The 46548-nt window shown below is 32.2% G+C and carries 40 protein-coding genes and 2 pseudogenes; 18 read left to right on the forward strand and 24 right to left on the reverse strand.

Going from position 1 to position 46548, the window contains the following annotated elements:
- The 3 genes from B9T31_RS16500 to B9T31_RS16510 form a co-directional block, all read left to right on the forward strand.
- Positions 1–1207, forward strand: a 1207-nt coding sequence (locus B9T31_RS16500; RefSeq protein WP_171264791.1) for a CS1-pili formation C-terminal domain-containing protein, incomplete at its 5' end; no start/stop codon positions are given.
- The gene (locus tag B9T31_RS16505) at positions 1200–2858 is read left to right on the forward strand and encodes a hypothetical protein (protein WP_086183030.1); all 1659 of its coding nucleotides are present in this window, start codon (positions 1200–1202) and stop codon (positions 2856–2858) included. The genes B9T31_RS16500 and B9T31_RS16505, both read left to right, overlap by 8 nt.
- Positions 2859–2938: 80 nt before the next feature.
- Positions 2939–3688, forward strand: a complete 750-nt coding sequence (locus B9T31_RS16510; protein ID WP_213033245.1) for a molecular chaperone — start codon at positions 2939–2941, stop codon at positions 3686–3688.
- 135 nt (positions 3689–3823) lie between these two features.
- Here the strand turns inward: B9T31_RS16510 and B9T31_RS16515 are convergent, their stop codons facing one another.
- Both B9T31_RS16515 and B9T31_RS16520 read right to left on the reverse strand, forming a co-directional pair.
- A complete protein-coding gene (locus B9T31_RS16515) occupies positions 3824–4306 on the reverse strand; it encodes a two pore domain potassium channel family protein (protein WP_171264792.1) in 483 nt (160 codons plus the stop codon).
- 501 nt (positions 4307–4807) lie between these two features.
- Positions 4808–6028 carry an MFS transporter gene (locus tag B9T31_RS16520; RefSeq protein ID WP_086183032.1) on the reverse strand — a complete coding sequence of 407 codons (1221 nt, stop codon included), beginning with the start codon at positions 6026–6028 and terminating at the stop codon, positions 4808–4810.
- 105 nt (positions 6029–6133) lie between these two features.
- Between B9T31_RS16520 and B9T31_RS16525 the strand changes: the two genes are divergently transcribed.
- On the forward strand, positions 6134–6898 hold the full coding sequence (locus tag B9T31_RS16525) for an AraC family transcriptional regulator (RefSeq protein ID WP_086183033.1): 765 nt from the start codon (positions 6134–6136) through the stop codon (positions 6896–6898).
- Between the two features lie 38 nt (positions 6899–6936).
- Here the strand turns inward: B9T31_RS16525 and B9T31_RS16530 are convergent, their stop codons facing one another.
- The 3 genes from B9T31_RS16530 to B9T31_RS16540 form a co-directional block, all read right to left on the reverse strand.
- A complete protein-coding gene (locus B9T31_RS16530) occupies positions 6937–7371 on the reverse strand; it encodes a DUF1330 domain-containing protein (RefSeq protein WP_086183034.1) in 435 nt (144 codons plus the stop codon).
- A 14-nt stretch (positions 7372–7385) separates the two neighbouring features.
- The gene (locus B9T31_RS16535) at positions 7386–7802 is read right to left on the reverse strand and encodes a MarR family winged helix-turn-helix transcriptional regulator (protein WP_228146074.1); all 417 of its coding nucleotides are present in this window, start codon (positions 7800–7802) and stop codon (positions 7386–7388) included.
- Between the two features lie 94 nt (positions 7803–7896).
- Positions 7897–8844 carry a LysR family transcriptional regulator gene (locus tag B9T31_RS16540; protein WP_171264793.1) on the reverse strand — a complete coding sequence of 316 codons (948 nt, stop codon included), beginning with the start codon at positions 8842–8844 and terminating at the stop codon, positions 7897–7899.
- Positions 8845–8963: 119 nt separating this feature from the next.
- Between B9T31_RS16540 and B9T31_RS16545 the strand changes: the two genes are divergently transcribed.
- Both B9T31_RS16545 and B9T31_RS16550 read left to right on the forward strand, forming a co-directional pair.
- A complete protein-coding gene (locus B9T31_RS16545; RefSeq protein WP_086183036.1) occupies positions 8964–10148 on the forward strand; it encodes an FAD-dependent oxidoreductase in 1185 nt (394 codons plus the stop codon).
- Positions 10149–10456: 308 nt separating this feature from the next.
- A complete protein-coding gene (locus tag B9T31_RS16550) occupies positions 10457–12646 on the forward strand; it encodes a TonB-dependent receptor (RefSeq protein WP_086183037.1) in 2190 nt (729 codons plus the stop codon).
- 188 nt (positions 12647–12834) lie between these two features.
- Here B9T31_RS16550 and B9T31_RS16555 read toward each other — a convergent pair whose 3' ends face one another.
- Positions 12835–13869, reverse strand: a complete 1035-nt coding sequence (locus B9T31_RS16555) for a linear amide C-N hydrolase (RefSeq protein WP_086183038.1) — start codon at positions 13867–13869, stop codon at positions 12835–12837.
- 794 nt (positions 13870–14663) lie between these two features.
- Between B9T31_RS16555 and B9T31_RS16560 the strand changes: the two genes are divergently transcribed.
- Positions 14664–15248, forward strand: a complete 585-nt coding sequence (locus tag B9T31_RS16560; protein ID WP_086183039.1) for a hypothetical protein — start codon at positions 14664–14666, stop codon at positions 15246–15248.
- A 75-nt stretch (positions 15249–15323) separates the two neighbouring features.
- On the opposite strand, the gene B9T31_RS16565 is transcribed toward B9T31_RS16560, so the two are convergent.
- From B9T31_RS16565 to B9T31_RS16575, 3 genes are all read right to left on the reverse strand, one after another.
- The gene (locus tag B9T31_RS16565; protein WP_086183040.1) at positions 15324–16052 is read right to left on the reverse strand and encodes a hypothetical protein; all 729 of its coding nucleotides are present in this window, start codon (positions 16050–16052) and stop codon (positions 15324–15326) included.
- Positions 16053–16079: 27 nt separating this feature from the next.
- The gene (locus B9T31_RS16570; RefSeq protein ID WP_139840938.1) at positions 16080–17879 is read right to left on the reverse strand and encodes a hypothetical protein; all 1800 of its coding nucleotides are present in this window, start codon (positions 17877–17879) and stop codon (positions 16080–16082) included.
- Positions 17880–18137: 258 nt separating this feature from the next.
- Entirely contained in the window at positions 18138–19307 is a 1170-nt protein-coding gene (locus B9T31_RS16575) for a replication initiation protein (protein WP_086183042.1), read from the reverse strand.
- 741 nt (positions 19308–20048) lie between these two features.
- Between B9T31_RS16575 and B9T31_RS16580 the strand changes: the two genes are divergently transcribed.
- The 7 genes from B9T31_RS16580 to B9T31_RS16610 all read left to right on the forward strand — a co-directional run bounded on the left by B9T31_RS16580 (position 20049) and on the right by B9T31_RS16610 (position 28130).
- Positions 20049–20831, forward strand: coding sequence for a ParA family protein (locus B9T31_RS16580; protein WP_086183043.1), 783 nt, complete (start codon positions 20049–20051; stop codon positions 20829–20831).
- Between the two features lie 7 nt (positions 20832–20838).
- Entirely contained in the window at positions 20839–21747 is a 909-nt protein-coding gene (locus B9T31_RS16585; protein WP_086183044.1) for a ParB/RepB/Spo0J family partition protein, read from the forward strand.
- A gap of 440 nt (positions 21748–22187) precedes the next feature.
- Positions 22188–22994: a hypothetical protein gene (locus B9T31_RS16590; protein ID WP_086183045.1), complete on the forward strand. Its 807-nt coding sequence runs from the start codon at positions 22188–22190 to the stop codon at positions 22992–22994.
- 508 nt (positions 22995–23502) lie between these two features.
- Complete coding sequence (locus tag B9T31_RS16595) at positions 23503–23973, forward strand: spore coat protein U domain-containing protein (protein WP_086183046.1); 471 nt, start codon at positions 23503–23505, stop codon at positions 23971–23973.
- A 44-nt stretch (positions 23974–24017) separates the two neighbouring features.
- Positions 24018–24764 (forward strand): molecular chaperone, encoded by a 747-nt coding sequence (locus B9T31_RS16600; RefSeq protein WP_086183047.1) that lies wholly within the window; start codon positions 24018–24020, stop codon positions 24762–24764.
- Between the two features lie 31 nt (positions 24765–24795).
- Positions 24796–27153, forward strand: coding sequence for a fimbria/pilus outer membrane usher protein (locus tag B9T31_RS16605; RefSeq protein WP_086183048.1), 2358 nt, complete (start codon positions 24796–24798; stop codon positions 27151–27153).
- A complete protein-coding gene (locus B9T31_RS16610; RefSeq protein ID WP_086183049.1) occupies positions 27144–28130 on the forward strand; it encodes a spore coat U domain-containing protein in 987 nt (328 codons plus the stop codon). The genes B9T31_RS16605 and B9T31_RS16610 overlap by 10 nt, the downstream gene beginning before the upstream one ends.
- On the opposite strand, the gene B9T31_RS16615 is transcribed toward B9T31_RS16610, so the two are convergent.
- From B9T31_RS16615 to B9T31_RS16680, 14 genes are all read right to left on the reverse strand, one after another.
- A complete protein-coding gene (locus B9T31_RS16615; protein ID WP_139840939.1) occupies positions 28131–28601 on the reverse strand; it encodes a spore coat U domain-containing protein in 471 nt (156 codons plus the stop codon). It abuts the gene before it with no gap.
- Between the two features lie 519 nt (positions 28602–29120).
- Entirely contained in the window at positions 29121–30260 is a 1140-nt protein-coding gene (cfa, locus tag B9T31_RS16620) for a cyclopropane fatty acyl phospholipid synthase (RefSeq protein WP_086183051.1), read from the reverse strand.
- 412 nt (positions 30261–30672) lie between these two features.
- Positions 30673–31392, reverse strand: a complete 720-nt coding sequence (locus B9T31_RS16625; RefSeq protein ID WP_086183052.1) for an SDR family oxidoreductase — start codon at positions 31390–31392, stop codon at positions 30673–30675.
- A 422-nt stretch (positions 31393–31814) separates the two neighbouring features.
- On the reverse strand, positions 31815–32306 hold the full coding sequence (locus tag B9T31_RS16630; protein WP_086183053.1) for a flavin reductase: 492 nt from the start codon (positions 32304–32306) through the stop codon (positions 31815–31817).
- 174 nt (positions 32307–32480) lie between these two features.
- Entirely contained in the window at positions 32481–33509 is a 1029-nt protein-coding gene (locus tag B9T31_RS16635; RefSeq protein WP_086183054.1) for a methionine synthase, read from the reverse strand.
- Between the two features lie 24 nt (positions 33510–33533).
- The gene (locus B9T31_RS16640) at positions 33534–34514 is read right to left on the reverse strand and encodes a DUF1852 domain-containing protein (RefSeq protein ID WP_086183055.1); all 981 of its coding nucleotides are present in this window, start codon (positions 34512–34514) and stop codon (positions 33534–33536) included.
- A gap of 273 nt (positions 34515–34787) precedes the next feature.
- Positions 34788–34913: a hypothetical protein gene (locus B9T31_RS18140; RefSeq protein ID WP_265733388.1), complete on the reverse strand. Its 126-nt coding sequence runs from the start codon at positions 34911–34913 to the stop codon at positions 34788–34790.
- Positions 34914–35213: 300 nt separating this feature from the next.
- Positions 35214–36230, reverse strand: a complete 1017-nt coding sequence (locus B9T31_RS16650) for an AI-2E family transporter (protein ID WP_086183057.1) — start codon at positions 36228–36230, stop codon at positions 35214–35216.
- Between the two features lie 88 nt (positions 36231–36318).
- On the reverse strand, positions 36319–36894 hold the full coding sequence (locus B9T31_RS16655) for a recombinase family protein (protein ID WP_086183058.1): 576 nt from the start codon (positions 36892–36894) through the stop codon (positions 36319–36321).
- 755 nt (positions 36895–37649) lie between these two features.
- Positions 37650–38435 (reverse strand): OmpA family protein, encoded by a 786-nt coding sequence (locus B9T31_RS16660; protein WP_086183059.1) that lies wholly within the window; start codon positions 38433–38435, stop codon positions 37650–37652.
- Positions 38363–38530 (reverse strand): ESPR domain-containing protein, encoded by a 168-nt coding sequence (locus B9T31_RS16665; protein ID WP_086183060.1) that lies wholly within the window; start codon positions 38528–38530, stop codon positions 38363–38365. Before B9T31_RS16665 ends, B9T31_RS16660 begins: the two co-directional genes overlap by 73 nt.
- Before the next feature lie 539 nt (positions 38531–39069).
- A complete protein-coding gene (locus B9T31_RS16670; protein WP_086183061.1) occupies positions 39070–39498 on the reverse strand; it encodes a hypothetical protein in 429 nt (142 codons plus the stop codon).
- 874 nt (positions 39499–40372) lie between these two features.
- The gene (locus tag B9T31_RS16675; protein WP_086183062.1) at positions 40373–40870 is read right to left on the reverse strand and encodes a GNAT family N-acetyltransferase; all 498 of its coding nucleotides are present in this window, start codon (positions 40868–40870) and stop codon (positions 40373–40375) included.
- Between the two features lie 548 nt (positions 40871–41418).
- Entirely contained in the window at positions 41419–42225 is an 807-nt protein-coding gene (locus B9T31_RS16680; protein ID WP_228146076.1) for an ATP-binding protein, read from the reverse strand.
- A gap of 2 nt (positions 42226–42227) precedes the next feature.
- Here B9T31_RS16680 and B9T31_RS16685 point away from each other — a divergent pair.
- Positions 42228–42837: pseudogene (locus B9T31_RS16685) on the forward strand (FadR/GntR family transcriptional regulator); the annotation flags it as partial.
- 978 nt (positions 42838–43815) lie between these two features.
- Here B9T31_RS16685 and B9T31_RS16695 read toward each other — a convergent pair.
- Positions 43816–44400 (reverse strand): TetR/AcrR family transcriptional regulator, encoded by a 585-nt coding sequence (locus B9T31_RS16695; protein WP_086183064.1) that lies wholly within the window; start codon positions 44398–44400, stop codon positions 43816–43818.
- Positions 44401–44865: 465 nt separating this feature from the next.
- On the opposite strand from B9T31_RS16695, the gene ecpA reads away from it, so the two are divergent.
- From ecpA to B9T31_RS16710, 3 genes and pseudogenes are all read left to right on the forward strand, one after another.
- A complete protein-coding gene (gene ecpA, locus B9T31_RS16700) occupies positions 44866–45453 on the forward strand; it encodes a common pilus major fimbrillin subunit EcpA (RefSeq protein WP_086183065.1) in 588 nt (195 codons plus the stop codon).
- Positions 45454–45510: 57 nt separating this feature from the next.
- Positions 45511–46188 carry a hypothetical protein gene (locus tag B9T31_RS16705; protein ID WP_086183066.1) on the forward strand — a complete coding sequence of 226 codons (678 nt, stop codon included), beginning with the start codon at positions 45511–45513 and terminating at the stop codon, positions 46186–46188.
- Positions 46189–46193: 5 nt separating this feature from the next.
- Positions 46194–46548: pseudogene (locus tag B9T31_RS16710) on the forward strand (fimbrial biogenesis outer membrane usher protein); the annotation flags it as partial.

Consider the following 46548-nt stretch of genomic DNA (forward strand, 5'->3'; position numbering starts at 1 on the left):
TGATGGTTCTTATTTGGCATCTACTTCTGTTGGTTATGCATTGCCTAAAGGTTATGGGAGTGTCTGGGGTGCCTTTAACCGCAGTGAAGAAGGCAATAAACTCTATTTCACCCAAAGCCACAGTTTTGATTTAGGTTTAAGTTTAAACCTCAAACAAGTGTATTCTAAATTAGGTTCACTAAATACCAGTTATAACAAAGATCTTCGACGCGGTTATAGCAACACCAATATTGAATATTTTCAAAACTTATTTTATAACCGCTATGCCAATGTCGGTTTAAGAGCTGGTGTACAAAAATCAACGTATGACAATCAACGCTCTGATAATGATAAATATATTTTCTTAGATTTAAGTTTACCAATTTCCAGATGGTTTAGTGCTGGAATTAACAGCCGAAATAGTAACCTCCTTGCCAATGCCAGTTATAAACAAAACTTTAGCGATAGTGTAGTGCAAAGTGTTGGCGTGGATTTAAATCAGGTGATTAAAAGAAAGAATGATTATTTAAATAGTGATGATTTCTCAGCATCGGCTTATTTAGCGTACCAAACCAGTATTAATGCAGGAACCTTGTCAGGAAGTGCCTCATCGCACAGCAAGAGCTTTAACTACAGTACCCAAGGTTCGATTGCCAGCTCTAACTTTGATGTTGGCCTTGGTAACAATAGCTTAGGTTCTGGTCTCTTAATTAAAACAGGTTTACCACGTGGTACCACCATGTCCGCACTGATTAATGGGCAGGACTTTAAGCTAACGGGAAATCGTAACTTTATCCCTTTACCACCGTATAAAAAATATAGCGTGGAATTAAGAAGTGATAAGCATTCCATGGATAGTGTCAGCGTCGGTCAGGGTCGTAAGAGCACGGTAGTACTTTACCCAGGAAACGTCGCAAAACTTGAGCCTGAAATTAAACAAATGGTGACGATCTTTGGACGGATTCGTTATCCAAATGGTGAGATTGCCGCCAATACACAGCTAAATAACCATATTGGTAAAACCAAAACTGATAATAACGGTGAGTTTTCTCTCGATGTTGATAAGAAATATCCAGTAATTACTTTAATTCGTGACAATGGAGATATTTGTGAATCTGAATTGGCACTGAATAAAGAACAAGGTGTGGCTTGGTTAGGTGAAATTTCATGTGTATATAAAGTCGCGAGTCATAGTAAGAATAATTTAGAGGCACGTAATCATGATTAATTATAGAACTTTATTTCTTGGCGCACTTTCAGCGTTTTCTATTCATCATGCTGCGCATGCCTTAAATCCACCGACATCATTTTCAGCAAATAGAGACAATAGTTTCATCTTCTTTGAAAATAATATAGACCAAGAATATTACATTGCATCTAGTTCACTTAACCCGCGGTTCACTGGGGCAAACGTTTGGACGCGCTATGGACGAGACCGACAAGACTCCTTAGGTTATATGGGAACAGATACAACGTTACGCAGTCGAAATAATGTGGATATGTGGTTAGAAAACTCTGGTATGTTAACGCCTTTTCAAGGGATCCGTTGTCGTACACGAAATAACGGGGCATGCCCTTCAACTGGGTTTTTACCCGCAGAATTTATAGATCAATTCGGTGCTTATAAAATACGTTCAGGATCTGGTGATTCCGATGGGGGATATGCTCGTGCGTCATTTGGTCCAGGAGGTTATGAGTATTTAAGAGATATGCCAGTTAATGCAAGAGATGCATTTATTATGCATTATTGTGAAACCACAGAAGAATATAATCCAAGCGCAGGAGGACGCTGTAAAGATGCAACAACGGGCAGATGGCGAAAAATGCAACTTAATATTACCAAAGATGCACATATCAGATTTATAGATAACTTTGCCTTTAGTGAAATCTGGGTGGCAACCGATGGAACACCAAGCTTAGCGCAAAATACCGAAACCTGTAGAGAACTGGTTATTTCTCGGGGTGGTAATGCCGCACAACGAGAAGGCATTGCTTGTAAAATGTTACAGTACGAATTGACTGGACCAGCCTCAGCATTTAATAACTCAACTCATTTACACATGGTTGTTGATCGGGCTGCATTGAATAATATGGCGATTGCATCTTATGATATCCGAATCAATGGCGGTGGTAGCGATGATTGGGTTCGATACGATGCAGATACATCTAATGATAACCGTATGAACAGAATGCTGCGGACTGGAAATAACTATGTTGAAGTTTTATTTACCAAATCCTTCTTCCAAAAAATGTTACGTGCAGGTGCTGCAACCTCAGGAAGACGTGGTGTATTTACATTTGCTGTAAATAATAGAATTACACCACAATCAGGCTATTATCAATTTGCCACAAATATGGATATTGATATTATTCCACGTGAATACGGACTGAGCATTCGCCATCAAAACCAAAATGAACGCGTTAAAACAGGAAAAATTGGTGAAAATGAAGAAGACATTACATTTAACTATGTAGTGACTCAATCAGCACCAAGAAGAGCGGATATCGTAAGTGCAAAAGTAATCGGTGAATCAACGACTGTTGCAGCAACAAATTACTGCCTATTTAAATCAAATGATAACCGATTAAATGTTGCAATTCCTGCCTATTTATCTTATACCAATAGTAATGGGCAAAAAGTTGAACAATATAGTGGGTGTAATGCCAATGCTACACTCAATTTAACCAATGCTCGATGGACAGTTGTGCCGTGGGATCAACAACAATCGGGATTCTTCTACTCAACAAATCTAGATTTAAGATTTCCAATGAATGATTCTGTTTCATTATTCAGCTTAGAAGGTCGAGATTGGTTAGGAAGTGTGCGTGCTGAAGGTGAAGTTCAAGTTGAAGCAACTTGGATTGGCGTAGAAAGATAAATTTAATGAATTTAGGAACTTATTTAAGATAATTTAAATTAAGTTCCTAAAAATTCATCACTTTAAGATTACAATTATTTATGAAATATATCGTTATCCTTTTATCAATAATATTCACAAGCGCAAACCTTCAAGCGATGTATTTTTCATCTTATATTTATGAAATGGGCTCTCAAGAAGATTTCATTTCTAAATATATAACCAATGACACAGAAACAACAAATCTATATAGCATATCTACTTATGCAATTGAAAAACCAAGTAATACCAATGAAATTAGAATTAATACAAAAGATAAAGAACTCTTATATGCACCTTTACGGTCAATGATTGATAAAAAGGCAACCAATTTATTTAAAATTTTCTATCGTGGCCCTAAGGATGATAAAGAAAGATATTATCGTGTAGTTTTCACAGAAACACCCTTAACCTTATATGATAATAATCAACCAGCTCAAACATCCACCTATATTCCTTCTATTGCGTTAAGTACAATTTTAATCATTCGTCCTAGAAAACAAAAATTTGATTATGTTGTTGATGAAAGTAAAGGAACACTTAAAAATACAGGAAATACATTTTTTAGGGCAATCGTGCATAATCAATGTAATCAGCGTGATGAAGATGCTGACCATGTATATATTTTACCTGGTGAAGAATATCAAAATGATTTTATTCGTACAGGAAGTAAGATTTTTCTTGTTATTAATAAACAATATCGTATGGTTAAAAACACCTGTCCTGTCGATATAGATCCTGCTGATACTAATACTAATACTAATACTAATACTAATACTAATACTGATGCTGATGCTGATGCTGATCAATAGCTTTAGGATTATCATTTAAAGAATCAATGATATTGTATTGAGCCAAGATGACTTTTATTAGCTAGTGGGAGAGTTTGTAATTTTTGAAATCTTTACTCTCCCTCTTTTTATTTTATAAACTTAAATAATTTGAAATCATTTACTTTGTTTATCCTTATCAAGCTTACTAAAATGGTTAACAATTGATGAGAAGTATACTGTAAATATTGGAAAAGCAGTCATTCCTGTTGCCGCCAGTACTGTTGTTGATATTTTGCCAACACTGGTGATTGGAATGATATTAGACCCCAAGGTTGTGACCGTCATTCCCGCCCACCAGAGTGCATCACTGTAGCTTTTTACATCAACATTTACACCACGTTCGAAAATAAAAAAGATTAAACTAATAAAATAAATAATTGAAAATAAAAGCAAAAGATATGAGATAAACAATGCTGTCGTGTTTCTCTCCATAATTAATAAAATTAACATCACCAATGCAACACCTCCTCTAAAAAGAGGTAAGAAGCTAATTAAATACGTTTGTTTTGTTGTAAGCTCAATAGAGGTGTAATCTAAAATAGATAAATAAGGAATCGAAAGTAGTAAAATAATCGAATATTTTGCAATAAACTTCATTTTATTTTCAGACAAAAATAAAAAAATGAAGAAGTTGAGTGTAAAGTAAATACAAATCCAGAATTGAATATCAAAATAAATTGAATGTTCTAAAAAAGAGTCATTCCGAAATGTTTCAAATGAAAGGCTTATAATTAAAATTATAGAAGCAATAATAATTAAAAAATATAATACTTTCATCAGTGGTTTTTTGTGATGCAAAATGCAAGATTTTAAACTTTTCAAGATGAATAATTCTAAAAAAAACTTAAGTGATATTATGCGGAAATAATAGGATTGTTGTAAATCAATGATCTGAATTCTAAATATAATTTTTTTCAAATATATAAAATAAAAATATTAATATCTTGCATACTGCTACATCTTTGTCATTTCAATTCTATGTGCCAAACACACCAAATGCGAAATTGGCCATTTTCTTGACCTTATAAAAAGAGAGTAAGAATACCAGCATCCTTATTCTCTTTAATCATTTTATTCAAAATAAATACTATTTACCTTCTAAGTTTTCACTTGAGTATTTGGTAAAAATAAAGTGATAATGCCAAGTAAAGGTAAGTATGAACAAATTAGAAATACCCATTCTATACCATTAATATCGGCTAAATATCCTAGTCCTGCCGCCGCAATACCACTCACACCAAACATGAGTCCAAACATTAAACCTGCCACCATGCCGACTCGTCCTGGTACTGCCTCTTGTGCATACACCACCATCGCAGAAAAAGCTGAAGACATAATTAATCCAGCAGCAATCGCTAAAATACAGGTCCACAATAAATTTGCATAAGGCAACAATAATGCAAAAGGTGCCATGCCTAAAAATGAAACCCAAATCACAGCTCTACGCCCAATACGATCGCCAACTGGCCCACCAAAATATGTTCCAACAGCGACAGCAGCTAAAAATGCAAATAAGAATAACTGTGAATCTTGAAGTGAAAGATCAAATTTTTTAATCAAGTAAAACGTATAGTAGTTTGTTAAGCTGGCAATATAGGTAAATTTCACCAACATCAAAATAGAAAGAATGGTCAATGCCTTCTTTAAGGTCCGCCCATGTAAATTAACACTCGGAACTGCCGAAATTTTATTCAATTGAGTTTTCGCATGATTAATCGTCCATCGGCTGACCCTAAATAAAACCCAAATTGCAATACATGCAAACAATATCAACCATGCTGTTGCCGCTTGCCCATTGGGAATAATAATCGCTGCTGCTAATAAAGGACCAATTGCGGAACCTGTATTCCCCCCCACTTGAAACGTAGATTGTGCTGTTCCAAATCTTCCTCCAGAAGCCATTCTTGCCACACGGGAAGCTTCAGGATGAAATGTAGATGATCCAACACCAATTAAAGATGCAGAGACCAACAACATATAAAAACTACTGGATAAAGCAAGTAGAATAATCCCCAATAAAGTCACCACCATCCCTAAAGGTAATAAATAAGGTTTAGGATGCTTATCGGTATATAGACCAATCCACGGTTGTAATAGAGATGCTGTAACTTGATAAACAAGCGAAATTAAACCAATTTGAGTAAAACTCAACGAAAAATTATCCTTTAATAGTGGATAAATCGCGGGTAATGCTGCTTGGATTAAATCATTCAGCAAATGCGCTAATGCAACTGCGAACACAATACGGTGAACCATTTGATTCACTGGATTTGGGGTATTATTTCCAACACCTTGATTGGTCTGTGTAGAAGAATTCATAGATGACCTTGATTACTTATCGCTTCCTTTGCGTTATTATAATTTGTCGTAATTGAGTATATCTTCCAAAAATCATTGTCTAAGTGACAAATTTGAGTTTTTAACATGCCAATCCATTCTAATTTAGCATCGACATTGCTTATTTCGATGGGGTCACGCCATCAACATGGGAGTATTATTGCTCCACATAGCCATGATCGTGCGCAGCTACTCTATGCCTCTAAAGGCACGATACGTGTGCAAACTGCTGATCATATTTGGCTTGTTCCACCACAATGTGCGTTATGGATTCCAGCCTTTATTGAGCATGGTGTCACACCACTGAGTGAGGTTCGCTTAAGCACCGTACTGGTTGAACAAAGTGCCGCCTATGTAATGGGCGAAAAATGTTTTTTAGTTCGGATGACCAATCTTTTAAAAGAACTGGTTCTACGTTTTAATCAACTTGATATGATAGAAAAAACAGGTTCTCCTTATAGCGAAGATCTAGAAAAATCCTTACAACTTCTTATTTTTGATGAAATTAAGCAAGCACTGACCTATCCAATAGAAATTCCTTGGCCTAAAGATAAACGCTTGGTGTTGGTCTGCGAACAATTAATTTTACACCCTGAGCAATGTAAAGATTTAAATATATGGTCAGATCGAATAGGTACCAGTTCTAGAACTCTCATGCGTTTGTTTAGAAAGGAAACTGGGCTTTCTTACCGTGCATGGATTCAGCAAATGCATGTAGTATTGGCTTTAGATTTTCTTGCCCAAGGGGAAACCATCTCTTATATCGCAAAGTCATTGGGCTATACCAATGCGAGCGCTTTTAGTGCAATGTTTAAAAGACATTTAGGCTACTCACCACAGAAGTTTAAGTAGCCCTCATTGCTTGAATGCACAACACTATCGCACATTTTTCAATGACTCAATTGATCTGTGATCGCCTGCATAGGCAATAATCTAGCATCTAAAATGGCAGCAGTTCGATGAAAATTAGCATTCATACACGCTTTATTTTCAGCAAATGATAGAAAACTTTGGATCGACGTTTGTTTAACAAGCATCACAATATCCCATTGTTCATCAGATGGACCAATAAAAAAGCTTTCCGCCTGTGCGACTAATAAAATATCTCCGCCAGATTCCTTTAAAAACGGTAAGGTCTGATCAATATAAAGTTGCAATGCTTCGCGACCAGAAATCGGCAATTCAGGTGCAAATTTTGGACATTTTGAATAATCTGCTATTTCACGTAAACGTAACAAATTCAACATAATGACTTCGCCTTGTAATTGGCGTTTAAAGAGTCGAATGCCATCATCTTGTGTTGGAAAAATATAAGATTGTTTCATATTAATTTTCCTGCCTAAACTTTAAGCTTATTTAAAATAGACTGAAGTGTGGTTAACTCATCCTCAGTTAATAATGAAAATATCGATTCAATGGTATGCCCAACGGTTGTCATGGCGTGTGTCATTAATTCTTGCCCTGCTGTACTCAGCACGACAATGCTTTGTCTTGCATCACGTGGATTACTTTTTTTCTCAATTAAACCTATTTTTTCCATTGGTTGTAGAACTCTCGTGACACCCGACGCTGTTAATGCAGCTTTATCTGCCAAAGAAATTCGATTAAGTGCAAAATCCTGTGCTGTTCTTAAATGATACATCAGTACAAATTCTGTAAAATTGATCCCATGCACGCTTAAGGCCAAATCTATTTTTTTGCTCAATAAAGATCCAACCAAATGTTGGTCTAATATCAACTCAATTTTGTTCATCATAAATGACTCTTAAAATAATATACTTGTATAATACTTGAGTTATCAACAAATATGCAAGTATATTATTGAATCACTGCTCAATCACAAATACTTATCATTTATAAAAATCTCTTTGATCATTCTGAACCGCTTTTATTAACTTTATAAATAACTCAACAAAAGGGGAATTTTGTTTATTTTTAGGCATATAGATATAAGTTCGCATCGAAATGCGAGGAGAAAAGCGAAGGCGTTTGATGTCCGGAAAAATATGCGGATTCAAGACCTCAGGATGAATAAAGCCAACACCCAATTGTGCATGAATTAAATAACATGCGTTCATGCTATTACTCACACTCATAGCAAAGTTTGGATCAACATGCGCTTCTCTAAATGCCGCTTTTAACATCACCGTAGTGGGTGAATTGGGATAAATGGTAATCAGCTTTTTTCCTACTAAATCTTGAGGAGTGACCAAATTTTTTTCACTCAACGGATCGGACTGATGTACCGCGGCAATGAGTGCTGTTTCAGCAATTTCCTCAATATGACACAATGCCAATATTTCTGGTGCAATATCTTGTGGTGCAGGAGTACATATTGCTAAATCAAGTTGATGATTTGAGATTAGGTTAAGTAGTTCTTGTGTGGATTTACTGACTAAATCTAACTGAACTGAAGGATGAATCTCCAAAAATAAGTTCATTGCTTGAGGCACTAAAGCGGCTAATGCTCCACCACCAACACCAATACGTAAATGTTTTTTCTGAGCTTCGAGCCCGAATAAAGCATAACGAGCTAAATCAAATTGCTGCAATCCACGCTGAATAGAAGGTAAGATTTGATAAGCAACATCAGTGGCTTGTAATCTTCCCCCAACTCTTTCAAATAACCTTAGACCAATGACTTGCTCTATATGATGGATGGTCTTACTGACCGCTGCCATTGAGCAATTGAGTTTTAATGCGGCTTCTTTTAGTCCGTGACTGGTCATGAGTGTACTAAAAACATGTAAATTTCTGGCTGTGATTTGTTCAATGTTTTGCATGTCGTCTTCACCCATTTTACTTAACCTTAGGTTAAACACTTTCTTTTGCAAAATAAAAGCCATTTCATAGAAAATGCATCAAAATTTTCAAAATATATATTTGAAAATTACAATAATGGATAAGGAAATTGAATATGCCAAATGAGATAAATCATATTTTAGTTGTAGGCGCTGGTATTGCAGGATGCAGTGCAGCTATTGCATTTCGTCAACTCGGCAAAAAAGTGACCATCATTGAAAAATCTCCAGAAATTCAATTTAATAGTTCTGGAATTTTTATTTATTCCAATGGATTATATCAATTTAATAAACTCGGTGTACTCAAAGCCTTACTAGCTGCTGGCTTTATTATCGAAAATGATGAAAACCAATATTTTACAGAGACAGGGCTTGCTATTGTCAATACCTATTACCCTCGAATAAATCGCGATATTCCTGGAATTTTAGGGATCAAGCGCGCTCAATTACATCATATTCTACTACAACGAATGCAAGAATTAGGCGTGACGCTCAATCTGGGAGTGACGGTAAAAACACTGATGGAAGACACCCAAAATAACACCGTACACGTCAGTTTCAATCAAGAAGATAATAAAGAATTTGATCTCGTTATTGGTGCAGATGGCATTCGTTCACAAATGAGATCTTGGATTAATCCAGACATTCAACCGCATTACACTGGCTTTGGAGTATGGCGCAGTGTTCACGCCCGCCCCCATCATCTCACCACTAAAATTATGCAAATGGGCATGGGAAAAAGAGTCGGGGTTCTTCCGATTAATCCTGAACAAATGTATATGTTTGGCACAATTGTTGACCATCAAAATACATGGAAACCCCGTGACCAATGGCATAATTTAATGAAACAAGCTTTTTCAGATTTTACTGGGGGTGAGGTAGTTAACCTATTCAAGCAACTCAACTCGCAAAGTGAGATTTTATATACAGCAGTTGAGGAAATTCGTATGCCCTTACCGTGGAATAAAGGACGCACAATCGTGATTGGAGATGCTGCACATGCCTCAACACCTTTTATGGGACAAGGTGGTGCAATGGCTGTTCAAGATGCCTGTGAACTTGCCGAAATGTTACAATACGCTGAGTGTCATGATCACCCGTTAGATTTAGTTCAACTGTTACAGAAATTTTCTGAAAAGCGCTTTGCCATGTGTAAATTTGTGCAAGATATCTCAAGAGCTGTGGGTGAAAATGGTGCAACTGAAACCTCTCAAGATTGTTTAATGCGCAATCAGTACATGCAACTCAATGCGCAAACGAAAGTCGATGATTTTTATAAAAAGCTCTTATCATTTACATAACACAAAAAATCAATTTTTAAATAAAGTTCAGAACTGACAATCATGCAATTTAGAAAATCATTTTTGCTTATTTTTCAATCAGTTCTGAAATAAACAATTAAAAATTAGAAACCTGTTTAAATATATTTTTTAAAAAACACAAAAAATTTCAATAACTTATTGAAATTTTATTCTTTATCAAAATAAAAATTTGTATTTAACATTAAATTACGAACAAATAATGAACATTAGAAAATAAAAATGTTAATTTATATTAACAAAGCAAAAGATATTGATTATCATTAGTGTTATTTTTCTGATTAATTTATATGCGTACCTCTCCCTCCTCGCATGTCTTTCGCTTAAGCATGCTTAGTTTTATGATGCTGGCTGTTATTCAAAATACTCAAGCTGAAGTTACAGAAGCACCATCTTCATCAAGTACTACAGCTGTCCTACCAACAATCACTATTGAAGCCATGGATGAAGGCGACCCAATAAAAACCTATGTGGACTATAAGCAAGCAAACGTCACTCGAAATAATCTCGACAAGAAAGATATTCCACAAACCATTGATACAATTGATGTTTCAAAATATAAAATTTATGGCGAAAATGATTTAAGCGTCATGCTACAAGGTACGCCTGGCGTTTCTACCAGTTATGACATGCGTGGTGATGGCATTATGTTACGCGGCTTCAGTGCAGATACTGGCGATATTTATAGAGATGGTGTACGTGAAAGTGGGCAAATCCGTCGGAGTACCGCCAATGTTGAACGTATTGAAATTCTAAAAGGCCCTGCTTCAGTATTATATGGTCGTAGTAGTGGTGGTGGTGTCATCAATATGGTGACTAAATTTGCCAATTTTGACTCTAAAAGCTCTGTGGGTGCTTATGTTGGTAGCTACAATAATGTAGGGGGCACCATTGATTTTAATCAGGTCATTACAGACAACTGGGCTGTGCGTTTAGTTGGGGAAAAATCTGACACCAATAGCTTCCGTTCAGGCATTGGTTCAAATGAAGAAATGCTGTCACCAAGCATTACCTATAGAAGCGATGATCAAAAGCTGACATGGACGACTGAATACACCTACGACAAACTCAATCGTGTACCAGATCGTGGACCATCTTATGACAACTTACCGCCAGGCACTTCGATTAAAATGGGCTTTGCACAAGATCATGACTATGTAGATGATTTGCTTAAAACAGCCAGAACAGATCTGAAATATGAATTTGCACCCAACTGGAATTTTCACTGGAGTTTAAGCCATCGTGAATCCCAACAAAATTTTGATCATTTCTATTCAGGCACAATGTGCACTACTGATGTACCCGTCACGAGTACAACAGGATGTTATAAAGGCTATGTGAAACAAATTTATTATTGGCAACAAACTACCAATAAAACCACAGCCAATACCATCGATATTACTGGTGAGTTTTTCACTAAATCAATTAAACATAATTTATTAGTGGGTACCGATTGGTCGTATGAACAACGCGAACCTCTATTGTCAAATAAGAATTTAGACAATAGCCCAATTTATGGCTTTATTAATCCGCTCACTGGGCATAGATTTAGTAACCGTGGATCAGGCCATCAAATTACCTCACATAATTATAATGAGGGTACAAGTTATGGATTATTCATCCAAGATCTCATCAGTTTTAGCGAAAAATATAAGTTGATGTTAGGTTTACGCTACGATAGTTATGATGCTAAAACAACCAATCGTCTAGAAAGTTCTCCAACGTATAAACAAAATCGAAAAGTTAAAGATCATTCATTTAGTCCAAATGTTGGCTTTGTTTGGCAACCCGTACAAGAACACAGTATTTATACATCATATAGCCGTAGTTTTGTGCCCTTTGGTGGCAACATGGGTGTAAATGTTGTTACAGCAACACAAGATTTAGATGCTTTTAATAAACAACCACAATACCTAGATCAATATGAAATTGGGATTAAAAGTGATTGGCTTAATGAAAAATTAAATACACAATTTTCTGCTTATCACATCAAAAAACACAATCTTCGTGAACGTGAAAACCTTGATGATCCTCTATCACCTTATGTTATTACTGGTGAAAATATTTCTAAAGGATTGGAATTTAGCTTTATTGGTCAAGCATTCGAAAAAGTATATATCCGAGGCGGATATGGTTATACCGATGCAAAAATTACCAAAAACATGCATAAACCTGAGTTAGAAGGTAATGAATTAGCTAAAGTTTCAAAAAATACAGGGAACTTGTTTGTCCGTTATTTACCTCTTGAAAAGTGGTATAGCGAAGTTGGTGTCACCTATACAGGTTCTTATTATACCGCCAATGACAATATTGTAAAAATGCCAAGTTGGACGCGTTTAGATGCTGCTCTGGGCTATAAAGATGAAAAGTGGGGGGCAACCTTTGCCGTTACTAATGTGGCAAATAAAGAATATTGGCGCTCATCTGACATGCCTGGAACACCAAGAAACTACTTATTTAGAATCAACTATTTCTTCTAAATAACAAATCGCTCAATCTCTTAATTTTAAAAACCCACTTATTATTTTAAATAAGTGGGTTTTTTTATTAGCATCAATTTGATTGAACCGCAACTTTCTTAAATTTAAATCAATAGTCTTCAATCTATAAATTAAGCATCAGAAATCAATCAATTGTTCATGGCTAATTTGGTACATCACTGAAGGCCTTAATTAATCACAATCGAATAGAGCGACGTTTCGTTTTCAAACTGTTTAAAATCATATTGCGTATAGTTCAACTTCGAATACTCACGAACATACAATAACCCACGCGATAAGTCAGTGAGTGTGGTCCAAACCGTATATTCACGTGCCAGTATCGGTTGTCCATTTTGCTGTGTTTGAACAACATTAATGTTTTTTGGTCGATCAAAGTTATTCATAATATGCGATAACTCGATGATTTGCTCATCAGGATCTTCGACTTGATTGGCATAACTTGAATAATAAAACGCTTTAATGAAGCGTCCTACAGAGGTATTTGAAGCTGGTAAATTATGTGTTGCAATACCACTATCTGGTTGAACCAACTGCAATCCACCAATTGTACTAACAGGAACATCAATATTCGTTAACTGCGTATAATTATTTAAATTTGTTAAGTGCCACGGGAACTCAGGACCATTGGTCATTACCCCGATTGGGTTATCATAGACAGCTAATTCACCATCTTTAATTTCAACAACAATACAGTCACCTTGTTTGTCATAAAAAGCAAAATGGAATGGAGAGTTAAGACCTAAAACTTCAATAATGCCAGACCAAACAAACGCTGTCTTTAAACCTTCTTTAAGCTCACTCACCGTAGAAAAATTTGCAAGTCCCCACTCACCTACAGCCTCAAAAGGAATTGAGTTTGCATATTGACTTTGTTCTAAAGACTTTAGTCCTTTGTGATGATACATGTTCAAACTAAATGATAAACCAGCTGAATTTATCCCTTCTAAACAATCATGCAGCTCATTTTCATTTTGCGGCATCGTCAATGCCATAATAGGATATTGAGCATGATATTGTAACCCCAATGAGCCATCTGGTGTTTTATGCTGGAAAACATGTCCTTGAGGGAAATAAGTAAAATTAGTTTTTAAAGGAGACTCTGGAAATTCTAATGTTCTCCCATGATAAACATTTCCTTTTTTATCATTCACTCGCAAAGATGTGCAGGCAAATGTTAAATGAGGTAATTGATTTTGAGACATTGAAGAGATTCCTTATTCTAAGATCATTCATATTTTTATATGCACTTTCGCCATAAAAATATTAATTTAAAAGGTTTTTATAACGTCATATATTTTATATAAATCTATATCTTTTTATATAAAAAATATCGTTTCGATCAAAATTAAATTTTCTTTAAATTCTATTTGCTTAGTCTGCTCTATCATGCAAGTCCAAACCAATGCGATGATCCATTAAATCACTTGATTGACCAATCTATCACAGGTGAAAATTTAATTATTATTCACAAAATAAATTATGTTTGTATTATTCATTAATCACCACAATAGATTCTTCATCAAAATCATAGCAATATAATTTTTCATATTTTATCGTTTATACCTCATAAGATGACGTTTTATATTGTCCTGCGATAAGTTTAATCTAGGAAAAATCTTTGTAGAAAATAATGAGATTTTTGGGGGAAAATCATTTTGAATAAGGTATGATCATTTACAAATTAAAGAAAGTTTGAATTTAGTGATTATGATGATGCAATGCTTCTTTCAAAAAACATGTATATATCGACACTATCATTCTCTTAATTTTTTACATTTACACTAAATAAAATATAGCTCATTTTCAATATTTTATTCCATTACAATGCTTTAGACCAAAATGAAGTAAATGCTTAACTCACATATAGATTTAATAAGAATAAAGCAATGATTTTATTATAAATTTAAATATAAAAATTAATCAATAGTGAGAATTCTAACACAAAAGTATGTTTTTATTATATGATAAATATGAATATAATAATTTACGTATTTATATGAAGATGAATTTAAAAAACTCAAAAATATTGATTAATCTAGAAGCAATCCAATCCGGTGAGCTTCAGTATTTTTTTAAACCTTTTATGTGGCAACAAGTAAAATATAAACTCTTTTTAAATAATGATTATCTAAAAATTTCTAAAAATGTACATATAGATATAGACACAGTGACAGGTGATCGGACATCAATTATTAAGCAATATCAAAACCATTCAGAAAAACTGAATAATTCTGAGATTAATTTGAGTCAAATCAACGCTATAGATAAAAGTCACTTAAACATAACAGCGATACCAACAATTAATGAAAGTTCTCCTCCGAACCGCGAAGTAGATGTATTACCAACGTATGAGGAAACTTTAATTAATGAACCTGAAATCTCTGCTCAGCTTAATGAGGAATCACTCCTCAATGCTAAACAAGAAAAGTCTATCGAGAAAACAGATTTAATTAAGGAAGCAGAAAATCATGAAAAGGAAATATCGTTAGAGACAGAAGACAACGCTAGCGAAACAAAAGAAAACACCATGAACGATATTCTCGCAAGCTATAAAAATATAGCTCGTAAATATAAATCATAATGATCGTTTTATAGAATGTATTTAAAATAAAGGGCATTAGATTATTTCTAATGCCCTTTATTTTTTGATCAAAAATTATAGATCAAAAACTGTATCTAATTGACTATAAATAGAGTTTTTATAAAGCTCTAAACGACGTCTAATAATGGCACCAAAATAATTTTGATTTTCGTCCACTTCACTAAAAATAAGTTTTTTCTTATTCATCAACTCTAAGTCATATAACAACGGTGATGACTGCAAATCTTTTAACTTCACAGCACCAATAATATTCGATAACTCTTTATAATTTGCATCTTGATCATAGTTTTCTTCTAATTCACCATGAAACTCATTTTCCCAAATCACAAATTTATTATGAGGGAAAAGTTTAGCTAATTTAAGCAGTTCTTTATAACAATCGTGAAAATCAACATTTCCAGCTAAAGGTACATGGAAAAATATTTCTCGATTATTTTCTTTAAATAAATTTAAAATATCACTTCCTTTAATATAATTAATAAAATTGATGTGAGTGCTTGCACCACTATCAATGAGGAAGCAACAATCATTTAATAATATTGTTTCAAATAATGGATCAAAATATGCTCGAGAGTCTAAGTTTCCATTAATCATTTTGATATCAAGCTTATGTGCTTCTAAGCCTTTGAATGAAACCAATCCATCATTTAATGGATCTGCATCAAAACAGAAGACATTCATATGCTCGCGCAAATATTGAATTAATAATCTCGAAATAAAGGACTTACCTACTCCGCCTTTCGCTTGAGTCACTATATGAATCGAATCTTTAGCTAAGCTCATTCAACTACCTTTTAAATATATAAACCATTATTTATACATATCAGCCATTCTTTGATATGTATCCTGTATTTTTTTAAAATCTAAATTCTTATGAACATCTAAATTTTTGATTTTTTTAGATGCATCCTCTACGTTATTAACATCATTTACAGTTTTAGCATTTGAACTCATTTCATCTTTTTTATTAGATTCCTTATTAAATGAAATTTTATCATAATTTTCAAACGATAAATGAGATTGATTAGCTCGACTTACTTGATTTGTTATCGCGACATTGTTGAGATTATATAATTTATCATCCCCTGCTATCACCTGTTTATGAGGTTCTTTGACATTGTAGTCCAAAACTGATTCAGGCGGCAAAATTAAAGCTTTTTTCTTATCATTATCTTTAAAATTTAATGTAATGGGCTTAATTAATAAATGTGAATAATCATCAAAATTATCTTGATCCAATCGCTGCTTTAAAATGCTTTCAGTCGATTTAAGCTGAAGATTCTCCATGACTGAGCTCTTTATTTCTCCCCCCGTTACCACATGATCAGCATTTTTTATAATCGTTGCTTCTTTGCTCTCTAATATAGATTTCTTCGCTTTTAACGCCTCAATATTAACTTTCCTTGATACATCTACAAACGCTGGTTGAATTTCAATATGATCGGTCTCAGAAGTGTTTTTAGGGTTTAAAACTTCATGACGAATCGCTGAATTTTGAATTTCAGGTATGACACTAACATTTGACAACTCTTCACTCATAATCAATGATTCAACGTCAGCATGTTCATTAATATCCAAAACTTCATTTTGAATAATCAAATTTTCGGTTTCTGGCTTCATATGAATATCTGAATTTTCTTCATTCTCAACTAATAATTCTATTTCAGGATGTTCTTCAATGTTTAAAAGCTCAGTATGAACTGCTAAATTCTGAATCTCAGGTATGATACTCATATCTGAAAGCTCTTCTTTCACGTTCAATGTTTCATTTTGAATAGTTAAATTCTCGGTTTCTGGCTGCACATGAAGATCTGAATTTTCTTTATTCTCAATTAATAATTCTATTTCAGGATGTTCTTTAGTGCCTAAAAGCTCAGTATGGACAGTTAAATTCTGAATCTCAGGTATGATACTCATATCTGAAAGCTCTTCTTTCACGTTCAATGCTTCATTTTGCATAGTTAAATTTTGAGTTTCAGATTCGAGACTAACATCCGAAAGTATTTCTTTTACGGTTAGCAACTCACCTTCAGTATCTTCTTTAATATTTAGGAGTTCTTCTTTCACGACTGGCGTCCCAATTTCTGGTTGTATGCTAACATTTAGAAAATTTCCCTTCACGACTGAAGTCTCAATATCAGATTCTGTTGTATTTACATATAAAGGCTCGTCTTCACCTTTTATGCTGATTACATCTCCATTTTTTTTAACTGAAAACTCATTCGCATCAAACGCTTCTGAACTTTCTTTTGCTTTTCCTACACGCTTAGTATAATCAAGTATATGCTCTTTTGATTGTATTTTTTTTATGATCTCAGGATAAAATTTATCTAAAAAAAGAATACTCTCGATTTGAATAAAACTTTCTAGTTTATCATTCTCCTTTAGCTTCTTTGAAATATCTTTTTTTTCACTATATTTAGGCCTATTTTCCTGACTTTGTAGCATCACTTCTTCAATCTTATTTTCATAAGAAATAGAGCTACTATGGCGATCCAATCGTAAAATTTTTTTTATAATCAATAATTGTATAATTATACAAATCACCAATAGTAATGCAATCAGGATAGCCAAAAATATATATAAATTAAATTTAGAATCCAAATCCACAACGAATCTCGCTAATAATATTATTTCGTAATCGAATATGAAATTATAATCAAACACAGCAATAAGAAATTAATACACGTAATATCTTTATGCTGAAATATTAATTTTTTACTTTTGTCTATACCAGGTCTCAAACATTAATATACTAAATTTTTTTTATAAAAAATACTCTTAATTATTAAACTTAAATTCAGCACATAAAATTATTGAAACATATACATATGTATTAGATCACCTGTAGCAAGTTGCTACAATTTATTAAACAATCTCTTTTCCAAATATTTCATTTAATCTATCGCGATTTTCTTGAACAAATTCAGAATTATTTTTTAACTTATATTTCATCTCTTTTTTGAAATCAAACATTGATACACCTGCTTCTGCAAAATCCATTTGAAAAATAATATCATTAATGATTACATTCGCCTGAGAGTCAGTTAAGCAACCGTCAATTTTAAACCACTTCACAAATTGCTGACAGTTCTCGTCATCAGAATATATATACCAAGAACGTGTAGAAGCATCAAACTTTGCACCTAATTCTTTTACAAAAATATTATCATTAAAATCAACGTCTAAGTATATTTTAACACGCTCACTTTCAATTTGTATATGATCTTTTAGGTTTTTACTACTGACGTTAAATCGAATACCAATCACAGCTCTACTTTTTTTAATGGTTTCATAATTCAACATAATATTAGTATGAGAATTAATCTCATTAATAATTTTATCTAAAACGTAACGTCTAAAATCAACCCACCGATCATACTTTTTCTCACTGATGTCAATAATTGCTTTAACATTTTCTATCGATATTTCAACTTCATATGATTTTTTGTTTACATATTTAAATTGGTTTTTTATAAAATATGAATACAGACTCATACTCGTCACTGAATTTAATGCAAATAAATCCTTTAACTGATAAGTCGTAAAATTCCCACTCGCTAACCGAGTGAAATAAGGTAGTACTTCACGTGTAAAGCGTATTTGTAATGCATTTTTGGCATCATCTTCCCAACGCAATTCTCGAATAATCGGAACCACAGAATGAACCTTTTTTACTTTCTTTTTTGAATTTTCTAACGGTTCCTCAATAATAAAATGTGCTACTCGAGAAGAGAGTTCTTTATAAATACGATCAATCGCAACATTAATTGAATTTTTTTTATCTAATCCTAATAACTCACCTAAATCTGCTTTATGTAAATAAATATAAGTTTGTTCTGTAATTTCATAATTTTGATTATTCTTTTCACCATAATTAGCAACTGCCATCGCATATAATAAGGCTTTGTATTCATTTGTTGATAATTCAATAGGACGAATAAGACGATTACTTGTACTTACTACACCATTTTGACGAATATTACCTATGCAATATGGTAAATAATCAATTTCATCTGTATCGTTAAAAGTATTCATAAGAATATAGAAAATTAAATAATACTTATTCACTTATACATAAGGGTGGAAAAAAAATCAATCATTCACCTATATATGACCATTAAGTTTTTTCTTTCGTATTTATAAATAATTTTCGAGCAACAGATCGAGATGAAGTTATAAATAAATTATCTAATCTAATTTCAAAAGTGAATGTTTTATAATTTTTCACCATTTAATGACAAACTCTCCACCATAGTGCTCTAAATGGAAAAATTAAAACGATTATATTCATATAAATTTTAAAAACATTAAATTCTTAATAACTTTTATCCACAACATCAGAAAAATAAATGACAAGAATTACACTTTAAATAAAAGTCAATAGAACTTAACCACAAGATAAGCATTTGAATATTATGATATTAATTTAATATTAAAAGAATATGTTAAATTATGGTGACAAGTATTGCACTGAAGTGACAATCTCTCCACTTTATCGTGACATCTCCCTCACCTTATCATGACAAGTCTTCCACTATAGAATGACATGGCTTTCACTTTATCGTGATAATCCTTCCACTCTTAAAAATATAATTTATTGATTTTTAAACAATTATTAGTCATATAATTATAATTAACTAATAATAATAAATATAAATTAAGAGAACACATCATTAAAAACTAAAAACCGAAATATTATTTTAGAAATAAGTGTAGCAAGTTGCTACAAAGACCTTTATATTAACAATATATTTAATAAAATTAATTACGACAAATATGTCTACAAAGATTATTTCTATTGCGAATCATAAAGGCGGTTGCGGAAAAACAACAACCGTCATTCATTTAGCATCAGAGTTAGCAAACTTAAATTATAAAGTTTTAATTATTGATTTAGATCCTCAAGCAAATGCAAGTTTACATCTTGGAATCAAACATCCTAGTGAAATAGAAATAACATCTGCAGAGCTTTTAATCGGTGAAATTCACCTTTTGCAAGAAGCGATAGAAGAAAAAACGAATATAGATAATGTTTCATTAATTTATGGATCATTAAATTTAGGAAAAACTGAAGATCAATTAAAAGAAGATTCACCACGGCCATCTGAAGAATTAATTCAAAAATTAGAAATATTAGATGGAATTTATGATTTTATCTTAATTGATTGTCCTCCCAGTTTAAAATTATTGACAAGCAATGCATTAGCAGCATCTACACATGTCATAATTCCAATAGAATCAGGTTCTCAATATGGTTTATATGGTGTTACTGATTTATTAAATCACTTGAAGAAAATTGAAAGAATTAATCCAAACTTAAAGTTATTAGGTGCATTATTAATTAAACATGATGAACGTCAAACGGTGTGTAAACTTATTCGAGAGGAAGCATTTCATCAGGTTGGATCATTAATGGCAACAACTATTCCACTGAGTACGAAAGTAAATCAAGCAGCTATATTACAACAATCATTATTACAATTAGATAAAGGAACAAAAGTTAGAAAAGCGTTTCAAAATTTAGCATTAGAAATAGTTCAGAAAATCAACTTGAATTGAGATAGATATGATTAGTCCTAAAGAGTTATTAGCTCAACGTCTGCAAAAAAACACTCAAAAACATCATAACTCACAGCAAGAACAAGTTAACGAAATAAAAGAATTACGTCGAAATGTACAAATTAGTGAGATTAAAATGAGTCCAAATCAACCTCGGAAAGTTTTTGATCAAAAAAATATTGAGAATTTAGCAGATTCAATTCATGAAATTGGGTTACTTCAACCAATTACAGTACGTCGCGTAAATGATACATATGAGTTAGTTGCTGGAGAAAGACGACTGAGAGCACATCAGTTTTTAAATAAAAAAACGATTGAAGTTCTTATTATTGATGCTACGGATCAAGATGTTGCATTATTAACACTAGCAGAAAACTTAAAACGTGAAGATCTAACAGATTATGAAGTTTATATTGGCTTAAGCTCGCTTGATGAGAAATTAAAAAAGAATAAACAAAAACTCGCAAAATCTTTAGGCATGAATCGCGAGGATATGTATAAATATCTTTCTTTTGAAAAAATGCCAAAAGAAATAATTACAGATTTAAATAAAAATCCTGATTTACTCGCACGAACAGCTGCAACTGCTGTCAAAAAATTCTTATCTGATCATAATGATCAAGAAACCGAAGCTAAAGTTGCACTATTAAATGCTTGGAGTAAATTATTAAATAAAGAGTTAGAGCAAACTAAACTGGCTATATTTGCAGAACGATTACTTCATGCAAAAGCCAATCAAAAGCCAATTTCAAATTCAATTGTGCATAAAATTGAACATGATGGAAAAATTGCAGGAAAAATTAATTTTGATCATAATGTGTTAAAGATTTCTTTAAAATTAAATCAGTTAAGTGATGAGGATTTAAATGAATTGGAAGGAGTTTTGTCTAAACTTTTACAGAAGACCAAGCTTTAAAATAAAAGAGAAAATTATTCTCAAAAAGTACTTCTTTGTGTTTAAATAAGCAAAGAGATTAATGTTGTTTAAAAATAAGCTATAGATGTCGATTAACGAAATAAGAATAATAATTCTTAAAATAAAATAAGTTTAAGCAATAAAAATAATATTATAGGTTGATGAAATGAATAATTTTAGTTTTTTAATAATCTATGTTCATCTGGTAATTGAATTTTTTTTTAATGTTTCTGTCGGAGGGACGGGAACGGGGATAAAAAAATTAATATTTTAATTGAATGTTTTTTTTATTTAATTGAAAATAACTATGTGAATTTCAATGATTTAGTTTTATTTTACTAAATGCGATCATAAAATATTCAGACGTAACTTTGTTTATACATTATCTAAGGATAAATCTGTTATAAAATATCTTTGAAAATCATCAAATGATAAAATAGATGAATATGAAAAACTCTAGGCTTATTACTTCCGATAGTGAATCGACATTAAAAAATGTTTTGAATATTACGCAAATATTATCTTCTTGGTTAATCAAAAATGGCGTAGGTTATAGTGATTATATATCATCACAAAAAACGATTTTTTATAATGCAGCTATTTTGGAATTAGAGCGGTTAGGACAAAAAAAGACCGATTCATCTATTAGTTTATTATCGGGCTTGAATCGAAGAGATGTTGTTCAACTTCGCTTAGATCAAGGTGATATTCATCAATATATTGAAACTTTTCAGGTCAATCCTTTAGCAAGTGTTCCTGCACGTGTTTTAGCTTTATGGGTTGAAAAAGATATTGGTATGACCATACCTTATACAAATAGCGATTATAGTTTTGAATCATTAGTTCATGAAATCTCAACGGAGAAGCATCCTAAATCTATATTGCTTGAACTGATTCGACTTGGTTTGGTTCATTTTGATAAAAAGTTAGTATATCTATTAGTGAATAGTTTTACACCTGCACAAGTACCGAAAGTGAATGAAGATATTTTGTCCAATAATATTGTTCAACATCTTTCTGCAGGATTACATAATTTAATACATGCCGATAATCAATATTTAGAGCAGGCTATTTATGTAGATCATATTACGGAGGAGTCTGTACAATTGCTCAACAAGCTATCTTTGGAACTCTGGCGTGAGATTTCTAAAAAAATGCTTTCCCAAGCTGTAAGCTATTCAACTAAAGATAAAGATAAACAAGGTGCGGATAAAAAATTTGTATTAGGAATTTATCAAAACTATTAATACATGAATATTGCTGCTTAATAAAATATGAGCTTAAACCTATACTCGTTTGAAACGAGTATAGGTTTTATTTTTTCGATCGAATAATCTGAGTTCACCAATAAATTTAGACAGGGGATATGAGATAAACGAAATAAAGGCGTAAATGATAATATTTAGTAAAGAATAATTAGAAATAATTCGCCTTATTTTTACGATTATTGATCAAGCAGTTGATGATTCATTTATAGGCTTAAAGTTACAAAATAATTAAAAATATTCATATGATAGATTTTTCAATAAAAAAATAAAGTATGAATATTGATTCAATATGTTAATTAATATGTGATTTATCTTACATAAAAAAATATGTTTTTTTTCTTGATATTTCAGTTATTTATGTTAATTTACTGCAACTTTCTAGTAGCGCAAATAATCACCAAGCTACATGAAAGAAATTGAAAAGCAAAGTTGTAGGTAAAAGATAACGATTGCTTTTTGAATATTCACTTTATTTTTAGGTCGTTATATGAAAAAAATTATCACTACTGCAGTTTTAGCTACTTCAGGTCTTATTTTTGCAGGACAAGCTTCTGCTACAGATGCACCGTCAAAGAGTGCAACTGGTAACTTTAATGTTAAAATTAATGTATTATCAACATGTGCGATTACTGCTGATGATATTGTTTTTACTGATATTACAAGCAATGCTACTGCAGATGACAAAGACGGTACATTATTGGTGACTTGTACAAATAAAACACCTTATAAAGTATCATTTGCGAGTAATGGTGTAATGACACACGGAACTGATTCAACAGCAACAATTGCGTATTCTTTACTTGATAGTTCAAAAGCAGCATATTCTGAGTCAAACAAATTTTCTGGAGAAGGTACGGGGCTTGCACAAAGTATTCCGTTAACTGCTCGTGTGACTGGTTCTACAAATGTACGTGCAGGTTTATATACTGGTGCAGTAACAGCTACAGTAACTTACTAATATTTGATATGTTAGGGATATTCTTGATTTAGAAGGATATCAATATGAAAAATACAGCGCATTTATCTTATTTTTTACGAGTATGTGGTGCGAGTATTTTAGTTGCAAATATTTTTATGCTACAGGCGCATGCTGTGAGTTTACAGGTTGCGCCTATTTTATTGGAGTTTGCTCCAAATGAACGGGTAAAAGAATTGTGGCTAAGTAATACTGGCGATGAAAATATTCGTGCACAAGTCAGAGTAAATGAGTGGGTACAAGAAAATCAAGAAGAGACTTTACAACCCTCTAAAAGTTTGATTGCAAGCCCAATGGTTTTAACCATCCCTACACAACAACGTCAGCTCGTTCGATTAATTCGAAATACGCCAGCTACGAATTCTGAACAGGCATTTCGTTTAATTGTCGATGAGTTACCAAATACTCAGCAAGAAACACAGAGTGGACTACAAGTTCTATTAAAGTACTCGATTCCTGTTTTTTTTAAAGTGTCTGATAGCAATAGTATGGATCAAGGCTTAACGTCTTTAAAAGGCATGAGTTTTAAGTCAAGCCCGCAAAAATTGACCGTGATCAATCAATCAAATGCATATAAGCGGTTTAGTCAACTTGCATATGTGAATGATAGAAATGAAAAAACAATGATTCAGCAAGGACTTGTTGGATATGTACTAAGTGGGAAAACCATGGAGTGGAAAATTCCCAACACGATCAAAGTGACCGAAGGTGGGAAGTTTGTTGCAGTCGTCAATTCAGATGTAAGTGAGCAAACTTTGCCTTTATCGCCTTAACTGGGCGGAAATTCAAAGGAGTTTTCGAGCATTGAATATTCGAATTGGGTATCTTATTCCGATGGTGATCATATTTTCACCTCTGGTATTGGCGGAAACTCCTGAGATTACAGCTGAAATAGAAAATAATGTTCAACAAGAGCTTTATTTAGATGTCATTCTGAATCAAGCTGAACAAACTCAAATTGGTCATTTTTTACAAAAAGAACAGCAATTGTATATTGATCTAACATCATTAAATCAGTTTTCGATTTATTCACCTGTAGAACCTGTGATTATTGATCAAACTTCTTATATTAATCTTCAGCAAATCTCGGGGTTAACCTATCAATATGATGATTTGAATCAAAAAATATCAATACAAGTACCCGTAGGGCTTTTGATTGGCAAAGGTCAATATGGTTATAAGAAACAACCCATTGCAGAAATAAACCCACAACAACAAAAAACAGGTACCTTATTGAACTATACGGCTTTTGCTCAACGAAATGATGATCTACTCTCACTGAATGGTTGGAGTGAAATACGTGCATTTGGTTTGATGGGAGGCGTTTTTAGTACGTCTGGAAATTTTCAATATGCCGAACATCGTGCAGCGAAAGGACAAATCTTGGATACGTATTGGGAAAAAGATCTTCCTGAACAATTGCTTAGATTTAGACTTGGTGATGCACAAAGTTATGCATTACCTTGGACACGTTCCAGTCGAATTAGTGGATTAAGTTTATCTAAAAATTTTGCCTTACAACCTTATGCAATTACAACACCTTTAATGAGTTTTAAAGGGCAGGTGGCTTTACCTTCACAAGTTGATTTAATTATTAATGGGATTGAACAATTCTCTCAGAATGTTTCTCCAGGACAATTTGATATTCAAACAGCACCGACAATTACAGGTGCTGGAAATGCACAAATGGTGATTACTGATATTAATGGTCAACAACAAGTTATTGATTTAGCTTTATATCGAGGGGTAAATCTACTTGCACAAGGATTGAAAGATTGGTCTTTTAACTTAGGCTATCCTAAGTTAAATTATGGTATTTCATCTTTTGATTATGGGAATGATTTAGCGTTTAGTGGAAATTATCGTTATGGTGTTTCAAATACGATGACGTTACAAACACATTCTGAATTTACTCGTGGTTTAGGGCAAGCTGGACTTGGGACAATTTATCAATTAGGTCGTCGTGCGGGCGTTATTAATGTTTCTTATGCTTATAGTCATGCTTCTAATCAAAGAGGGCAATTACTTGGCTTAGGCTATAGTTGGAATTCAACACTATTTAGTGTGAATTATAATACCTTACGAGAGTTTGGTGAGTTTAATGATATTGCAAGTTTAAATGGCTCTGGTTTTGCGAATCGATCAGATCAGATTTATTTAGGTGTGAGCACTAAAATAGGTCAGTTTGGTGGTAGTTATTTTAAGCAAGACTATCGTGAAGTACAAAGCAGTAAATATTTACTGTTTAATTGGTCATATAATTTACCCCAGCGAGTTAACTTAAATTTTAGTTATAGTCATAATTTAGTGAATGGCGAAAATGGTTATTATTTATCTGCGAATATTCCATGGAATCGGAGAGATTCTAGTAATCTGAGCGTACAGCGAAATAATCAAGTGAATCAATATGGTGCAAATTACAGTCATCCTTTAGATCAAGATCAAGGTGGTTTTGGCTGGCAATTAGCAGCAAATCATACCGATGAATATTCAAATTTTCAAAGTCAGCTTGATTATTTAGGACGATATGGATTAGCACAAGTTAATTTACAGCATTTACAGTCAGATCAGCAAAAAAACATAACCAATGTCTATGCCTCCGTGAGTGGTGGTTTAGTCATGGTTAAAGACACGATTTTACCGACACGTTTAAGTAATGGATCATTTGCGATTGTTTCAACGAGTCAAGTTGGGCATGTCCCTGTACATCTTGAAAACCGTTTAATTGGCGAAACCAACAAGAAAGGTTATTTACTCTTAGATCGATTGAATCCGTATCAGCATAATAGTATTGCAATTAATACGTTAGAATTGCCGCTCGATATGAAAGTAGAAACAATTAAACAAGATGTTGTTCCTGCTCAATCAAGTGGTGTTTTTGTTGTATTCCCCATTTATAAAGTCAAATCAATTCAATTTCAAGCGGTGGATCAGCAAGATCAACCAATTACAGTAGGGAAAGGTATTTGGGATTCTTTATCTGCAATGCAACAAAAACAAGAGCCTAAAATGGTTGTTGCTTATGACGGTATCGTCTATTTAGATGATGTCAAAAATGATGTACTGTATATTGGGGATCAGAAAAAATTCTGTCAGGTTCATATTCCAGAGCTTAGTACGCTTAACGGTTTTACAGATTTGGGACGAAAAGTATGTCAATAAATTTGTCAGTTTTTTTAATTAAACCGTATTACTTCATTCGAAGATATGCAGCCATGTTTTTATTGTTGATAGGCGGGATGTCTTTTTATTCTTCCGCTTATGCTGAAAGCTGTTGGATTAGTCAAGAAACATTAGGATTAGGAACAGTGAATTCACAAGGTTCTATTACAGCATCGACGACATTGAAGATAAATTGTAACTCTAATTATGACAAACCTGTTGCCTATAAAATGTGTTTAGTCGCGGATAGTACTGATCCTAACAGCTATGATCCACGCTCAATGATCAGTTATGATACGTATCCTGCACCATTGTTACATTATAATTTGTATTATGATGTGGCGAAAACACAAAAAATTCCCAATACAACTAATCAAACAAATGCAAAATGTCAGTCATTTCAAGTTTCTGCAAATAGTGGGAACCCTGGAACCACGATGGTCATTTATGGACAAATTGTACCAGGACAGAATGTACCCGCTGGATTTTATCGTGCCAATACAACCACATTAAGACTATTATATAACTATCGTTATGGAACAGAGTTACCATCTGATTCAACTGTATTGGCAAGTCCTATTACGGCAACAAACTATTTGTTGGTGAATTCTACTTACGAAAATAGTTGTCTAATTTTATCAGCATCAGATATTGATTTTGGTTCGGTCGAGCGAATTAATAGTTCGCTCACTCGATCAGGAACTATTCAATTGGCTTGTCCTACAGGCACCAATATGAAAGTGAGTTTAGATAATGGCAATAATGCGCTAGGGTCTCAACGCAGAATGAGAAACCAGTCTGGAAATTATATTCAATATAATTTATCACAAGATATTAGCGGAAATACGACGTGGGCTGGAAATACGGTGTATTCATTTTCAAAACCTTCTATTCCTGTTTATGCAACCGTTTTACCACAGCGAATAGAAGGTGTTGGCCAATATTCAGATACCGTTACAATTACGTTGACCTATTAATTAATAGGTAATCGTTGCTGTAACTTGATCAACATATTGACCAGCAGGTGTGTTGGTATCTGGAATTTTCCCCCAAATTGTAAGGCTTTGTCGTTGTCCAGTACCATGTTGAGAAAAACTACTCTCTGTCGTATTTCCCCATTCACGACTTAACGAAGCATCTTGATAAAGCTTATATGGAATAGTTAATGTTGCATCATTAATATTTCTGAGTGAGCCGTTGCCCTTGAGTGAAATATGATAAGGCGTTCCATTGGTACACGAAACATTTAATGTACCTGTTGACTGTACATTTTTTGTTGTGCGTGAAACTGTACCAAAATCGATATCTGCAGAATTTCCTGTCGCAATATCACATGTTTCATTAATTTGAACTTTGACCTGAAATTGATGCGACTTTTGCTCACTCATGGTATACGCAGAAACTGAGATAATCGTAAAAATAAAAAATGAATATTTAATATACTTCACTATTAACCTCACCCCTGTAAAAATAAAGAATTATAATCATAGAACAACATTATTTATTGAAATAAGATTTCAATTGTTCCATGATATTTAGATTATTATTTACTAATTTACAGCATATTGAATAAAATAGCATTAGAAGATTAGAATTATATGAATAATTAATTTTTAACAATATATAAGTGCTTATTATTTAAGCATAAAATATTTTATTATATCAATTGTTTGGTATATTTTTATACATTAATCTAATGTAAATAGATCATAATATTTAAATTAATTCATTATATAACTGAATTAATTTCATTATCGATATAAAAAGTCGTTATTATTATTTTTATAAACCTGTACTAAATATTAAACTTATTACTATATATGTTTTTTTTATAATTATATGAAAATATTGAATATTTTTATTAAAAAAATTAACTTTATTAAATTAATATTAATAAAGCTAACGTCTTAAAATAATTTTAAATGCCGAGTATATAACTCAGAATTAATATTTATTTTAAAATTAGATTAACGAGGAACACGAATACCACCTTCTTTTCCATTAGGACTAAATACAATTTGCCATAACTGCAAATCTCTTGCGCGAAAAGCACCAGCACATGCATTTAAATAATAGGTAAACATACGCTTAAAACGAGCACTATAATTGGATTCAATTTGAGGCCAAATTTGAATGAAGCGATTATGCCATGCTGATAATGTTAAATCATAATCTGCACCGAAATTATGCCAGTCCTCCATAATAAATTTACCACTACTATAATGAGCAATGTTTTCAATTGAAGGTAAGCAGCCATTTGGGAATATATATTTACTGGTCCAAGGGTCTGCATTGACCATAGTAGAATTTGAACCAATGGTATGTAATAAAAAAATCCCTTCAGATTTTAAATTTCTTTGCACAACCTTAAAGTAAGTTTCGTAGTTTTTAGGGCCAACATGTTCAAACATTCCAATAGACACAATACGATCAAATTGATCATGAAGGTCGCGATAGTCTGTTAGCAAAATTTCAACATCTAATGATTTACAACGCTCTTTTGCTAATTTCTGCTGTTCTTTTGAAATGGTAATACCGGTGACAGAAACTTGATAGTTTTTTGCAGCATATTCCGCAAGCCCCCCCCATCCACAGCCAATATCGAGTAAGCGCATTCCTGGTTTTAAATCTAATTTTTGACAAATTAAATCTAATTTTTGTTGCTGTGCTTGTTCTAAATTTGTTGCATCTTTCCAGTAAGCACATGAATATTGCATCGATGGATCTAGCATTAAGGAAAATAAATCATTTCCTAAATCATAATGCTCCTCACCCACCATCCAAGCACGCTTTTTAGTTTGAAAATTTCTAAATCGATTAATTGCAAATCGAATTATATTTTTTAAATTATTGGGCATCTTTTGATCTATTTTTGCACGTAAAATTTTATAAAAAAAGATATCAAGTCGCTCGCAATCCCACCAACCATCCATATAGCTTTCACCTAAACCGAGTGATCCTTGTTGTATAATTCTGCTATAAAGTTGTTGATTATATACTTGTATATCGTAAGGTTGATGACCATTAATTGTAATGCCTGCTTGGCTTAATAAATCTTCAATAATCGTTTTTAAATGATTATCTTTAAATTCAGTAAAAGTATTCATATCAACTCCTAAATATTAATAAGTTATTGATTTATATATTTATGAAAAATTTATTTACCAACTTGGTACTTAAAATCATTGCCTTAAATTTAATATAACTCAACATGTTATGATTAAATAATGCGCTTATAAACACGTTATATAAACTCAAGAATAAAGTAAACCTTAAAAGAGATAATTCACATTAAAATAACAATTCCATTTATTTTTACTATTTATAATCACTGTATTTTTATGCTTACACCATAAAACCATAAGATATTCTCAGTCAGAAGAACACTAGGCATCGTATTTTTAAATGATTCTCCCTAATATTCAAAAACTACGCATATGAATAATTTTTGAATATTTAAATCTTAACCACAAGAAAGAAATCTATCTTTATTTTCAAGAACAAATTAATGATAAATATTTAAATATTTTTATCTTTCATCGCGGGCATTAATATTTCTTTTACACATGTTGCATTACTCGTAGAAAGAATAAACTCAATGGCCTGAATAACGTCAATTAAAGGAATTAAGGAATGGTCAGTTTCTTCTAATATGACTTCTGCTGGAATATCAATATCATATTCTGTAGCTAAATATCCTAAATTTAAAACACTAACACCAATTGAATATTCACGTAAAATTTCTCTTAATGATTGAGCAATTCCTCTTAATGCATATTTTGTTGCTGAAAAAACAAGCTCTTTACCATTATGATTATCTACTCCCCATGTTGAACCAATTAATATAATTTTGGCATTCTGAGAACGTTTTAAATGACCAATCAACGACTGTAGGGATTGTATACATGTCGTAATATTTGTATTGATAATTTCATTAATTTCTAAGGGAGAAATATTTTGAAAATCATAGTCTTCTGTAAAAGCATGATTTTCCCAAATACCAACATTATAAATTAAGACATCGATTTGATCCTCAGCGATCGTATCTTTTACTGTTTGAACGGCATTCTCTGAAGAGGACAAATCTGCACAAATCCAAGTTAAATTTTTCATATTGGAAGGTGCTGAACGTGCGACCCCATAAACTTTATCTGTCGCTTTAGGGATAGATTGAACAATAGCTTTACCTAACCCTCGGCTTACACCATAAATAAGAAATGTTTTGCTTAAAGAATTCATCTATAAATTTCATTAATAATCAAAAGATTTTGATTATAAAAGCTCAAGTTAACTTGAGATCAATCCTTTCTATTTTTATTTTTATTTTTATTTTTGATAAATATAAAACGTCAATCAGGGGGGAATGTATTTCATGGTAAATTATATTGATTTGTACACAACGATTCTTTATCGAAAGATAATATTTTTTAGAACTTCTAAAATTCAAAAATCGTTTAATTCATGAACTTAAAAATGATAAATATGCTCAAAATTGACATCAATTTTGATTCAGGTCAATTTTCGTATTTTATATGATCATTTAGATTAAAATTACTTCAATATGATGGATCATTTTAATCTTCATGTCCGTACTCATCTGTAGGATCATCCTAAGTTATCTTTTATTTATAGCAGCGTAGCAAATTAGAAACCTATCTAAATTAAGCTGTTTCTAGTTGTCCGACATGATGATAAGCCCGATTAAAATATACTAAACTTTGATCATGTTGATTTTGTTGGATTGCGACAATACGACACATAAAAATGGTGTGTGTACCGACTTCTTGAATTTGATCAATTTCACAGTCAAAACCAACCAATGCATCATCTAGAACAGGGGCACCCGTTTCTAGTTCAGTCCAAATGCCATGTTTAAAACGTTCTTCTGGATTTAACTTAGATGAAAATACTTTAGAAATATGTTGATGCTGTGCACCTAAAACATTCACTGTTAATACTTTATTATCGACAAAATGCACATGTGAACTAGACGCTTTATTCATACAGACTAATAAGGTTGGTGGTGTATCTGTTACACTACATACCGCAGATGCAGTAAAGCCATAACGACCTGATACGCCTGCAGTGGTGACAACACTGACAGCACTTGTTAACAAAGACATTGCATTTCTAAAGTCTGTTGCGTCAACCATCATTTTGTTCCTAAATTGAATCTGTGCAATCGCTACGAAATACTTGATTTACCGTATTTTGTAAAACAGACATTCGGTTTAAATAGAAGAGAATCACCAAATTGAATTAAAAATATTTATCCTAATTCAATAATAATCGGCAACCCTCTCTATATTACTCGATATTCATGAGTGTTAGTTAGAAAGTTCTTGACGAACAATGGCTGCACCAGCACTCAGTGCTTTTAATTTTCCTCTTGCAACATCACGTGCTAAAGGCGCCATACCACAGTTCGTTGAAGGATAAAGTTTATCAGCATCTACAAACTGAAGTGCTTTACGTAGTGTATTTGCGACTTCTTCTGGTGTTTCAACGCTATTCGTTGCAACATCAATTGCACCGACCATTACTTTTTTACCACGAATAAGTTCAATTAAATCCATTGGAACACGTGAATTTTGACATTCAAGTGAAACAATATCGATATTTGATTGTTGTAACTTAGGGAAGGCTTCTTCATATTGACGCCATTCAGATCCTAATGTTTTTTTCCAATCTGTATTGGCTTTAATTCCATAGCCATAACAAATATGAACGGCTGTTTCACACTTCAGACCTTCGATTGCTCGTTCTAAAGTTGCGACACCCCAATCATTTACTTCATCAAAGAATACATTAAACGCAGGTTCATCAAATTGAATAATATCAACACCTGCTGCTTCTAATTCTTTCGCTTCTTGGTTCAAAATTTTTGCAAATTCCCAAGCAAGTTTTTCACGACTTTTATAATGCGCATCATAGAGTGTGTCAATCATGGTCATTGGGCCAGGAAGTGCCCATTTGATCGGTTGATTAGTTTGTTGACGTAAAAATTTAGCATCTTCAACAAAAACAGGCTTTTGACGAGATACTGCACCGACCACTGTTGGCACGCTAGCATCATAACGATCACGAATTCGAACTGTTTCGCGTTTTTCAAAATCAACACCATTTAAGTGTTCAATAAATGTCGTCACAAAATGTTGACGCGTTTGTTCACCATCACTCACAATATCAATGCCAGCATGTAATTGCTCTTGCAATGACAAACGTAACGCATCTTGTTTCGCTTCAATGAGTTGCTCACCGTCTAGTTTCCAAGGTGACCAAAGTTTTTCAGGCTCTGCCAGCCAAGATGGTTTTGGTAAACTGCCAGCAGTTGAAGTAGGTAATAACAATTTCATAATCAATAATCTTATCTAGTGTGGTTAAGCAGCAACGTAATTTTCAGCCCATTGCTGAAGAATATCTTGGTATGGTTTGATAAAGTGTTCTTCAGTGAATTTACCTTGCTTCACAGCCAATTGACTGCGTTCTTCACGGTCATAAACAATGCGCGTTAGTGAATAGTCATCATGTTTTAGACTTGGCTGATAAGATTGTCCTGCTGCAGAGTTTGCATTATAAATCTCTGGGCGATAAATCTTTTGGAACGTTTCCATGGTACTGATAGTACTAATGAGTTCAAGATCAGTATAATCATTCAATAAATCGCCACGGAAATAGAATGCTAAAGGCGCAACGCTATTGGCAGGCATGAAGTAGCGAACCTGTAGCCCCATTTTTGCAAAATATTCATCAGTTAAAGAATATGCTTCTTGCTGATATTCAACACCTAAAATTGGATGATGATTTGCAGTACGGTGATAGGTTTTTGTCGTTGAAACGCTTAAACAAATAACGGGTGATTTATTGAAGTTATTATGATAAACATCTGAATTTATAAAAGATTGGAAAATTTTACCATGAAGATCGCCATAGTTTTCTGGTTTACTGAACTGGGTTTTATTTTTATTATGCTCTAATAGCAATACGCTAAAATCATAATCACGAACATAAGAAGAGAAATTGTTCCCGACAATGCCTTCAATACGTTGATTAGTTTTTTGATCAAGAATATATGTTTTTAATATTTCAATCGTCGGGAATGCATTACCATTACCTTCCACATCAATATCAACAGAAACAATTTCAAGCTCAACAGAATAACGATCTGCATTTGGATTATCCCAATGTGCTAAATCATTGAATCGATTGTCGATCATTTTTAAAGTATTACGTAAGTTCGCTTGGCGACTTTCACCTCGAGCCAAATTCGCGAAATTTGTGGTAATACGCGTATTGTCTGAAGGGCGATAGTTTTCATCAAAACTAATGTTCTTAAGCGTAAATGTAAATTCTTTACTCATTGTGATCTACTACCTTATTTCTGAGATAAAACCTGAATTAATTTCATGCTCTTTCTATGTTTTCCAATTTCCATTCGGATTATCCCAGCCAACCATATTTCGTCTATTTTGTGACTTTTACTGGGTAAATTCATAAAAAATCAACGATCATATTGTCTAAGTGAAAGCATAGCTATTTTATACTTCAATTTACACATGAATAAAAATGATTTAATTTCACAAAAAAGTGAGTAAAATTCATGTTTAAAAAAGATGCTTAAAACATAAGCAAAATTATTCTTGATAACGCTCTGTAATACTAATCAGCGCTTGTGCTTTATCTGGCACTGTTACACAAAGCTGTTCTGTCGCATTAATACGATGCCGAATCCACAATATTTGAAGTTTGAACAATGACATGACTATCCGATACTATTTGGCTTATTCACTAAGCCTTCGCAATTTAGAAGAAATGATGGTTGAACGTCAAATTTATACCGATTATTCAATTTCACATTTTTGGGCTTTAATAATGATATCTCTTCTTAATAAGGTTGCTCTTCGACAGAAGAAGTACAGAATAAACAAGAAAGTAATGAAAAATTTTAGCTTTAGTTATTTTAGACTGATCTCTATCGTATAAAAATATTTAAATAAATAATATGCTTCGCATAATTCTAGGTTACTTATAATGAGCCATCGGATACTGAAGAAATTGAATTAAATCATTTGTTGTTGTTTGAGTTCGATTTTAAGATATGCGTAATAGATAGGTGCAACGATTAATCCTGCAATGCCAAAAATTGCTTCAAAGATCAGCATTGCTAATAAAACTTCCCAAGCTGCAGCATTGATTTTAGTCCCAATTATTTTAGCGTTAATAAAATATTCTAACTTATGAATAATAATCAGATATACCAATGAGACAACCGCAAGACTAACTGAAATAGTCAGTGCAGAAACTGTAATTAATGTATTGGTAATTAAATTACCAATAATTGGAATTAAACCAAAAATAAAGGTTAAAAGCGTGAGTATTTTTGCAAAGGGTAAATGAATGCCACAAATGGGTAAAATGATATGCGCAAAAATAATAAATAATGCCGTATTGATCAGAGAAATTTTAACTTGTGCATAAACCACATTTTGAAAAGCAAGGGCTAAGTTTTTAATACGTGCAATGAGTGCTGCTTTAAATACAGGAATGTGAGTCGTTGGATGAATTCGATGTAATGACACCATTATGCCAATGATAATAGCAATAATCATACTCGCAAGACTATGTAGTATATTGGTACCTGTGTGTCTAAGCATGCCTAGATTTTCTTTAATATAAGCAAATAGCTGATCTTTTAAATTAATGGTCGTGTAAGGACTAAAGTCTGGATAATATTTAATAATTTCAGATTGTACTTGCAGTAATAAAAGATCGATTTCTGTATTGAATTGGTCTAGCCGAGCACCTTGTAAATCATAATGAACAAAACTAATGAGACGAGCAATCCCGAACACAATTAAACTAATGATGATCAGGCTGACAACAACACTAAAAGTAAGACGAGCATAGCGACCATCAATATATTTTTCACTCGACTTACTTAGGCTATGAATAATTGAAAACACTAAAAAACCTGAAAAAAAGCTCACAGTTAAATGTAGGGGAATCAAGAGTGCAAGAAAAATAAAAATCATTAAATAACTAGTAATTAGACTGCTTTTATCATTGAATAACTGCATTTTACATTCCTCACAAAATTATATGGATTTGTTGCAAATAATCATTAAGACAAAACGAATCCGCTTTTTAACTAGTACAGCTAAAGTTTTAAATAGATTTTTCACTTGCTTTTAAATATCGATACACCGCTTGACGACTAATTCCATATGCTTTTCCTAATGCTAATTTTGAAGAGTATTTTCCCTCTTTCCATGCTTGACGTAACTCTTCTGCTTGATCCGGCTTTAATTTATGCACCCTTCCTTTATACTTTCCTTGAGCTGCTGCTAATCTGATTCCTTCTTTTTGTCGTTCTAAAATAATTTCTCTTTCAAATTGTGCAAAAGCCCCCATCAGTTGTAACATTAAATTATCCATTGGCGTTGCTTGTGCTGTAAAAGTTATATTTTCTTTAATAAATTGAATCGCAATACCACGTTTAACAAGTTGGTCTACTTCCGTCACCAAATCTTTTAGGCTTCGTGCAAATCGATCCATTGAATGAACAATCACCTGATCACCTTCTCGCACATAGTTCAGCATTTCTTGAAATTTAGGACGATCCGTATTTTTTCCTGAAGCATGGTCAATAAAAATTCGATCGACTTCTATTCCTTCGAGTTGACGTCCAATATTTTGTTCAACTGTACTGACACGAACGTAACCAATTTTTTGTCCTTTCATTTTTGGCACACTTTTTAAAAAATCACCTAATATGTATATTATAAACTTATAACAATAAAGTTACATGTAACTTATGATTAAAAAATATTTAAATTAGACACCATTTTTAAATTATTGTTAGTGTACATATAGGGTATAGTCTAAAATTACACTATAAAAAATATTCTATTGATGATTTGATTTTAATGTTTTATTGCACAAACCCATTCTTACAGGCTTATTCAGCAATATAGTTCTAGCATGAATAAGCCTACGTCTAAGATCTATCGTACAACCCATTGATCTTCCTATAATCGGACTTTAATCAACCAAGGAAACATTCCCATTTGATTTGATCCTAACATTCAGTTATATGCTCAACTAAAAAGCGAATAAAGTTTCAATCAAACTTACTTAAATGCAGTAGCATCTTTATTTTCTATTATGGACATATAAAGAGTAGGCTGTTCCAGATAAGGAAAATTAGATAAATCGCAATGAATGTTAAAGATATAACAGGATATTCAACTTTTTAGTTATAAAAAAGCCATATTTCTTGTGGGGAATATGGCTGAAAACTATTAGTAATATCGACCAATAGCAAGGGAATTTCATTAATATATCATCTATGGTTTATATGAAAGATACACTTACAATAATACGTTTATGTTTGACTGCTCATAGCAGCCAATTACATTTTAATTTGATTTTTAACAGGTTAAAAGCTCATTCTTATTAAGAATAAGCTTTTCTAGAATATAATTTTACTTTATATACTAACTATTTTTCTTGATACCCGTTATTTCAATAACAACTCTACGATCAGGTTGTAAGCATTGTTGCAAAGCTTTCTTATTTTTTACCGTATAACAACCATCTGTAATAGGCATATTTTCACCTACACTAGAATAACTAATAATTTGACTAGGAATTCCATTAGCGACTAGATATTCACTAATCGTTTTTGCTCTTGCTAATCCAAGTTCTGCATTATAATGACTATTTCCCAAACGATCTGTATGCCCTATCAAGTGTATTTTACTTACATTTGAATATATTGAATTGATTGATGATATTAAGTGGTTTAATTCCGCCTGACCTTGTGGTAATAATTGATTTAATGATGAACCATTAAATTTAAATAATGTATCAGCATTTAAATTTAAAGTTTCTAATTTAAGTTCAGTTTTCGGTTCAGCGATAATAGGCTGAACAATATTATTAGATGTTGAGTAGATAAAGTCTTGGCAATCCTGCCCTTTCCAAAATAGTTGTTCTGCAAGATATTTTTTATCAAAATCAATACGTAATTGGCAACGCTTATATGTTTGAGTATTCGGAATACGAATATCCAATACATAATTCCACGTTCGAACGAAGAGTATACCTTCACTAAATTGTGGATTTCCTAATAAATGGCGGAATTGATCTTTGGTTAACCCTACACTTAAACGAGCAACATCTGCATATTCATATCTTTTTACCTGTTTTAAATAACTGCTTTGTATTTCTGGAAATTTAACTTCTTCAGTAGATTCTTGTATAGCATGTGCCGATGAAATAAATAACCCACTAAAGACTTACCTTTTACTAATTCAGATACAACAATGCTTCGACCTAGTGATTCATTCCAAATCACTTTATATATTTTATTCATTTTTTGCTCTTTTTAAAAAAATTTATAAGTATTATTGAGACAATTCTACAACACAAAAAAATACAAAAACAACAAATGTGTTACTTTTACTATATGGTAAAGTGTAATTTTAAATCTTTTTATTATTTTATGTGACTTAATTCAATATATGAAATAAATACAAATATTTTTTTATTCATGTAATTATTATTTTTTTATCTATTTAAGCTAAGAAGAATGATGGAAAATAAACGATTAAAAGAACACGACTATAAACGGATATTGGCTTATAATTTTTCATATAAATTAAGTGCTAATCTAAAATTTTCATATACTCATTGATATTATTACTGTCATAATTTTATAAATAGAATGAATTTTTTCGCTTGATGTGATTCCAATACTGAATACTATACAAAGCTCAATTTGCTGTAATTATTCAATACTATTAAAGTGTTATATCTTGTTATATTTAAAATAAATTTTTGTTAAAAAAATTTACGATTAACATTAATAAAGCATTGATTTAAACAACTTTTACTTAGGGTGCTACCATCAAATTACTCATACAAACGAGCTCTGATCTCACAACTCTCTAAATTATTATTTTCACAAAACAGTAATCTTTTTTTAGATAATGGCTTCACGTAATATATGAAAGTTCGATTTGAATCATTAATCGCTATATTTTCACAATCAGGTTTCATATTATCTTCTTTAACTTTAATCGTAAATAAAATTAAATCATTAGGATTATGTGGCTTGATGATTTTATAAGTTGCCAGAAGTATTTCTGAACCACTCTCCATTTTAATATCAGTGTCAGAAATAAATGAGATATATTCATAGCATGAATTTTTAACTATATTTTTGATTTCCCATTTACTTGGATAATTAAAAATATTATTTTCCTCTTGTGCATGTAAACTGACTTGCATATTCATTAAAATTATAATTATCAAACAGATATTTTTTTTTAAAAAATTCATATATCGACCTTTTTATAGGTTTAGACTTTAATCCAAACTCTTCATTATTATCATATTAAACATTGGCTCAACATTTAGACGTTTATAACCATAAAACTTGAATATATTTATTGTATTTAATGTTTTTTTATAGATTAACATAAAATCTTCATATCGTCAGTCCATATTTAAGGCTTTGTTCAAAACCTTATTTAACTCTATGGTTTAAATTGGATAGCACCAGATTATTCCACTATAGTTTTATACTCATATAAAATCATACGATAAATTTTTTACTATCGTTAACAGTATAAAAGCCCAATTTTAATTGGGCTTTTATCTTTAGAATAAACTATAAGTTAATGGTTTACCCAGACGCGTAAGTATAGAACTCACTACGAGAACTGTGGCCAACATCATAATTCCAAGGTATACACATTCTAAATATAACTTCATTTCTACCCCCTATTTTTCTTAATTTTTATTTCTGTCCCATTATCATCATCTTTATTTCTATAAATATCAAGATATTGATTAGTTAATAAGTATCGTATTTTGATGTAAGTAATGACTTACTTTTGATCAAAAAAACACCAGAAGTTGCTAATTTTTCAATGATTTTGTCTTTTTTAATAATTATAATCACGTAATTTTTATTATAAATTAATCACAATTTATTATATTTTCACTTAAAAAAATCACTTGGTTTTATAATTCAACATGCTGCACAATTTTTTAACGGGTCATTTTGTATAAACACAATATATCCAACTCTATTTAAGCTGCCTTTCATCTATCATCGTTATTATTTCATTTAAGTAAATAGCTCTCCATGTTGACCTAAATACTAAAAAAGCCTATTACGATTTTATTTAAAAAAACTTAAAAAGAGAGTTTATAAAATGATACGTTTCATGAGAAGTTCATCAACATATTTTCCATTCTCTTTTAATGCTTTTAATTCAACACCATATGTTTGAAATCCCAGTTTTTCATAAAGATGAATTGCCGGTTGATTATCTGCGGAAACAACCAGTAAAATTTGCTCTATTTGTTTTTTACGATACTTTATCATGGCATTCAGTATTTGACTTGCAATACCTTTACGTTGAAATATAGGTTCAACAAACATACTCGAAAGATATGCTTTATGAGCAAATTTTATTCCCATTTCTTGGGTTAAAGTTGCCATACCTATAATTTTATTTTCATAATAAGCTCCAAATATTGTTGAACTTAATAAACAATTCTCAAAGAATTTTAGAGGTTTTTCTATTTCTACCGCATAAGTAGATCCAAAAATTTTTGAACATTGTTTTAATGCTGAAAGTCGAATTTCCCTAAAATCATTAAGTTCGGTTACATTTAAAATTTTCACGTCAATATTAAACATAATTTTAAATTTTGAAATTTGATACGATTCAAATCAACTTATCACAGACCATTAATTTAAAATTTTAAAAATTGTAATTTCACGTTAGACGTTAAAACTATTTCAGGGATTTGACATAGTGGTGTGTATACAATTCTATAATTTCATACATATGACCATTATATTATTCATGAAATAATGTAGAAAAATCATAATAACGCTTAAGACCTTTAAAAGCCTTCTCGTTGCTAAACAATCAAGTTAACCTTTAAAAATCGTCGATTTTAGACTGAGTGAAATTTATTAACTGAATATTTAGTGCAATATTTATACAGCAATGTACGCATTTTCTCACAATCATTCTCGTTTTTAACGACTATTGTTTTTCTTTTTGATTTCATATGATGAAGACATAGAAAGTAGGATGCTTCAGAAAAGAAAAATAAGAGACAAGAACATGGAGTGTTGGATCTGACAGGAGTTAGATCGCAACATTGAATATGTAAAAAAGCCCAACAGGACGTTGGGCTTTTTTATTATTTACAATATCTTTTCAACGGCTTTTTATTTTACGACAATACGCTGAGCATTTCTTGTCCAATCAGCATTTTAGCAAATTGATTTGCAATCCGTTCTGAACGATTACCTTGCCGAGTTGCATATTGAATGGCTTTTAATTGAATTGTTTCCCAGCTTTCATGTTGTTGCCATTTATATTCATGCAGCCAAAATTGAACTGTATTTAAATATTCTTGCTGACTAAATCCATAAAAATTAATTTGTAAACCAAATCGATCTGCCAAAGAAATTTTTTGTTCAATGCTATCACCAGGTCTCAGCTCACCATTCTCACCGATATTCAATTCTGTATTATCCTTATTATATTCAGCAACCATATGTTTACGATTAGAGGTTGCATAAATAAGCGTATTGTCAGAACTCGATGCCAATGAACCATCTAAAACTGTTCTCAAGGTTGCATAACTGGTATCACCAGCTTCAAATGCTAAATCATCACAAAAAATAATAAAGCGCTCACAACGATCCTGCAGTAAATTAATAATTTTAGGTAAATCTTCTAAATATTTTTTCTCAAGTTCAATCACGCGAAGTCCTAAATGGTGATATTCACTTAGACATGCTTTTACAATGGATGACTTTCCTGTCCCGCGTGATCCAGTCATCAACACATTATTCGCCAATAATCCTTTAGCAAACGCCTCAGTGTTTAACTTGACCTTCGTAAGTTGATGATCAATATTACAAAGATTATTAAAGGAAATAAGCTGTGGTTTAGATATGGCAATTAATGAACCTTTCTGGTTTTCTTTTTCCCATCTAAAGGCGATTGCTTCATCTAAAACATCTTTGGAAATATCTTAAAGCTGAGATATGGAAAATCGATGAAAAAATTCCAACCGAATCTGCGCTCGTTCAAAATTTAGGTGTGGGACGAAATACCCTACGCGAAGCTATCAAAATCTTAGAATATTTAGGTGTTTTAGAGGTAAAACAAGGGCTCGGAACTTTTGTTCGTACTCAAAATGATTTTTCAATGGTGATTCATTCAATTCATCATGCTGATTTATATGAACACTTAGAAGTACGGTGTTTATTAGAAATAGAAATTGCCAAATTAGCTGCTAGAAATCGTACATCTGAAGATATGAGGTCTATTGTGGAATGCTTAGAAAATAGAGCTAAAATGGATGATGGCGATATTTCTAGACTGATATTAAGCGATCAGCAACTACATTTAGCAATTTCAAAAGCAACACAAAATAAGACCTTATATGCGACCTATGAATATTTCTTAAACTCAAGTTACCAATAAAAACTTACCCGATCCTAATCAAGAAACCCATCATGAACTTGTTCAGGCAATTCAGCGTCAGTCTGAATCTGAAGCAATGCAAATTGCAGTATCAATGTTATCGCCTATTTTATGTTTTCTTGATTTAGTCAAATCGAAGAATACACCATATTAAGTTAAAATCTATGTGCTATATCATTGTTTCAAATCATTTTAATATTCCATATTATTTGAATACTTGTAAAGAGAAAGGATCAACAGCTTATTATTTGGCAACAAGTCAGACCCATTTGGCTCTATTTCGTTCTTATGCATTGGCTTATCAATTTTATTATCCATCTCAAGTGATTCTAGGTCCATGTAAAATTATAGAGTTTCATTAGCAAGATTGACCTCAAATTTAAATGGGTTCTAATAAATGATGCACTCAAATATCATCTTATGTGAACGGCATTGCTCAAAATATCGATGAAATTTCTTTAAGGCTTGATCTTCTTAAAACATCCACAATGATCCGTGAATAACATGAAGGATAAGATTTACACAATTTTTTACGTATGCCACTAAAATCCTTCTCGCTTTTGACGACTGTTATTTTTCTTTTTTATACTGTGAAAATATAGAGAATAATATGCTTCAGAAAATAATAAGGAAATTAGATTTAATAGAAGTTCAACCGCAGCACAAATATGTAAAAAAGCCCAATAAGATTTCGGACTTTTGTATTATTTAAAATCTATAGGTCAATAGGCAATTGAATGCATTATTTTATAAATATAACGCAATAAAAAACCCCGATATCCTATCGGGGTTTTTTGTATTGGTCATTTAAACTTGACTCCTGTCGAGCTTCACAGTCCTGATGCATAAACATTTTGTTATTATTTTATGTTTTGGAACATCCTGTTCCTGAATAAATTAATCTTAAGTAATACACGAATATTTGTATAGATTAGAACGACCTCATTTCATGTAAGCAATGACGTACATTGATATTAAATAGAAGAGAAATGTTTATCCCAAGAGTTGTCCGCAGAAATTGTGGATTAATTTAAATGTTAATCAATTGTTTTTATTCATTATTATTAAAATATGATCATTATTTAATCCAAATTATAACATTCACAACCAATATAACGCTCAGTTTTTGACGTTAAAGGTGCTTTTGTATGGTGTTCCGATAAAGTAGGAGCATTGCTTTTAATCGACGATCATAAAAATTCTCTCCATATAATAACTCGACACATAAGCTATCGATAATTCCTAAATAAGCATCTTTATATAATTCTACTTGTTCCCTTGTAAGTGTAAGAGATACAAGTGCGGCTTTAATTTGATTGATCAAACCTTGAAGATAAGTCAAATGACCGAGAAGAATAGGCTTTATTAAATTTTTCGGTGGAACGTATGTCATTCTAATTAAAAATCTTAGGCTCAGGCTATCAACATAACGTTTTTTTAATGCATGACAATAAGCTTCGCCAGGAATTTCTTCATCATTTGCAGCACTAAAACACAAAATTGTATATTCACATTCTTGTTCAAGTGCTTTTTTTAATAATTCCAAAAATAAAGCTTCTTTACTTGAAAAATGTGCATAAATTGATGCCTTACGAATACCAACCTCTTCCGCAATTGCACTTAAAGATGTTCCTTCATAACCATGAACAATAAAGTTTTCAAAAGCCACATTGATAATACGATCTTTGGTATTCGAACGTATTTTCCGAATATTCATGAGTCATTGAGTTTCCTTTCTTCTTTCACCTATATGGTGATTTTAATATTTTCCCGACATTCAAAAACTGTCAAAGCTTTACCTATTACAAGGTAGATCAAACATATCAATAACCATGAGGTAAAGTACACCAAGGAAGTAAAAAAATGATGATTTCCTTGTTTTAAAAATAAGTTACAACGTTATATAAACTACCTATCGATAGGTATAAAATTTTCAAAATCAATATAAACTATTGATTAAAAATAGTTTAGTTGAATTTCTATATAAAAAATATTCACGCATTCAGTAACAAAAAAAAAATATCAGTTACAATAAATTACAATAAAACGTGATCTATTTATCGTTTTTTTATTATTTTGATATATTATATATTCATTCAATTTATTTTGTGATTTTTAAAACATTTATTACTCTATATTTTGATTTATTACAAATATATTTTATATAAAACCAGAGGTCTCTATGAAAAGTACTTTTTCTAAATTAGCGCTATTATCTTCTTCTATTTTACTTGCAACTTCTGCAATGGCTGATGTAACTGCATCTGCTACAGCGCGTTGGGATGCAACTGCAGTTAAAGACACAAGTTCTGCTTTAGTTGTAACACCATTACGTTCTTTAAATTTCCAATATGCTGAAGGCTTAGAAAGCTTTAACCAACAAAATGGTGCTTTTGACGTTACTGTTCAAGGTCAAAGCGGTGCGACAGACTTCGAATTAACTTCAACGTTAATCAGCAATACGTTAACTCGTTCAGGTGATGCTTCAACACTTGACGTAGGTGTTGCATGGAACGGTACTAAATTAACTAAAGCAGCTCAAACAACTTTAATTAATACTGCAAATAACACTAATGCTGGTTTAGAAGCTCTTGCTCAGCAATCTGCGTATGCAGGTACTGGTCGTACTTCAGCTCAAGGTAACTTTGTATTTACCGTTGATAGTGCAACTGTAGATGGTTCTGAAGCAGCAGCATTTGCTGATTTAGCTGATGGTATGTGGAATGGTGAAGTTGCCGTTCAATTCACAGCAACTTGGGCTACACCTTAAGTTTTCTAATATGAGGGAGAATTCTCCCTCATATCTTTTTTATTTTGGGATTATAGAATGAATAAAATACTTCCTGTCATTGTTTGCTGTTTCGCAATGAGTGCAAATGCTGTGAATGTGGGTGACATTACTTCTATTATTAATGCCAAAGAAAAAACACTCTCTAAAGAAGTCGAAAATACGACTAATGTTGCACGATATATTGCTTTAAAAATAGAAAAAATATCCAATCCAACGGCAGAAGGTGTGGTCATTCCTTTAGCCAATAATGAAGTGCTTTCAACCCCCGCAGGCCTGGTTTTACCTGGCGGTGGACAAGATGTTTTTAAAATTTTATATAACGGTCCCGAAGATGATCAAGAACGTTATTATCGTCTTTCTTGGTTAGATGCCCCAGTATTAGGTGCAGAAGAAAATACAGCCAATAAAGGTGCTTTAGCCACCACTTCAGCGCTCATTAACACCATTTTAGTGGTCGCACCGCGCAAAGATAAATTTGATTATCAGTATGCCAATGGAACAATCACCAACACTGGAAATGCCAGCTTTCGTATTGTTGCAGCTGGAACTTGTCTAGATAAAGCAAAAGATATTGATGGTAAAGGATGCCGGGAACGATACTATGTTATGCCGGGTAAATCAGCCACCTTAAAATTTACAGATTGGAATTCTCCTAAAACTCATCTCGGTGTGTGGTATGGCGGACAATATATCAATGTAAATAAAAATAAATAAAGACTATGAAAAACTATCTATTACCTGGTGTTTTGTTAAGTGGTTGCACTTTTGCACCCATATTATCTCATGCAAATGAGGAACGGATCGTTGTCGGTGACTATACTTTTCCGACTGTATTGTCTCATGCTTTACAGCAAGGTATTAGTATTCCTGTCTATTTAAAATATACCAAAGACACTGCAATTATAGATGACAAGAGTCAGCAGAAAGTTGCCGATGCAATGCTGATTTATAAAAATGATCATTTATATGTAAAAACCATTGATTTTGAGTCTTATCAACAAACCACTGCACTGTCTTCAGAATTAAAACAAAACCTAGAGTCATTAGACAAGAGCTTTAACCAGCAGATGCAGT

It is taken from the genome of Acinetobacter sp. ANC 4558 (assembly GCF_002135375.1).
GTDB lineage: Bacteria > Pseudomonadota > Gammaproteobacteria > Pseudomonadales > Moraxellaceae > Acinetobacter.

Coding starts and splice junctions, on each gene's coding strand:
- B9T31_RS16550 (WP_086183037.1), top strand. CDS start 10,457: ATGCGTACCTCTCCCTCCTCGCATGTCTTTCGCTTAAGCATGCTTAGT.
- B9T31_RS16520 (WP_086183032.1), bottom strand. CDS start 6,028: ATGAATTCTTCTACACAGACCAATCAAGGTGTTGGAAATAATACCCCA.
- B9T31_RS16535 (WP_228146074.1), bottom strand. CDS start 7,802: ATGATGAACAAAATTGAGTTGATATTAGACCAACATTTGGTTGGATCT.
- ecpA (WP_086183065.1), top strand. CDS start 44,866: ATGAAAAGTACTTTTTCTAAATTAGCGCTATTATCTTCTTCTATTTTA.
- B9T31_RS16555 (WP_086183038.1), bottom strand. CDS start 13,869: ATGTCTCAAAATCAATTACCTCATTTAACATTTGCCTGCACATCTTTG.
- B9T31_RS16625 (WP_086183052.1), bottom strand. CDS start 31,392: ATGAATTCTTTAAGCAAAACATTTCTTATTTATGGTGTAAGCCGAGGG.
- B9T31_RS16705 (WP_086183066.1), top strand. CDS start 45,511: ATGAATAAAATACTTCCTGTCATTGTTTGCTGTTTCGCAATGAGTGCA.
- B9T31_RS16655 (WP_086183058.1), bottom strand. CDS start 36,894: ATGAAAGGACAAAAAATTGGTTACGTTCGTGTCAGTACAGTTGAACAA.
- B9T31_RS16590 (WP_086183045.1), top strand. CDS start 22,188: ATGAATATGAAAAACTCTAGGCTTATTACTTCCGATAGTGAATCGACA.
- B9T31_RS16585 (WP_086183044.1), top strand. CDS start 20,839: ATGATTAGTCCTAAAGAGTTATTAGCTCAACGTCTGCAAAAAAACACT.
- B9T31_RS16545 (WP_086183036.1), top strand. CDS start 8,964: ATGCCAAATGAGATAAATCATATTTTAGTTGTAGGCGCTGGTATTGCA.
- B9T31_RS16575 (WP_086183042.1), bottom strand. CDS start 19,307: ATGAATACTTTTAACGATACAGATGAAATTGATTATTTACCATATTGC.
- B9T31_RS16505 (WP_086183030.1), top strand. CDS start 1,200: ATGATTAATTATAGAACTTTATTTCTTGGCGCACTTTCAGCGTTTTCT.
- B9T31_RS16515 (WP_171264792.1), bottom strand. CDS start 4,306: ATGAAGTTTATTGCAAAATATTCGATTATTTTACTACTTTCGATTCCT.
- B9T31_RS16670 (WP_086183061.1), bottom strand. CDS start 39,498: ATGAATTTTTTAAAAAAAAATATCTGTTTGATAATTATAATTTTAATG.
- B9T31_RS16675 (WP_086183062.1), bottom strand. CDS start 40,870: ATGTTTAATATTGACGTGAAAATTTTAAATGTAACCGAACTTAATGAT.
- B9T31_RS16600 (WP_086183047.1), top strand. CDS start 24,018: ATGAAAAATACAGCGCATTTATCTTATTTTTTACGAGTATGTGGTGCG.
- cfa (WP_086183051.1), bottom strand. CDS start 30,260: ATGAATACTTTTACTGAATTTAAAGATAATCATTTAAAAACGATTATT.
- B9T31_RS16565 (WP_086183040.1), bottom strand. CDS start 16,052: ATGAGCTTAGCTAAAGATTCGATTCATATAGTGACTCAAGCGAAAGGC.
- B9T31_RS16635 (WP_086183054.1), bottom strand. CDS start 33,509: ATGAAATTGTTATTACCTACTTCAACTGCTGGCAGTTTACCAAAACCA.
- B9T31_RS16650 (WP_086183057.1), bottom strand. CDS start 36,230: ATGCAGTTATTCAATGATAAAAGCAGTCTAATTACTAGTTATTTAATG.
- B9T31_RS16695 (WP_086183064.1), bottom strand. CDS start 44,400: ATGAATATTCGGAAAATACGTTCGAATACCAAAGATCGTATTATCAAT.
- B9T31_RS16640 (WP_086183055.1), bottom strand. CDS start 34,514: ATGAGTAAAGAATTTACATTTACGCTTAAGAACATTAGTTTTGATGAA.
- B9T31_RS16560 (WP_086183039.1), top strand. CDS start 14,664: ATGAAGATGAATTTAAAAAACTCAAAAATATTGATTAATCTAGAAGCA.
- B9T31_RS16630 (WP_086183053.1), bottom strand. CDS start 32,306: ATGGTTGACGCAACAGACTTTAGAAATGCAATGTCTTTGTTAACAAGT.
- B9T31_RS16595 (WP_086183046.1), top strand. CDS start 23,503: ATGAAAAAAATTATCACTACTGCAGTTTTAGCTACTTCAGGTCTTATT.
- B9T31_RS16540 (WP_171264793.1), bottom strand. CDS start 8,844: ATGGGTGAAGACGACATGCAAAACATTGAACAAATCACAGCCAGAAAT.
- B9T31_RS18140 (WP_265733388.1), bottom strand. CDS start 34,913: ATGTCATTGTTCAAACTTCAAATATTGTGGATTCGGCATCGTATTAAT.
- B9T31_RS16530 (WP_086183034.1), bottom strand. CDS start 7,371: ATGAAACAATCTTATATTTTTCCAACACAAGATGATGGCATTCGACTC.
- B9T31_RS16580 (WP_086183043.1), top strand. CDS start 20,049: ATGTCTACAAAGATTATTTCTATTGCGAATCATAAAGGCGGTTGCGGA.
- B9T31_RS16510 (WP_213033245.1), top strand. CDS start 2,939: ATGAAATATATCGTTATCCTTTTATCAATAATATTCACAAGCGCAAAC.
- B9T31_RS16665 (WP_086183060.1), bottom strand. CDS start 38,530: ATGAATAAAATATATAAAGTGATTTGGAATGAATCACTAGGTCGAAGC.
- B9T31_RS16525 (WP_086183033.1), top strand. CDS start 6,134: ATGCCAATCCATTCTAATTTAGCATCGACATTGCTTATTTCGATGGGG.
- B9T31_RS16610 (WP_086183049.1), top strand. CDS start 27,144: ATGTCAATAAATTTGTCAGTTTTTTTAATTAAACCGTATTACTTCATT.